49 protein-coding genes, 2 tRNA genes and 1 pseudogene (1 of these 52 running past the window's edge) are annotated in these 56,813 nt (G+C 62.6%); 24 read left to right on the top strand and 28 right to left on the bottom strand.

The genetic code is table 11. From position 1 onward, the window contains the following. The 3 genes from aspS to CAK78_RS17030 all read left to right on the top strand — a co-directional run. On the top strand, positions 1–1,561 hold the 3' portion of the coding sequence (gene aspS, locus CAK78_RS17040; RefSeq protein WP_094698058.1) for an aspartate--tRNA ligase. It extends 206 nt beyond the left edge of the window; the window shows 1,561 of its 1,767 coding nt (coding positions 207–1,767); the start codon falls outside the window, past its left edge; the stop codon is at positions 1,559–1,561. Positions 1,562–1,663: 102 nt separating this feature from the next. Further along, positions 1,664–2,404 carry a YebC/PmpR family DNA-binding transcriptional regulator gene (locus CAK78_RS17035; RefSeq protein WP_005299136.1) on the top strand — a complete coding sequence of 247 codons (741 nt, stop codon included), beginning with the start codon at positions 1,664–1,666 and terminating at the stop codon, positions 2,402–2,404. Positions 2,405–2,662: 258 nt separating this feature from the next. After that, positions 2,663–4,279 (top strand): phosphoethanolamine transferase, encoded by a 1,617-nt coding sequence (locus tag CAK78_RS17030; protein WP_094698057.1) that lies wholly within the window; start codon positions 2,663–2,665, stop codon positions 4,277–4,279. Between the two features lie 193 nt (positions 4,280–4,472). Here the strand turns inward: CAK78_RS17030 and nagC are convergent, their stop codons facing one another. The 3 genes from nagC to nagB are packed head-to-tail and all read right to left on the bottom strand — an operon-like array spanning position 4,473 to position 7,647. Beyond that, positions 4,473–5,687: a DNA-binding transcriptional regulator NagC gene (gene nagC / locus CAK78_RS17025; RefSeq protein ID WP_010634486.1), complete on the bottom strand. Its 1,215-nt coding sequence runs from the start codon at positions 5,685–5,687 to the stop codon at positions 4,473–4,475. A 4-nt stretch (positions 5,688–5,691) separates the two neighbouring features. Continuing rightward, on the bottom strand, positions 5,692–6,837 hold the full coding sequence (gene nagA / locus CAK78_RS17020; RefSeq protein ID WP_094698056.1) for an N-acetylglucosamine-6-phosphate deacetylase: 1,146 nt from the start codon (positions 6,835–6,837) through the stop codon (positions 5,692–5,694). Positions 6,838–6,846: 9 nt separating this feature from the next. Further along, on the bottom strand, positions 6,847–7,647 hold the full coding sequence (nagB, locus tag CAK78_RS17015) for a glucosamine-6-phosphate deaminase (protein WP_094698055.1): 801 nt from the start codon (positions 7,645–7,647) through the stop codon (positions 6,847–6,849). A gap of 273 nt (positions 7,648–7,920) precedes the next feature. On the opposite strand from nagB, the gene nagE reads away from it, so the two are divergent. The 3 genes from nagE (at position 7,921) to glnS (ending at position 14,170) form a co-directional block, all read left to right on the top strand. Next, positions 7,921–9,375: an N-acetylglucosamine-specific PTS transporter subunit IIBC gene (gene nagE, locus CAK78_RS17010; RefSeq protein WP_011705424.1), complete on the top strand. Its 1,455-nt coding sequence runs from the start codon at positions 7,921–7,923 to the stop codon at positions 9,373–9,375. A 122-nt stretch (positions 9,376–9,497) separates the two neighbouring features. Further along, positions 9,498–12,161 (top strand): beta-N-acetylhexosaminidase, encoded by a 2,664-nt coding sequence (locus tag CAK78_RS17005; RefSeq protein ID WP_094698054.1) that lies wholly within the window; start codon positions 9,498–9,500, stop codon positions 12,159–12,161. 347 nt (positions 12,162–12,508) lie between these two features. Continuing rightward, positions 12,509–14,170 carry a glutamine--tRNA ligase gene (gene glnS / locus CAK78_RS17000; RefSeq protein WP_094698053.1) on the top strand — a complete coding sequence of 554 codons (1,662 nt, stop codon included), beginning with the start codon at positions 12,509–12,511 and terminating at the stop codon, positions 14,168–14,170. Positions 14,171–14,271: 101 nt separating this feature from the next. Here the strand turns inward: glnS and fur are convergent, their stop codons facing one another. Further along, positions 14,272–14,700 (bottom strand): ferric iron uptake transcriptional regulator, encoded by a 429-nt coding sequence (gene fur / locus CAK78_RS16995; RefSeq protein ID WP_005299160.1) that lies wholly within the window; start codon positions 14,698–14,700, stop codon positions 14,272–14,274. Between the two features lie 241 nt (positions 14,701–14,941). Between fur and CAK78_RS16990 the strand changes: the two genes are divergently transcribed. Then, complete coding sequence (locus tag CAK78_RS16990) at positions 14,942–15,424, top strand: DUF4442 domain-containing protein (protein ID WP_176452833.1); 483 nt, start codon at positions 14,942–14,944, stop codon at positions 15,422–15,424. A 58-nt stretch (positions 15,425–15,482) separates the two neighbouring features. Here the strand turns inward: CAK78_RS16990 and fldA are convergent, their stop codons facing one another. Genes fldA through CAK78_RS16970 form a run of 4 tightly spaced genes read right to left on the bottom strand, consistent with a single transcriptional unit; the run spans position 15,483 to position 17,405 of the window. After that, positions 15,483–16,007 (bottom strand): flavodoxin FldA, encoded by a 525-nt coding sequence (gene fldA / locus CAK78_RS16985; protein WP_005299167.1) that lies wholly within the window; start codon positions 16,005–16,007, stop codon positions 15,483–15,485. A gap of 39 nt (positions 16,008–16,046) precedes the next feature. Further along, a complete protein-coding gene (gene ybfE / locus CAK78_RS16980) occupies positions 16,047–16,343 on the bottom strand; it encodes a LexA regulated protein (protein ID WP_005299169.1) in 297 nt (98 codons plus the stop codon). A 20-nt stretch (positions 16,344–16,363) separates the two neighbouring features. Then, complete coding sequence (locus CAK78_RS16975) at positions 16,364–16,585, bottom strand: DUF2788 domain-containing protein (RefSeq protein WP_005299172.1); 222 nt, start codon at positions 16,583–16,585, stop codon at positions 16,364–16,366. A 55-nt stretch (positions 16,586–16,640) separates the two neighbouring features. Beyond that, a complete protein-coding gene (locus CAK78_RS16970) occupies positions 16,641–17,405 on the bottom strand; it encodes an alpha/beta fold hydrolase (RefSeq protein WP_094698051.1) in 765 nt (254 codons plus the stop codon). Between the two features lie 292 nt (positions 17,406–17,697). Here CAK78_RS16970 and seqA point away from each other — a divergent pair, with 292 nt between their 5' ends. Further along, complete coding sequence (seqA, locus tag CAK78_RS16965) at positions 17,698–18,207, top strand: replication initiation negative regulator SeqA (RefSeq protein ID WP_005299178.1); 510 nt, start codon at positions 17,698–17,700, stop codon at positions 18,205–18,207. A 57-nt stretch (positions 18,208–18,264) separates the two neighbouring features. After that, complete coding sequence (gene pgm, locus CAK78_RS16960; protein ID WP_094698050.1) at positions 18,265–19,914, top strand: phosphoglucomutase (alpha-D-glucose-1,6-bisphosphate-dependent); 1,650 nt, start codon at positions 18,265–18,267, stop codon at positions 19,912–19,914. A gap of 88 nt (positions 19,915–20,002) precedes the next feature. Here pgm and CAK78_RS16955 read toward each other — a convergent pair whose 3' ends face one another. After that, complete coding sequence (locus tag CAK78_RS16955; RefSeq protein WP_094698049.1) at positions 20,003–20,884, bottom strand: DMT family transporter; 882 nt, start codon at positions 20,882–20,884, stop codon at positions 20,003–20,005. Between the two features lie 96 nt (positions 20,885–20,980). Here CAK78_RS16955 and CAK78_RS16950 point away from each other — a divergent pair, with 96 nt between their 5' ends. Next, positions 20,981–21,463, top strand: a complete 483-nt coding sequence (locus CAK78_RS16950) for a MarR family winged helix-turn-helix transcriptional regulator (protein ID WP_041216612.1) — start codon at positions 20,981–20,983, stop codon at positions 21,461–21,463. A gap of 24 nt (positions 21,464–21,487) precedes the next feature. Here the strand turns inward: CAK78_RS16950 and CAK78_RS16945 are convergent, their stop codons facing one another. Then, positions 21,488–22,078: a TetR/AcrR family transcriptional regulator gene (locus CAK78_RS16945; RefSeq protein WP_176452832.1), complete on the bottom strand. Its 591-nt coding sequence runs from the start codon at positions 22,076–22,078 to the stop codon at positions 21,488–21,490. A 112-nt stretch (positions 22,079–22,190) separates the two neighbouring features. Between CAK78_RS16945 and CAK78_RS16940 the strand changes: the two genes are divergently transcribed. Continuing rightward, a complete protein-coding gene (locus CAK78_RS16940) occupies positions 22,191–22,856 on the top strand; it encodes a peroxiredoxin-like family protein (RefSeq protein WP_024942837.1) in 666 nt (221 codons plus the stop codon). 77 nt (positions 22,857–22,933) lie between these two features. Here the strand turns inward: CAK78_RS16940 and mltB are convergent, their stop codons facing one another. The 8 genes from mltB to CAK78_RS16900 all read right to left on the bottom strand — a co-directional run bounded on the left by mltB (position 22,934) and on the right by CAK78_RS16900 (position 31,710). Next, positions 22,934–24,037 carry a lytic murein transglycosylase B gene (gene mltB, locus CAK78_RS16935; RefSeq protein ID WP_094698048.1) on the bottom strand — a complete coding sequence of 368 codons (1,104 nt, stop codon included), beginning with the start codon at positions 24,035–24,037 and terminating at the stop codon, positions 22,934–22,936. Between the two features lie 95 nt (positions 24,038–24,132). Next, positions 24,133–24,735, bottom strand: a complete 603-nt coding sequence (locus CAK78_RS16930; RefSeq protein ID WP_094698047.1) for a CDP-alcohol phosphatidyltransferase family protein — start codon at positions 24,733–24,735, stop codon at positions 24,133–24,135. 14 nt (positions 24,736–24,749) lie between these two features. Then, complete coding sequence (locus CAK78_RS16925; RefSeq protein WP_094698046.1) at positions 24,750–25,388, bottom strand: ATP-binding cassette domain-containing protein; 639 nt, start codon at positions 25,386–25,388, stop codon at positions 24,750–24,752. Between the two features lie 29 nt (positions 25,389–25,417). Then, positions 25,418–27,088, bottom strand: coding sequence for an ABC transporter permease (locus CAK78_RS16920; protein ID WP_094698045.1), 1,671 nt, complete (start codon positions 27,086–27,088; stop codon positions 25,418–25,420). After that, positions 27,088–28,272 (bottom strand): ABC transporter substrate-binding protein, encoded by a 1,185-nt coding sequence (locus CAK78_RS16915; RefSeq protein WP_176452831.1) that lies wholly within the window; start codon positions 28,270–28,272, stop codon positions 27,088–27,090. The genes CAK78_RS16920 and CAK78_RS16915 overlap by 1 nt, the downstream gene beginning before the upstream one ends. A 20-nt stretch (positions 28,273–28,292) precedes the next feature. Then, positions 28,293–30,443, bottom strand: coding sequence for an FAD-dependent oxidoreductase (locus CAK78_RS16910; RefSeq protein ID WP_094698043.1), 2,151 nt, complete (start codon positions 30,441–30,443; stop codon positions 28,293–28,295). Then, positions 30,443–31,024, bottom strand: a complete 582-nt coding sequence (locus tag CAK78_RS16905) for a carboxymuconolactone decarboxylase family protein (RefSeq protein WP_094698042.1) — start codon at positions 31,022–31,024, stop codon at positions 30,443–30,445. Before CAK78_RS16905 ends, CAK78_RS16910 begins: the two co-directional genes overlap by 1 nt. An 11-nt stretch (positions 31,025–31,035) precedes the next feature. Continuing rightward, entirely contained in the window at positions 31,036–31,710 is a 675-nt protein-coding gene (locus tag CAK78_RS16900; protein WP_094698041.1) for a DUF1499 domain-containing protein, read from the bottom strand. 51 nt (positions 31,711–31,761) lie between these two features. Between CAK78_RS16900 and CAK78_RS16895 the strand changes: the two genes are divergently transcribed. Further along, on the top strand, positions 31,762–32,322 hold the full coding sequence (locus tag CAK78_RS16895; protein ID WP_094698040.1) for a peptide-methionine (S)-S-oxide reductase: 561 nt from the start codon (positions 31,762–31,764) through the stop codon (positions 32,320–32,322). Between the two features lie 8 nt (positions 32,323–32,330). Here CAK78_RS16895 and CAK78_RS16890 read toward each other — a convergent pair whose 3' ends face one another. Both CAK78_RS16890 and CAK78_RS16885 read right to left on the bottom strand, forming a co-directional pair. After that, positions 32,331–32,609, bottom strand: coding sequence for a peptidylprolyl isomerase (locus CAK78_RS16890; protein WP_005299228.1), 279 nt, complete (start codon positions 32,607–32,609; stop codon positions 32,331–32,333). A gap of 81 nt (positions 32,610–32,690) precedes the next feature. Next, positions 32,691–33,065: a hypothetical protein gene (locus CAK78_RS16885; RefSeq protein WP_005299231.1), complete on the bottom strand. Its 375-nt coding sequence runs from the start codon at positions 33,063–33,065 to the stop codon at positions 32,691–32,693. A 577-nt stretch (positions 33,066–33,642) separates the two neighbouring features. On the opposite strand from CAK78_RS16885, the gene tamA reads away from it, so the two are divergent. Beyond that, on the top strand, positions 33,643–35,418 hold the full coding sequence (gene tamA, locus CAK78_RS16880) for an autotransporter assembly complex protein TamA (protein WP_094698039.1): 1,776 nt from the start codon (positions 33,643–33,645) through the stop codon (positions 35,416–35,418). Positions 35,419–35,496: 78 nt separating this feature from the next. Continuing rightward, positions 35,497–39,282 (top strand): autotransporter assembly complex protein TamB, encoded by a 3,786-nt coding sequence (gene tamB, locus CAK78_RS16875; protein WP_094698038.1) that lies wholly within the window; start codon positions 35,497–35,499, stop codon positions 39,280–39,282. A gap of 138 nt (positions 39,283–39,420) precedes the next feature. Here tamB and CAK78_RS16870 read toward each other — a convergent pair. Continuing rightward, positions 39,421–39,505: transfer RNA gene (locus CAK78_RS16870), tRNA-Tyr, on the bottom strand. A gap of 52 nt (positions 39,506–39,557) precedes the next feature. Further along, positions 39,558–39,642, bottom strand: a tRNA-Tyr gene (locus CAK78_RS16865). Positions 39,643–39,767: 125 nt separating this feature from the next. Between CAK78_RS16865 and CAK78_RS16860 the strand changes: the two genes are divergently transcribed. After that, on the top strand, positions 39,768–40,277 hold the full coding sequence (locus CAK78_RS16860; RefSeq protein WP_094698037.1) for a VC2046/SO_2500 family protein: 510 nt from the start codon (positions 39,768–39,770) through the stop codon (positions 40,275–40,277). A 76-nt stretch (positions 40,278–40,353) separates the two neighbouring features. Here the strand turns inward: CAK78_RS16860 and hpf are convergent, their stop codons facing one another. Continuing rightward, the gene (gene hpf / locus CAK78_RS16855; protein WP_010634460.1) at positions 40,354–40,692 is read right to left on the bottom strand and encodes a ribosome hibernation-promoting factor, HPF/YfiA family; all 339 of its coding nucleotides are present in this window, start codon (positions 40,690–40,692) and stop codon (positions 40,354–40,356) included. A 370-nt stretch (positions 40,693–41,062) separates the two neighbouring features. Between hpf and CAK78_RS16850 the strand changes: the two genes are divergently transcribed. The 5 genes and pseudogenes from CAK78_RS16850 (at position 41,063) to yciA (ending at position 48,375) form a co-directional block, all read left to right on the top strand. Continuing rightward, positions 41,063–43,555: a putative bifunctional diguanylate cyclase/phosphodiesterase gene (locus CAK78_RS16850; RefSeq protein ID WP_094698036.1), complete on the top strand. Its 2,493-nt coding sequence runs from the start codon at positions 41,063–41,065 to the stop codon at positions 43,553–43,555. A 109-nt stretch (positions 43,556–43,664) separates the two neighbouring features. Continuing rightward, positions 43,665–45,581 carry a transglycosylase SLT domain-containing protein gene (locus CAK78_RS16845; protein WP_094698035.1) on the top strand — a complete coding sequence of 639 codons (1,917 nt, stop codon included), beginning with the start codon at positions 43,665–43,667 and terminating at the stop codon, positions 45,579–45,581. Positions 45,582–45,760: 179 nt separating this feature from the next. Next, positions 45,761–46,759 (top strand): LacI family DNA-binding transcriptional regulator, encoded by a 999-nt coding sequence (locus CAK78_RS16840; RefSeq protein ID WP_094698034.1) that lies wholly within the window; start codon positions 45,761–45,763, stop codon positions 46,757–46,759. A gap of 258 nt (positions 46,760–47,017) precedes the next feature. Continuing rightward, positions 47,018–47,828, top strand: a pseudogene (locus CAK78_RS16835) (SDR family NAD(P)-dependent oxidoreductase). A 148-nt stretch (positions 47,829–47,976) separates the two neighbouring features. After that, positions 47,977–48,375, top strand: coding sequence for an acyl-CoA thioester hydrolase YciA (gene yciA, locus CAK78_RS16830; protein WP_024942822.1), 399 nt, complete (start codon positions 47,977–47,979; stop codon positions 48,373–48,375). Positions 48,376–48,381: 6 nt separating this feature from the next. Here the strand turns inward: yciA and CAK78_RS16825 are convergent, their stop codons facing one another. Then, positions 48,382–48,606, bottom strand: a complete 225-nt coding sequence (locus CAK78_RS16825) for a hypothetical protein (RefSeq protein WP_005299261.1) — start codon at positions 48,604–48,606, stop codon at positions 48,382–48,384. A gap of 111 nt (positions 48,607–48,717) precedes the next feature. Here CAK78_RS16825 and CAK78_RS16820 point away from each other — a divergent pair, with 111 nt between their 5' ends. Beyond that, the gene (locus CAK78_RS16820; RefSeq protein ID WP_010634455.1) at positions 48,718–49,563 is read left to right on the top strand and encodes an endonuclease/exonuclease/phosphatase family protein; all 846 of its coding nucleotides are present in this window, start codon (positions 48,718–48,720) and stop codon (positions 49,561–49,563) included. Between the two features lie 65 nt (positions 49,564–49,628). Here the strand turns inward: CAK78_RS16820 and CAK78_RS16815 are convergent, their stop codons facing one another. After that, the gene (locus CAK78_RS16815) at positions 49,629–51,176 is read right to left on the bottom strand and encodes a lytic transglycosylase (RefSeq protein ID WP_094698032.1); all 1,548 of its coding nucleotides are present in this window, start codon (positions 51,174–51,176) and stop codon (positions 49,629–49,631) included. A gap of 70 nt (positions 51,177–51,246) precedes the next feature. After that, the gene (gloB, locus tag CAK78_RS16810; protein WP_021464121.1) at positions 51,247–52,011 is read right to left on the bottom strand and encodes a hydroxyacylglutathione hydrolase; all 765 of its coding nucleotides are present in this window, start codon (positions 52,009–52,011) and stop codon (positions 51,247–51,249) included. 71 nt (positions 52,012–52,082) lie between these two features. Here gloB and CAK78_RS16805 point away from each other — a divergent pair, with 71 nt between their 5' ends. Further along, a complete protein-coding gene (locus tag CAK78_RS16805) occupies positions 52,083–52,883 on the top strand; it encodes a methyltransferase domain-containing protein (protein ID WP_254924810.1) in 801 nt (266 codons plus the stop codon). Positions 52,884–52,926: 43 nt separating this feature from the next. Here CAK78_RS16805 and rnhA read toward each other — a convergent pair whose 3' ends face one another. After that, positions 52,927–53,391, bottom strand: coding sequence for a ribonuclease HI (rnhA, locus tag CAK78_RS16800; protein WP_005299276.1), 465 nt, complete (start codon positions 53,389–53,391; stop codon positions 52,927–52,929). Positions 53,392–53,443: 52 nt separating this feature from the next. Between rnhA and dnaQ the strand changes: the two genes are divergently transcribed. Together dnaQ and CAK78_RS16790 are read left to right on the top strand one after the other, a co-directional pair. Continuing rightward, positions 53,444–54,178 carry a DNA polymerase III subunit epsilon gene (gene dnaQ / locus CAK78_RS16795; RefSeq protein WP_094698031.1) on the top strand — a complete coding sequence of 245 codons (735 nt, stop codon included), beginning with the start codon at positions 53,444–53,446 and terminating at the stop codon, positions 54,176–54,178. Next, a complete protein-coding gene (locus tag CAK78_RS16790) occupies positions 54,175–55,443 on the top strand; it encodes a TIGR03503 family protein (protein ID WP_094698030.1) in 1,269 nt (422 codons plus the stop codon). Before dnaQ ends, CAK78_RS16790 begins: the two co-directional genes overlap by 4 nt. 94 nt (positions 55,444–55,537) lie before the next feature. On the opposite strand, the gene CAK78_RS16785 is transcribed toward CAK78_RS16790, so the two are convergent. Next, positions 55,538–56,813: HD domain-containing phosphohydrolase (locus CAK78_RS16785; protein ID WP_141214199.1), on the bottom strand; the 1,276-nt coding region annotated here is incomplete at its 5' end.

The raw sequence follows: 56,813 nt of genomic DNA, 5'->3' as shown, positions 1-56,813 counted from the left end.
TCAGGTCTCCGGCGTGGTGCGCACCCGTCCCGACTCCCAGCGCAACAGCGACATGGCCACCGGCGCCATCGAGGTGTTTGCCCACGAGCTGACCATAATCAACCGTGCCGAGCCGCTGCCGCTGGACTTCAACCAGGTCAACAGCGAAGAGGTGAGCCTCAAGTATCGCTACCTGGACTTGCGTCGCCCCGAGATGGCCAAGTACCTGAAGACCCGCGCCAAGGCCAGCGCCTTCGTGCGCCGCTTCATGGACGAGCACGGCTTCCTCGACATCGAGACCCCGATGCTGACCAAGGCCACCCCGGAAGGGGCTCGTGACTACCTGGTGCCGAGCCGCGTGCACAAGGGCAAGTTCTACGCCCTGCCGCAGTCCCCGCAGCTGTTCAAACAGCTGCTGATGATGTCCGGCTTCGACCGTTACTACCAGATCGTCAAGTGCTTCCGCGACGAAGACCTGCGTGCCGACCGCCAGCCGGAATTCACCCAGATCGACGTGGAGACCTCCTTCATGACCGCGCCGCAAGTGCGTGAAATCATGGAAGAGATGATCCGCAAACTGTGGCTGCACATCCTGAACGTGGATCTGGGCGACTTCCCGATCATGACCTTCGACGAAGCCATGCGTCGCTACGGCTCCGACAAGCCGGACCTGCGTCTGCCGATGGAGCTGGTGGATGTGGCAGATCTGCTGACCGCGGTCGAATTCGCCGTGTTCGCCGGCCCCGCCAACGATCCGAAAGGCCGTGTGGCCGCCCTGAAAGTACCGGGCGGCGCGGAGCTCTCTCGCAAGCAGATCGACGAGTACACCAAGTTCGTCGGCATCTACGGTGCCAAGGGCCTGGCCTGGATGAAGGTCAACGAAGCGGCCAACGGCATCGAAGGGGTACAATCCCCGGTGGCCAAGTTCCTCTCCGACGCCATCGTGCGCGAGATCCTGGCCCGCACCGGCGCAGCTGACGGCGACATCATCTTCTTCGGCGCCGACTCCAAGAAAGTGGTGTGCGATGCCATGGGCGCCCTGCGTCTGAAAGTGGGCCGCGATCTGGGCCTGCTGGAGAACAGCTGGAAGCCGCTGTGGGTCATCGACTTCCCGATGTTCGAGGAAGATGGCGAAGGCGGTCTGGCTGCCATGCACCACCCCTTCACCGCGCCGAGCGGCCTGAGCCCGGAGCAGCTGAAAGCCAACCCGGTAGGCGCTTACGCCAACGCCTACGACATGGTGATCAACGGCTACGAAGTGGGTGGCGGTTCTGTCCGTATCCACAACAGCGAGATGCAGGCCACCGTGTTCGACATCCTGGGGATCACCCCGGCCGAGCAGCGCCTGAAGTTCGGCTTCCTGCTGGATGCCCTGAAGTACGGTACCCCGCCGCACGCCGGTCTGGCCTTCGGTCTGGACCGCCTCAGCATGCTGCTGACCGGTACCGAGAACATTCGGGACGTGATTGCCTTCCCGAAAACCACGGCGGCCGCCTGTCTGATGACCGACGCCCCCAGTTTTGCCAACCCGACCCAGCTGGGCGAGCTGGCGATTGCGACCACCGTCAAGGGTGACGAATAAGCCTTTATCGGCAACCAGGGCCGCAGCAATGCGGCCTTTCCCGTTTCCCCGGGTAGTCGCAACCTGTGTTACTGAAATTTCAAACTATAACGGAGAGTCCCTATGGCAGGTCACAGTAAATGGGCCAACATCAAACACCGCAAGGCGGCGCAAGACGCCAAGCGCGGCAAGATCTTCACCAAGCTGATCCGCGAAATCACCACCTCCGCGCGTCTCGGTGATGCGGATCCTGCCAACAACCCGCGCCTGCGTGCGGCGGTGGCGGCGGCCCTGACCAGCAACATGACCCGTGACACCATCAACCGTGCCATCGCCCGTGGGGCCGGCGGTGGTGACGGCGAGCAGCTCGAAACCATCGTCTACGAAGGTTACGGCCCGGCCGGCTCCGCCGTCATGGTGGAGTGCCTGACCGACAACCGCAACCGCACCGTGGCCGAAGTGCGTCACGCCTTCAGCAAGTGCGGCGGCAACCTGGGTACCGATGGCTCCGTGGCCTACCTGTTCACCAAGAAGGGTGTACTGACCTTCGTGGGCGCCGATGAAGATGCCCTGATGGACGCCGCCCTGGAAGCGGGTGCCGACGACGTGGTGACCGAAGAAGATGGCACCATCGAGGTGTACACCACCCCGAACGACTTCGGCACCGTGCTGGACGGTCTGGAAGCCGCCGGCTTCAAGCCCGAGAGCGCCGAAGTGACCATGATCCCCTCCACCGAAGCGGAGCTGGATGCCGAGACCGCGCCGAAACTGATGCGCCTCATCGACATGCTGGAAGATCTGGACGATGTGCAGGAGGTGTACCACAACGGTTCCATCTCCGACGAAGTTGCCGCCACCCTGTAATCAGGTCGGCAATATTCCTCGAAACGGCAGCCTTGGCTGCCGTTTTTTTTCATCCGTATAACCCGCATAGACCCGCCTTTCGGCCAGAACAGGCCCCGCCTTAATTCTCCCTTAAGTTTGGTTTTCTACCCTGCCTGCGTCCCGGGGCCCTCGCGCCCACGGCCGGTCTGCACCTCGGGAAGAGGGCGCCGGCGCGGAAGATCCAAAGAGGGGCTGTTGCCAGGCCCCCTGTCTTGTCTGGTTTGTCGGAGTATCGTTATGCGTATCACCTTGGGTGTGATGAAGGTGAATCTGTTGTTGGTGCTGCTGTTTGCACTGCTCTTCAACTGGCCCATTTTCCTCCACTTCTACACCATTCTTACCAAGCTGGAACACGTCAAGACGGGCTTCGTCGTCTCGATCCCCTTCGTGCTGCTGGCCGCGCTCAACGCGGTGTTCCTGCCCTTTACCTTTCGCTATCTGCTCAAGCCCTTCTTTGTGCTGCTGATCCTGATGGGATCCGTGGTCAGCTACGCCATGCTGAAATACGGGGTCATCTTCGACGTGAGCATGGTGCAGAACATCGTCGAGACCAACAGCGGGGAGGCAGCCTCCTACCTCAATGGTTCCGTGTTGCTCTGGTTCGCGCTGACCGGCCTGCTGCCGGCCTTGGCCCTGCTGTGGGTGAAGATTGAATATCCCCGTCCCTGGTACAAGGGGCTGGGCCTGCGGCTCGGCTCCATCGTCCTCTCCTTGTTGTTTCTGGTGGGGGTGGCCGCCCTCTATTACCAGGATTACGCCTCGGTCGGGCGCAACAACAAGTCCCTCGGCAAGGAGATAGTGCCCGCCAACTACGTGCACGGCCTCTATCGTTACGCCACCGACATCCTGTTCGCCACCCCGATCCCGTATCAGCAGCTGGGCACGGACGCCAGGGTGGTGGGGCAGGGCAGCAAGCCGACCCTGATGTTCCTGGTGGTGGGGGAGACGGCGCGCAGCCAGAACTACTCCCTCAACGGTTACGGCAAGGCCACCAACAGCTTCACCGCGAGGGAAGCGGGCATGGTCTCGTTTCGCAACGTGCGCTCCTGCGGCACCGCCACCGCGGTCTCGGTGCCCTGCATGTTCTCCAACCTGACGCGGCGCGGCTATGACGATACCCTGGCCGAGTCCCGTGACGGCATGCTGGATGTGCTGCAGCACGCCGGTGTCTCCGTGCTGTGGAAGGAGAACGACGGCGGCTGCAAGGGAGTGTGCAAGAACGTGCCCACCATCGAGATCGAGGCCAAGGATTTTCCCCAGTACTGCCAGAAGGGATCCTGCTACGACGAGGTGATGCTGGAGGGGCTGGATCGGCAGATCGCGCAGATGAAGGGCAACAAGCTGGTGGCCTTCCACCTGATGGGCAGCCACGGCCCGACCTACTATCGCCGCTATCCCGCCAGTGAACGGACCTTCGTGCCGGACTGCCCGCGCAGCGACATCGAGAACTGCACCAATGAAGAGCTGGTCAACACCTATGACAACACCATCCGTTACACAGACAAGGTGGTGGCCCGTCTCATCGACAAGCTCAAGACGCTGGAGAAGGATTACAACGTGGGGCTGGTCTATCTGTCGGATCACGGCGAATCTCTGGGCGCCATGGGGCTCTACCTGCACGGCACCCCCTACAAGTTCGCGCCGGACGATCAGACCCGGGTGCCGCTGATGACCTGGTTCTCCCCCCAGTTGCAGGCGGATCGCAAGCTAGATCTGGATTGTCTGCAGCAGGAGGCGGCCGGCAAGCGCTTCTCCCATGACAACCTGTTCCACTCCATGCTGGGGATCATGGATGTGCAGACCCAGGTCTACAACGGCGCGCTGGATCTGTTCAAGCCGTGCCGGGCGGGGTGAATGGGCCAGAAAGGTTGAGCGGCACGACAACCTGTTGCCCCGCGCCATGCTGGGGATCATGGATGTGCAGACCCAGGTCTACAACGGCGCGCTGGATCTGTTCAAGCCGTGCCGGGCGGGGTGAACCGGCGAAAGCGACCAATAAAAAAACGGCAGCCACTGGCTGCCGTTTTTTTCTCGCAAGGCCGGGGCCTTACTTCTGCTCCATGATGATCTGCAGCAGATCCCCTTCCAGCAGGGCCCGCTTCACCAGCGCGAAACCGCCGACGGTGGGCTGGTTCTGGAAGCGCGCCTTCACGATGGGCAGGCCACGATGGAAGCTTGGCAGGGACTGGTGCTCCACGCAGCGGCGGATGGCCGGGAACAGGATCTCTTCGGCGGCGGTGATTTCGCCGGCGATCAGCACCTTCTGCGGGTTGAACAGGTTGACCGTGATGGCCACCGCCCGCCCCAGATGCTCACCCACGTTCTCGATCACGCTGCGGGCCAGCTCGTCACCGGCCATGGCTGCCTTGCACACCTCCTGGATGGTGATGTGCTTCTCCTGCAGCGAGCTCAGGTGGCCGCGGCTGATGAGCTCCTTCACCTTGTCGACGATGGCCTCGTTGGAGGCGATGGTCTCCAGACAACCAAAGTTGCCGCAGTGGCAGCGCTTGCCGAGCGGCTCGACCTGGATGTGGCCGATCTCGCCGACGTTGCGGTTCTGGCCGAGGAATACCTTGCCCTTGGTGATGATACCCGAGCCCGCCCCCTGATGGACGCTCACCAGAATGGAGTCCATGCAGTCGCGGGACTCGCCGAAGAAGTGCTCGGCCAGTGCCAGCGAGCGGGTGTCGTTGCCCACGTAGCAGGGCAGGTTGAAGTGGTTTTCCAACAGCTTGGCCAGCGCCAGATTGCGGATCTGGTACTTGGGGGTGTAGATGACCATGCCCGATTCCGGATTGACCAGGCCCGGCATGGTCAGCGCGATGCTGATGAGGTTGCGGCTGCGATCCTGCTGGGAGTCGATGAAGGCACCGATCTCCCGCAGCAGCATGTCGACCACCGGCTGTTGCTCGATCTCGGTCACCTGGGTTACATGCTGGTCGAGCTCCTTGCCGTCGAGATCATAGAGACTCAGCTGCAGGTAGCCGCGACCCAGCTTGGCGGACACAAACTGGAAGCGATGCTTGATGGTGGTCAGGGAGATGGCGCGCCGTCCACCGGTGGAGGCTTGCGGCGAGGTCTCCTTGATCAGGCCATGCTCGATCAGTTGCCGGGTGATCTTGGTCACGCTGGCCGGGGCCAGCTGACTCAACTCGGCAATTTTGACCCGCGAGATGGGCCCCTGCAGGTCGATGAGCCGATACACGGCTGCACTGTTGACCTGCTTGATAAGATCTACGTTTGCTATTTGTCCGCCAGTCATAGTGTCACTGTGTTGTGTAGTGTCCGTTAACCACGGTCCCGCAGACCGTGAAGGCCTGATCAAAGACAGTCAGGTTGGCTATTTTTCCGACCTGGATACTACCGAGACGTGAGTCCCATCCAATGGCGCGTGCAGGGTACAGGGTGGCCATTCTCAGTGCTTCATCGAGCGGTAATCCGACCTGTTTGACCAGATTTTCCACCCCCTCGATCATGGTGAGGGCAGAGCCGCCGAGTGTACCATTCTCGTCGACGCACTGACCATCGCGGAAATAGACGGTTGCGCCACAAAAATCAAACTTCTCAAAGCCTTCCGGTGCCCCCGCCGGCGCGGTCGCGTCGGTGACCAGCACCAGCCGCTCCCCCAGCATCTTGTGCGCGAGACGCACGTTGGCCCAGTGCACGTGATGGCCGTCGACGATGACGCCGGCGTAGACATCCTTGCGATCATAGATGGCTCCCACCACACCCGGCTCGCGGCCGTTCAGGGTCGGGGTCATGGCGTTGTAGAGGTGGGTGGCGAAGCGAATGCCGCTGTCGAATCCAGCCATGGCCTGATCGTAATTGGCGGCGGTGTGGCCGGCTGAGACCAGAATGCCGGCCTCCACCAGCCGGCGGATGTGCTCCGGCTTGTTGCGCTCCGGTGCCAGGGTGATCTTGGCGATGGCATCCGCGTTGGCGCAGAAGAAGTCGATCATCTCGTCGGCGGGCTGGCGGATCTGCTCGGCCGGGTGGATCCCCTTGCGCTTGAGGTTGGTGTAGGGGCCTTCCAGGTGTACGCCAAGGACTTCGTTAGGGTGCGCCGCCATGTAGTCGCGGGTGACGGCGACGGCCTGCTTCATGTCCGCATCCGGACTGGTGATCAGGGTCGGCAGGAAGCTGGTGGTACCGGATTTCAGATTGGCGGCCTGCATGGTCGCCAGGGTCTGGGTGGTGATGTGGCCGTTGAACATGACGCCGCCGCAGCCGTTGAGCTGCACGTCGATGAAGCCGGGGCAGAGGTTGGCCCCCTTGAGGTCAATCTGTTCGATGCCGGCCGGCAGTTCGGCCTGGTGGGTGATGGCGACAATCTGGTCGCCCTCGATCACCACCCCGTAACCGGTCAGCACGCAGCTGCCGGTGTAGAGGGTGCAGTTGGTCAATGCGTACATGGTGACTCCTTACAGACGGCCGATGTTGGCGGCTTCGAGCTGCTGGAAGTAGCGCACAGTCTTGACCTTGAGCTCCATGGTGGAGGGCTCGTCACACACCATCATTCCCTTCGGATGCAGCTGCAGGGTGGAGATGGTCCACATATGGTTGACGCTGCCTTCCACCGCGGCCTGCAGGGCCTGCGCCTTGCCGTGACCGGTCACCAGGATCATGATCTCTTCCGCATCCATCAAGGTGCCGACACCCACGGTCAGCGCCAGCTTGGGCACCTGCTCCATGTCGCAGCCAAAGAAGCGGGAGTTGGCGATGCGGGTGTCTTCGGTCAGGGTCTTGACCCGGGTGCGGGAGGCCAGGGATGAGGCCGGCTCGTTGAATGCGATGTGGCCGTCGTTGCCGACGCCACCCATGAACAGGTGGATCTTGCCGTAGGACTTGATTTTGTCTTCGTAGCGCTTGCACTCGGCCACCAGATCCGGCGCGTTGCCGTTGAGGATGTTGATATTCTCGGGGCGAATGTCGATGTGGCTGAAGAAGTTGTTGTGCATGAAGCTGTGGTAGCTCTCGGGGTGGTCTTCCGGCAGGCCGACGTACTCGTCCATGTTGAAGGTGACCACGTTCTGGAAGCTCACCTCACCGGCTTTATGTAGTTCAATCAGGCGCTTGTAGGTGTTGAGCGGAGTGCCGCCAGTGGGCAGGCCCAGTACGAAGGGGCGATCGGCAGTGGGTTTGAACGCATTGATACGGTCAACGATGTAACGGGCGGACCACAGCCCCACTTGGCTGGCAGATTTCAACGGGATCAGGCGCATTGTAGATACCTCTGTACGGGTTGCGGCCGGGATGTCGGCGGCAAGAAGAGCGGGACGGATTTAAGTTGTTTTATAGCGTAAATAAAGATTGCGAACTAAGCCACATCTATCCGCCACCTTTATCTCGTTTGGGTGATAATGATCACGATTGCAGGTTTATTAATTTGCGCAGCGAAATAAAAGCCCTAGACTGCCAATCAAGCCTTGATGGCTTATGCGTCAAACGTGATAAGCACTTAATTTCTAGAAAAACATTAACTAAGGAGAGGAACCGTGAACATTCTCGGTTATTTGCAAAAGATCGGCCGGGCCTTGATGGTGCCGGTAGCGGTATTGCCTGCCGCCGCGATCCTGATGGGGATTGGCTACTGGATTGACCCGAATGGCTGGGGTGGTGGCAGTCCTGTCGCCGCGTTCCTGATCAAGGCCGGCGCAGCCATCATCGACAGCATGCCCGTGCTGTTCGCTGTCGGTGTTGCCTATGGTATGTCCAAAGACAAAGACGGTTCTGCCGCGCTGGCCGGTCTGGTCGGTTTCCTGGTGGTGACCACGCTGCTGAGCCCGGGCGCCGTTGCCCAGATCAAGGGTATCCCGGCCGATCAGGTTCCGGCTGCCTTTGCCAAGATCAGCAACCAGTTCGTCGGTATCCTGTGTGGTGTCATCGCCGCTGAGCTCTACAACCGCTTCAGCAGCGTGGAACTGCACAAGGCGCTGGCCTTCTTCTCCGGCCGCCGTTTGGTGCCGATCGTGACCTCAGTGGTGATGATCGTCGTCTCCTTCATCCTGATGGCCGTTTGGCCGGTCATTTACGGTGGTCTGGTGAGCTTTGGTGAATCCATCGTCAGCCTGGGCTCCACTGGCGCCGGTATCTACGCCTTCTTCAACCGCCTGTTGATCCCTGTCGGTCTGCACCACGCCCTGAACTCCGTGTTCTGGTTCGACGTGGCCGGCATCAACGACATCCCGAACTTCTTGGGCGGCCAATCCTCCATCGATGCCGGCAAGGGCATCGTGGGTGTGACTGGCATGTATCAGGCTGGCTTCTTCCCGATCATGATGTTCGGTCTGCCGGGTGCTGCGCTGGCCATCTACCACTCCGCCAAGAAAGAGAACAAAGAGAAAGTTGCGTCCATCATGATCGCAGCCGCCTTTGCCGCCTTCTTCACCGGGGTGACCGAGCCGCTCGAGTTCTCCTTCATGTTCGTGGCTCCGGTGCTGTACGTCATCCACGCCCTGTTGACCGGTCTGTCCGTGTTCATCGCTGCCTCCATGCAGTGGATTGCCGGCTTCGGCTTCAGTGCCGGTCTGGTGGATATGGTGCTCTCCAGCCGCAACCCGCTGGCGACCCACTGGTACATGCTGCTGGTACAAGGCCTGGTGTTCTTCGGTCTCTACTACGTGGTGTTCCGCGCCGTCATCGTCAAGTTCAACCTGAAAACTCCGGGTCGTGAAGATGACGAAGCGGTACCGGCACAGGCTCAGACTACCGACCGTACCGAACTGGCACGTCAGTATCTGGAAGTGCTGGGCGGTCAGGAGAACCTGGTGACCATCGATGCCTGCATCACCCGTCTGCGTCTGACCCTGAAAGACCGCAGCATCGTTGACGAGCGCAAGCTCAAAGCCCTGGGCGCGGCCGGTGTGGTCAAGCTCGGTGAGCAGAACCTGCAGGTGATTCTGGGCCCCTTGGCCGAAATCATCGCCGGTGAGATGAAGGCCCTGCGTTAATCGGGCGCCAAGCTCGCCTCAAGTCTAAGTCCATTGTTGACATAACTAAGGGCCCCGCCTCGGGGCCCAATATAAAAAAAGCCAAGAAAATCCAACCTTTACTTCAAATGAGAGCAGCAGTTATGAACTTGAAACATTCTCTGTTAGCCATTGCCATGTCTACCGTTTTTGTCAGCCAGGTACAGGCAGCCGATGCCGCCAAGCAAGCCGTGGTCGACGCCCTCGCCAGCAACCTCGTCGTCAAGTACGAAGTCGTCACCAACGACGGTGCCGGCGCCGGCCTCGACTGCCAGGCGCTGGGCTCCGAGTGGGCGAGCTGCGGCGTTGCCAAGCTGCACCTGACCAACACCGGTGCTGATGTCACCTCCAAGGATTGGAGCATCTATGTCTCCTCCATCCGTCGCATCCAGCGGGTGGACAACGACCAGTTCACCATCACCCACCTGACCGGAGACCTTTATCGTTTGACGCCGACCGAGAAGTTCCAGGGCTTTGCCAAAGATGCCACGGTCGAAGTACCGCTGGTGGTGGAGTACTGGGTATTGTTCGAATCTGACATCATGCCGAACTGGTATGTCGCCAGCGAAGGGGCCGAGCCGAAAGTGCTGGCCAGCATGAGCAACATCGACGATGCCACCACCTACGAGAAGCCGATGCCAGCCGATGGCTGGAAGCGCACCAAGGATGACAACAACATCCTGATGAACAGCGAAACCCGTTTCGCCGCCAACCAGACCAGCACCTTGCTGCCGGCTGGCAAGGTCGACAACCAGATCCTGCCGACCCCGATGAAGCAGGTAGTGAAAGCCGGCCCGCAGGTCGACTTCTCCACCATCAAGCTCAATGCCCTGGACCTGCCGAGCGATCGCGCCGAAGCTCTGAAGGCTCAACTGACCAAGCTGGGTGTTACCCTCTCCGACACCGGCTACCCAGTGACCATCAAGCTCGGCAGCAAGCTCAAGCAGGCCGAAGGCTACGACATGACCATAGGCCAGAAGGGCACTGTGGTGCAGGGTCACGACGTTGACGGCGCTTTCTGGGGTGCCCAGTCCCTGATCTCCCTGCTGGGGGTCAATGACAAGCTGGTGAGCCAGATGACCGTCGAGGATGCCCCGCGTTTTGAATACCGCGGCATGCAGACCGACGTGGCCCGTCACTTCAGAAGTCCCGAGACCCTGAAGAAGCTGGTGGATCAGATGTCTGCCATGAAGCTCAACGTGCTGCACCTTGGCCTGACCAACGATGAAGGCTGGCGTCTGGAGATCCCGGGCCTGCCGGAGCTGACCGACGTCGGCAGCCAGCGTTGCCATGACGAGTCCGAAACCAAGTGCCTGATGCCGCAGCTGGGCTCAGGCCCGACCAGCGACAACCAGGGTTCCGGTTTCTACAGCAAGGCCGACTACATCGACCTGGTACGCTATGCCAAGGCCCGCGGCGTGACCGTGATCCCCGAGATCAACATGCCGGCCCACGCCCGTGCCGCCGTGGTCTCCATGGAAGCGCGTTACAAGCGTCTGATGGCTGAAGGTAAAGAGGCCGAAGCGAACCAGTTCCGCCTGACCGACCCGAACGATACGTCCAACGTCACCTCGGTTCAGTTCTACGACAAGATGTCCTTCATCAATCCCTGCCAGCCGGGAGCCGCCACCTTCGTGGCCAAGGTGATGGATGAAGTGGCCCAGATGCACCAGGCCGCCGGCCAGCCGCTGACTGCCTGGCACTACGGTGGTGACGAGGCGAAGAACATCATGCAGGGCGGTGGTTATCAGGATCCTGCCGTCACCAAGAAAGAAGATCTGGTGGCCTGGAAGGGCAACGTCGACTCCAGCAAGCAGGACAAGCCGTTCGGCAAGTCCCCCATGTGCCAGAAGATGGTGGATGAGGGCAAGATCAAGGACGTGGCCGAGCTGCCGGTCTTCTTTGCCAAGGAAGTGAGCGAGATGGTCAAGGGCCACGGCTTCTCCACCCTGCAGGCGTGGGAAGATGGTCTGAAGTACGCCAACAGTGCCAAGGACTTCGCCACCGACAAGACCCGGGTCAACTTCTGGGAAACCCTCTACTGGGGTGGCTTCAACGAAGCGATGAAGTGGGCGCACAAAGGGTATGACGTCGTGCTCTCCAACCCGGATTACCTCTACTTCGACTTCCCGAACGAGGTACACCCGGCCGAGCGTGGTTACTACTGGGCAACCCGTTTCAACGACACCCGCAAGGTGTTCGCCTTCGCCCCGGAAAACCTGCCGCAGAACGCCGAGACTTCGGTTGACCGCGACGGCAATGCCTTCGTGGCCAAGGGTGACCAGGATCCGGTCAAGTTCAAGGGGATCTCCGGTCAGCAGTGGAGTGAAACCGTGCGTACCGACGCGCAATACGAGTACATGGTCTACCCGCGCATCTTCTCCGTGGCCGAGCGCGCCTGGCACAAGGGTGGCTTCGAGCTGGACTACGTGAAGAACCGCGAGTTCTCCGGTACCACCAAGTTCGTCAACAAAGCCACTCTGAACAAGGAGTGGAACCAGTTTGCCAACGTGCTGGGCCAGCGCGTGCTGCCGAAACTGGACCAGGCCGGGGTGGAATACCGCCTCTCCGTACCGGGCGCCAAGGTGGTGAACGGCAAGCTTGAGGCGAACGTGGATCTGCCGGGTCTGCCCATCCAGTACAGCCTGGATGGCAAGAGCTGGAGCGCCTACGACGCAGCCGCCAAGCCGACCGTGGATGGCAAGGTCTACCTGCGTACCACCAGCTTCGACGGCAAGCGCACCAGCCGCGTCACCGAGCTGAACTGATAGCCCTCAATCCATAACGCAAGGTGGGTCGCAAGACCCGCCTTTTCCAAGGACGATGGCCATCGGGCTTGGGAAAGGTTGACTGTGCGTGTGAGCCTTTGTTGTGTGTGTGTATTGTCTGTTTTTGTTTTTCATCACCTTGAACCCCGCCTCGTGCGGGGTCTTTTTTTCGCCAGTCAGTCAAACCGGCCACCAGTGCGGGGCGTTTTGCGGCGCCAGTACCCCGAAACGGGCAAATTCAGGTTGAGACAGGGCGCGTAATGAGGGATCATATCCGGCTTGACGGCGGGGGGATGAGGGTGCCAGCCGGCACAACTTCCGCCAGTGACGCATTTTTGAGGTGAGCCATGAGTCAGGCGAACAGCCCAACTAACTTTATTCGTCAGATCATTGATGAAGATCTGGCCAGCGGTAAGCACAAGAGCGTGCATACCCGTTTTCCGCCCGAGCCGAACGGTTATCTCCATATCGGTCACGCCAAGTCCATCTGCCTGAACTTCGGCATCGCCCGCGACTACCAGGGCCAGTGCAACCTGCGCTTCGACGACACCAACCCGGTGAAAGAAGATATCGAGTACGTTGAGTCCATCAAGCAGGACGTGCAGTGGCTCGGCTTCCAGTGGAATGGCGAGATCTGCTACTCCTCCGACTATTTCGACAAGCTGCACGGCTACGCCATCGAGCTCATCGAGAAGGGCCTGGCCTACGTGGACGAGCTCTCTGCCGAGCAGATGCGTGAATACCGCGGTACCCTGACCGCGCCGGGCAAGAACAGTCCGTTCCGCGATCGCAGCGTGGAAGAGAACCTGGCCCTGTTCGAGAAGATGAAGAACGGCGAGTTTGCCGAAGGCACCGCCTGCCTGCGCGCCAAGATCGACATGGCTTCCCCTTTCATGGTGATGCGCGATCCCGTCATCTATCGCATCAAGTTTGCCCACCACCACCAGACCGGTGACAAGTGGTGCATCTACCCGATGTATGACTTCACTCACTGCATCTCGGACGCCCTGGAAGGGATCACTCACTCCATCTGTACGCTGGAGTTCCAGGACAACCGTCGCCTGTACGACTGGGTGCTGGACAACATCACCATCGACTGCCACCCGCGTCAGTACGAGTTCTCTCGTCTGAACCTCGAGTACACCGTCATGTCCAAGCGCAAGCTGAACCTGCTGGTGACCGAGAAGCACGTGGACGGTTGGGACGATCCGCGCATGCTGACCGTCTCCGGTCTGCGCCGCCGCGGCTACACCCCGGCCTCCATCCGCGAGTTCTGCAAGCGCATCGGCGTCACCAAGCAGGACAACATCGTCGAGATGAGCATGCTGGAAGCCTGCATCCGCGAAGATCTCAACGAGAATGCCCCGCGCGCCATGGCCGTGCTGCACCCGGTCAAGGTGGTCATCGAAAACCTGGCCGCCGACGAAGTGCTGACAGCCCCGGCCCACCCGAGCAATCCCGAGATGGGTACCCGCACGCTTCCCTTCACCCGCGAGATCTTCATCGATGAAGCGGACTTCAAAGAAGAAGCCAACAAGCAGTTCAAGCGACTGGTGCTGGGCAAGGAAGTGCGCCTGCGCAATGCCTATGTCATCAAGGCCGAGCGGGTCGAGAAGGATGCCGATGGCAAGATCACCTGCATCTACTGCTCTTACGACCCCGAGACCCTGGGCAAGGATCCGGCCGATGGTCGCAAGGTGAAAGGGGTTATCCACTGGGTCAGCGCCACCCACTCCCTGCCGGCCGAAGTGCGCCTCTACGACCGTCTGTTCAAGGTGCCGAACCCGGGCGCCGAAGAGGACTTCGAAGCGGCCCTGAATCCGGAATCCCTGGTGATCATCGAGGGGGCCCGCGTGGAAGCTTCCCTCAAGGATGCCAAGCCGGAGCAGGCTTACCAGTTCGAGCGTGAAGGTTACTTCTGCGCCGACAACAAGCTCTCCAGCCCGGAGCACCTGGTGTTCAACCGTACCGTGGCCCTGCGCGACGTGTGGGGCAAGGCCGAGGCCTGATAACAGAAGAGGGCAGGGGAGACCCTGCCCTTTCTTGTCCGGAATATGGACACAAAAAAGCCAGCATCATGCTGGCTTTTTTATTGCGCGGGTTCTGCCAATCAATCGTCGTGCTTGCAGTCGCCGGCAGCGCAGTGGCCATAGAGATAGAGGCTGTGATTGGTCAGACGGATATTGTGCTTCTTGGCGATCTCGGTCTGGCGCTGCTCGATCACCTCGTCGGAGAACTCGATCACCTTGCCGCAGTCGAGGCAGACCAGGTGATCGTGGTGTTCCTGGGTGGCCAGCTCGAACACCGACTTGCCCCCTTCGAAGTGGTGACGGGTGACGATACCGGCATCATCAAACTGGTTGAGAACGCGGTAGACGGTAGCGAGACCAATCTCTTCACCCTGGTCGATCAGTCGTTTGTACAGATCTTCCGCACTGGTGTGCTGGCAGTCCGGCTGTTGCAGGATTTCCAGGATCTTGACACGGGGCAAGGTGATCTTGAGCCCGGCCTTTTTTAACGCTTGGTTGTTGTCTGCCATTTCTATTTATTCGCATTCTCGAAGGTGTGGTTATTCTGATTGACTGCCGCTGTAATGGCAACCACGAACTCGCTTGGCCTGTCATTATAGGTCGTAGCTCACCTAAAAATAAACCCAGTAATTCAAGGGCTTTAGCGCGATCGACCGCCTATCCACGAATTGTGCGGATTGTGACGGCGGCTTGCTCACCCGCCGAATGTTGATAAAATGTAACCTTCTTCACTCTGGTCGGATGAGATCCATGGATTGGCTTTTTGACAACGCGGCCTGGGTGCGCCGCGCCCTCAACGCCTGGCCCCCCTTCTGGGGCGCGGGCATCAAGATAGAGACATTGAGCGATGATTTTCGCTTCTGCCGGGTCACCCTCAAGTCCCGCTGGTGGAACAAGAACGCCAACCGCACCCAGTTTGGCGGCAGCATGTTTGCGATGACGGATCCCATCTATCCGCTGATGCTGATGGGCTATTTCAGGAACCGCTACTACGTCTGGGACAAGGCTGGCAGCATCAACTACATCAAGCCCGGCAAGGGCAAGCTGGTGGCGGAATTCACCCTCACCGACGGCAAGCTGGCCGCCATAGTCGCGGCGACTGAAGGGGGAGACAAGCACTTTCCCGAGTTCGAGGTGACGGTACAGGATGGGCAGGGCGAGCTGGTAGCCCAGGTCAAGCGCATCCTCTATGTGCGGGCCAAGCCCGAGCACAGGGGTGGCGAGAGCGCATGACCAAAAACAACAAGGGCCCCGCGGGGCCCTTGTTGTCAGAGGTGCTGGCAAGCGTGGATCACTCCAGTTCGGCCAGGCACATCTCTTCGTGCAGCTGTTTGCACCAGCCCTTGACGCGCTCGGCAGTCATCTCGGGTTGGCGATCTTCGTCGATGCCCAGACCCACGAAGTGTTTGTCGTCCACCAGCGCCTTGGAAGCTTCGAACTCGTAACCGGCGGTCGGCCAGTGGCCGATGACGATGGCGCCTTTGGCTTCGACGATGTCACGCAGGGTGCCCATGGCGTCGAGGAAGTACTCGGCATAATCTTCCTGGTCGCCGCATCCGAAGATGGCGACCAGCTTGTTGGTGAAGTCGATCTCTTCCAGCTCGGGGAAGAAGTCGTCCCAGTCGGCCTGGGCTTCGCCATAGTACCAAGTCGGGATACCGAACATCAGCAGATCGAAGCTGTCGATGTCGGCCTTGCTGCTCTTGGCAATGTCACGGACTTCAATCAGTTGTTTGCCCAGTTCTTTCTGGATCATCTTGGCGACAGCTTCGGTATTACCGGTATCGCTGCCGAAAAACAGACCTACACTAGCCATAGTGTTTAGTTACCCGTATCTGGTGTTAATGCTTAACGGTCAGATTGCGATGCCTGCTGCATGTGCAGACTCAATCTGTTGCTTCAGGATAGATTGGATCAGCTCGGCTCGGCTGACGTTCTGTTGCAGCGCAAGTTGGTTCAGGCGCTCCAGCAATTCGGCCTCCACCTTTAACTCTACCCGCTTCAAACCGTTCTCTCGATCGCGCTTGAGCTGGTTGCGCTTGTTGATCTTGAGCTGGGTCTCGCGGGGGAGTGGGTTGGTCTTTGGCCTGCCGGGGCGCTTCTCGTTTGCGAACAGATCCAGTGTTGTTCGATCAGTTTGCTGTTTGGCCATACATCACAGATGGAAATAAGTTAGCCGATGCCTGAGCCTTCCCAGCCCAGTTCGATCAGCCCCTTGGCGACAAAACCTGCACAACCCAGGAAGAGTACCAACCAGACGATGAATCGGCCGAAACGGGGCACATTGCCGCGTTTGAGCACGTCCTGAATGGCCAGGCCAATCAATACGAAAATGGCCACAAAGAATAACTTCAGGCCCAGACTCTCGATCAGGTCGATATGTTCACTTAGCATGGATTGCGCACACTCCTTATGACGGGCGCACTATATCACAAAGGATTTGAAACTGTTAACCGCCTGTCGACAGGAAATCCACAACCAGCTTGTTGAACAAAACCGGCTTTTCCGCGTGCAGCCAGTGACCGGTACCGGCGATGACCCGGGCCTTGGCGGCGGGGAATTGCGCCATCACCGTCTCGGTATGCGCGGACAGCATGTAGTCGGAATCGCCCCCCTTGATGAAGAGCGCAGGCCCCTCGAAACGGCTCTGTGGATCGGGCCAGCCCATGATGTTGGCGTAGTTGCGCTCAAGGGCCGGCACGTTGAAACGCCAGCCCCAACCCGACTCCACCTTGGCGAAGGACTTGAGCAGGAACTGGCGCACGCCGGCGATCTCGATGTGCTTGGCCAGGATGGCTTCCGCCTCGCTGCGGCTTTGCGGAGGGCTCGCGAGCGTGGCATTGAGGCCGGCAAACACGTTCTGGTGGCGGGCGTGAGGGTAGGCGACCGGCGCTATGTCGGCCACCACCAGCCTGGCTACGCGGGTCGGCGCCTGCTTGGCAACCTGCATGGCCACCTTGCCCCCCATGGAGTGGCCCACGATGGCCACCTGTTCAAGCCCCAGCTGATCGAGCAGGGCGAGCAGATCGGCGGCCTGGGCCGGGTAGCTCATCTCATCGGAGTGAAAGGAGGCGCCGTGGTTGCGCAGATCGACGCTGATGACCCGGTATTGTTCGCTCAGCGGGCGAGCCAGCAGGCCCAGGTTGTCCAGGCTGCCGAACAGCCCGTGGATCAGCACGACGGGTTGGCCCTGGCCCTGCTCCTTGAAGTTCAATAATGGGTTTTGTTGCAAAATGACACCTTGTCGGTCGTGAGTACGTTGCTAGCCATGATTTAACGCACTGGAAAGAAAAGGATTTCACTCATCACGGAGCAAAAAAATGTGGTTTTTTTCCTAAAAAAAGCCAGCCAGATCGGCTATCAGTGCGACGGATCACACACTTGGGCCGCTATTATGCCGTATTCTCGATGAGATTCATGCACATCTGTCCGCCCCTTGCTTGGGCTGCCGGGTTTGCCTATGTATAATCGCCGCATCCGAATTTCGACGAGTCCAGCGCATCCCTATGAAAACCATCGAGCTTGATGACGATCTCTACTTCTATATCGCCAGCCAGACCCGGCACATCGGTGAGAGTGCCTCCGATATCCTGCGCCGCCTGCTGGAACAGCCCGCCCGCCAGGCCTCGCCGGTCGCAGCAGAGGTGACGGCGGCCCCGTCGCCCACCGTGGCCGATGCCATGGGGCTGGAAACGCTGCTCGACTCCGGCGAGCTGCAAAAAGAAGAGAAGTCCATCAACCGCTTCATGCAGGTGCTCAGTACCCTCTACCGGGATGATCCGGTCGGGTTTACCCAGGCCACCGAAATCAAGGGGCGCAAGCGCGTCTATTTCTCTCGGGATCCCGATGCCCTGCGCGCCAGCGGCAGCACCACCAAGCCCAAGCAGGTGCCACAAACCCCGTTCTGGGTGATCACCAACACCAACACCAGTCGCAAACAGAACATGGTGGCCCAGCTGATGGCCAGCATGGGGTATGGCGACGAGGTGATTGCCCGGGTGTGCGGCGCAATCTAACGGTTCATCAGACTCAGGCCTTGCCGGGCAAGGCCGCCATCAAGCAAGGACAACGCCATGGCACAGCATTCCCACGCCGGTCAGCCGGCCCGTTTGAGCGACCTGACCAACATCCCCCGTCTGGTCAGCGCCTACTACCTCAACAAGCCGGACATGAGTCGTCCCGAGCAGCGGGTTGCCTTCGGTACCTCCGGCCACCGCGGCAGCGCCCTGCACAACGCCTTCACAGAATCCCACATCCTGGCGGTGACCCAGGCCCTGGTGGAGTATCGCCAGCAGGCCGGCATCACGGGCCCGCTGTTTGTCGGCATGGATACCCACGCCCTGTCTGAATCCGCCTTTGCCAGCGCAGTCGAAGTGCTGGCGGCCAACGGCGTCGAGACCCGCATTCAGGCCGGCCTCGGCTTCACGCCGACCCCGGTCATCTCTCACGCCATTCTGCGCCACAATGCCGGCAAGCCTGCCGCGCGCGCCGACGGCGTGGTGATCACCCCGTCCCACAACCCGCCGGAAGACGGTGGCTTCAAATACAACCCGCCCCACGGCGGTCCCGCCGAAGGGGAGATCACCAAGTGGGTGGAGGATCGCGCCAACGCGATTCTGGAAGCGGGTCTGGCCGGCGTGAAACGGATGCCGTTCGCCGAGGCGCTCAAGAGCCCGTTCGTGGCCCTGCACGACTATATCACTCCCTATGTGGATGACCTGAAGAACGTGCTGGACATGGAGGCCATCAAGCAGGCTGGCATCAAGATCGGTGTCGATCCGCTGGGCGGCTCCGGCGTCGCCTACTGGGACGTCATCGCCAGAACCTATGGTCTGAACATCGAGGTGGTGAACTACAAGGTCGACCCGACCTTCTCCTTCATGACCCTGGATAAAGACGGCAAGATCCGGATGGACTGCTCCAGCCCGTTTGCCATGGCCAGCCTGATCGCGCTCAAGGACAAGTTCGACATCGCCCTTGGCAACGACCCTGACTACGACCGTCACGGCATCGTCACCAAGTCCGGCCTGATGAACCCGAACCACTACTTGGCGGTGGCAATCCAGTATCTGTTTACCCACCGCACCGGCTGGTCTGCCGATGCAGCCGTCGGCAAGACGCTGGTCTCCTCCTCCATGATCGACCGGGTGGCCGGCGAGATTGGCCGCACCCTCAAAGAGGTGCCGGTCGGCTTCAAGTGGTTTGTGGATGGCCTCTACAGCGGCGAGTTCGGCTTTGGCGGCGAGGAGAGCGCGGGCGCCTCCTTCCTGCGCAAGGACGGCACCGTCTGGACCACCGACAAGGATGGCTTCATTCTGGCGCTGCTGGCAGCGGAAATTCTGGCAGTGACCGGCAAGGATCCGCAGGCCCACTACGACGCGCTGGAGGCGAAATTCGGTCGCTCCAGCTATCGTCGCATCGACGCGCCGGCCAACAGTGCGCAGAAGGCGGTACTCTCCAAGCTGGACCCGGCACTGGTGGAAGCCTCCACCCTGGCCGGTGAGCCCATCGTCGCCAAGCTGACCAAGGCGCCGGGCAACGACGCCGCCATCGGCGGTTTGAAGGTTGTAACCGAGAACGGCTGGTTCGCGGCGCGCCCCTCCGGTACCGAATCCATCTACAAGATCTACATGGAGAGCTTCAAGGGTGAGGCGCACCTGGACCTCATCCAGCAGGAAGCCCAGCAGATCGTCTCCGCCGCTCTGGCCAAGGCCGGCGTCTGAGTTCGACTCATCCCCCTGCGGAATGTGAAAGAGGAGCCTTGATGGCTCCTCTTTTTTATTGCGCTTTTTGTATTGTCCTTGAGCCGGCTTACGGTTTGCCGCACTGGCCGGTGCACGCCCGGCGGGCCTGCCAGCGCTTGAAGAAGGGGCGGGCAGGCAACTTCATCAGAAACAGTGAGACCAGGATCACCCCGATGCCGAGCCATTGGCGAGCATCCAGCGTCTCGCCCACCATCAGCACGCCGCAGGAGACCGCCACCATGGGGTTGGTGAGGGCCAGCATGCCCATCACCTCCGGGCCGTGGCGCTTGAGCCCCCACAGCCATGCCCAGTAGGCCAGCGCCGTGTTGAGCAGGATCAGCCAGAGCAGGCCGGGAGCGCTTGCCGGCTGCGGCTGCGGCATGGGACCGGCCAGCCACCAGGCGAGCGGGATCAGCATCAGGCCGCCCAGCAGCAGTTGCCAGGCGGTCAGCGCCAGCAGATCGCTGACTGGCCAGTGGCGCATCCAGCGGCTGGACTGGCCGATGAGCAGGGTGGCCAGCAGGGCGCAGGTCACGCCGACAGGATCCAGATTGGCGGAAGGGTTGAGCAGCAACAAGACCCCGCCCAGCCCCATCAGGCCCAGCAGCAGCCATTTCAGGGACGGCCTGACGCCATCCTGCAGCCAAGCCAGCAACATCAAGATCAGCGGCAGGGTGGCACCCAAGGTGCCCGCCACGGCCCCGGGCAGCCGGAAGGCGGCCACGAACAGCAGGGCGAAGAAGGCGGCGATGTTGCAAAACGCCAGCAGGCTCTGCTTGCCCCAGGACAGGGGGGGCAGGCGCGGGTGCACCAGCAACAGGAGCAGGCCGGCTGGCAACGCCCGCCATACCGCCACCCAGTAGGGGGAGTAGTCGGTCAGGTAGAGGCTGACGACGGCATAGGTGCTGCCCCAGAGCAGGGGGGCCAGCAGGGCGATCAGCATGGGCATGTACTTGCCTCTTTGTAAAGTATCTTTGAGTAAAGATAAATTAGCCTCTAATTGGTTTACCATCAAGTATCTCGATAAAAAGATAAGTGGCCGAAGATGGAATCAGATCATGTAGACCTGCTGCTGGCCCAGTGGGCCCGGCAGCGACCGGATCTCGACTGCTCTCCCATGGGCGTGCTGGGACGGGTGGCGCGAATGGCGGCGATCGCCGGACGGGAGGTGAGCGAGGAGCTCAAGGAGTGCGGCCTGCTCGGCAGCGACTTCGACATTCTGGCGACCTTGCGCCGGGCCGGCGAACCGCTCACCCCGACCGTGCTCTATCAATCCGCCATGTTGAGCTCGGGGGCCATGACCGCCCGCCTCGACAAACTGGCAGAGCGGGGCTTGGTGGAACGTCAGGCAGCCCCGAGCGATCGGCGCAGCCTGCTGGTCTGCCTGACCGACGCGGGTCGGGAGTTGGTTGACCGGGCGGTGGAGCGGCACGTGGCCAACGAGCGGCGCCTGCTGGCGCCATTGACCCAGGCCGAGCAGGAGCAGCTGGCCGCCCTGCTCAAGCGCTGGCTGCTGGAAAACGAGTGACCCCCAGAGCCTGGTGAGCGGTCGTCACGCGTCCGCAGACAAGATGGCCTGCATCTGGGCCAGCACGGCGTTCACCTTGGCGGCGGGCGGATGGGTGCGGCCCAGCACACGCAATCCCCACACCATGGTTATCAGCAAGGCGGCGGTGGCGTCGACGTCGCGCCCGGCGGCCAGCTCCCCTGCCGCCTGCGCCTGGCGCAGGGCTGCGCTGACCCGCAGCTCGACCTCGGCGAGGTGGCTGCTGGCGGTCTCCTGAATGAGCGGGTGGTGGCGGCCGATCTCCAGCAAGGTGTTGACCAGCAGGCAGCCACGGTGCGCCTCGCTGGCGATGGCATCCCGGGCCACTGCATCGAGCAGGGCCTGCACGCCCGCCAGGGGGGAGGCTGCCGAACCCAGGATCTGCTCGATCTGCGCCAGGCTCTGCGCCGAATAACGCTGCAGCACCTCCATGAACAACCCCTCCTTTGAGCTGAAGGCGCCGTACAGGCTGCTGGGTTTGAGTCCCATCCGTTCGACCAGCGCGGCAATGCCGGTGTTGCTGAAGCCGGTATCCCAGAAGGCGTTAAGGGCGATTTCCAGTACCTGTTCTCTGTCAAATGATGCGGGTCTTGCCATCTCGATTCCTGCCTTGTGAAACGTCATTTCGGAGTGATCGCTAAAAAACAACTTGACCATGGAGCTTGGTCCGCTTGATATTGTAGCGACCACTACAAAAAGGATGGTCATGATGCACACACTCGAGCAAAAAATCAAAGCGTACGATGAGCAGAAGCAGCGCCAGGTACCGGCCCCGGTACTGGCCCTGATGGAGGAGGCGACCCGCAGCCTGCAGGCAAGCGGGCTGGAGCAGGCCGCCCTGGGGCGCGGAGAGCGGATGCCCGACTTCGCCCTGCCGGATCAGCACGGGGTGGTGCGCCCGCTCTCCCACTATCTGGCGGAGGGGCCTGTGCTGCTCAACGTCTATCGCGGTGGCTGGTGTCCCTACTGCAACATGGAGATGCAGGCGCTCAACGCCGTGTTGCCGGCGCTGCGCGAGCGCGGCGTGAACCTCATCGGCATGACGCCGGAAACTCCCAGTTCGGCGCAGGATACCCTCACCGCCAACGGGCTGGCGATCACAGTGCTGAGCGATGAGGGCAACCGGGTCTCGGCAGCGCTGGGACTGGTGTTCGAGCTGCCGGAGGCGCTCAGGCCCATCTATGCCGGCTTTGGCATCGACATTCCGGCGAGCAACGGCGACGAGAGCTTCACTCTGCCGGTGCCGGCCAGCTACATCATCGGCCAGGACCGCACCGTGCTCTACCACTTCATCAACGCCGATTACACCCGTCGGGTCGAGCCGGCCGCCCTGCTTGCCGAGCTGGATCGTCTGGCGAAGGCGGGAGCGCTGTAAACGCACACTGCGCCCGAAGGCGCAGTGTGGATGATTGGCGAGGCGGCCCCGAGGGCCGCCTTTTTTATCCGGCCGGATCAGTAGCCGCCGCGGGCATCCTTGACCGCCAGCCCCAGCTGCCACACCGCCATGGCGTAGTGGGTGCTGTGGTTGTAGCGGGTGATGGTGTAGAAGTTGGGCAAGCCGTACCAGTACTGATAGCCGGTGCCCACATCCAGGCGCAGCAGGCTAGCCTCGCTGTGGTTGCCGAGGGGGCTGGCGGGAGTCAGCCCGGCGCGGCGCAGGGAGGCGACCGGGTAGCGGGTCTGGAAGCCGTGTTCGTAGCCGGGCAGCTGGCCCTGACCGCGCACCGCCACCGGTTGTCCCTTCTCCCAGCCGTGGGCCTTGAAGTAGTTGGCCACGCTGCCGATGGCATCCACCGGATCCCACAGGTTGGTGTGGCCGTTGCCGTTGAAGTCCACCGCGTAGCGCTGGAAGCTGGAGGGCATGAACTGGCCGTAGCCCATGGCGCCGGCGTAGGAGCCCTTGGGTTCGGTGGGATCCATCCCCTCGTCGCGGGTCATCACCAGGAAGGATTCCAGCTCGCTGGTGAAGAACTCGGCCCGGCGCGGGTAGTCGAACGCCAGGGTCGCCAACGCGTCCAGGATGCGGGTCTTGCCCATCACCCGGCCCCAGCGGGTCTCTACGCCTATGATGCCGACGATGATCTCCGGCGGCACCCCATAGATCTGCTGGGCGCGGTTTAGCTCGTTCTCGTACTCACGCCAGAAGCTGACGCCGTTCTGTACGTTGTCCGGGGTGATGAACTTGGCGCGGTAGCGATTCCAGGCGCCGGTCGGGCCGGTGGGCGGCGTGGTGGTGGGGGCCTGGGCATCCATCAGGCGGATGATCCAGTCATAGCGTTCGGCCTGGGCCAGCACCCGGTGCAGCTCGGCGCCGTCGAACCCGTGCTTTTGCACCATCCGCTGCACGAAGTTGTTCACATTGGCGCGATTGGCGAAGTCCCCCTTGCTGACTCCCGGCTGGCTCACCTGCCCGTAGAAGGGTTTGCTCGGCGGCGTCTGGTTGATGAAGGCGCTGTTGGGCTGGGGCTTGACCACGGGCTTGGCAGCCGGCGTGCTGCTGCAGCCATAGAGCATGGGAAACAGGGAGAGGGTGAGCACGGAGACAAGGCGACGCATAAGGTTCTCATGAGCCTGAAAAAGAGTGTCGCCATGGTAAAACATTGTCGTCCATGCGCAAGTGTTCCGTAGCGGCCTCCTCCCGCCGTCCTGCCTCAACGCAGGGTGTGGTAACCGCTCCAGAGCCGGGTCAGGGTGGTGATGGCGCAGAGCAGGGCAAAACCGTAGGCGAGCGGGGCGAAGGCGGCGGGCCACAGGCACATCAGCACGAACAGGGTTATGGTCTCGCTCCCCTCGGTGAGGCCGCCCAGATAGTAGAGGGATTTGTGGTGGTAGACCGGATTGTCGATGCCCCGCTTGCCCGCCATGATGGCAAATGCCAGAAAGCTCGAGCCGGTGCCCATGAAGGCAAACAGCAGGGTGGCGGCGGGCAGCGCATTGGCGGGGGTGGCGAGGGCAAAGCCCAGCACCACGGCGGCGTAGAAGATGAAGTCGAGCGTGATGTCGAGAAAGCCGCCGCAGTCGGTGATGCCGGTCTCCCGTGCCACTGCGCCGTCGAGCCCGTCCAGCAGCCGGTTGAGCAGGATGGCCACGAGCGCCCACTGATAGCAGCCAAAGGCTAGCAGCGGCAGCGCCAGCATGCCGATGGCAAAGCTGGTGAGGCTGACCTGGTTGGCGCTGATCCCGGCGCGGCAGAGCGGTCTGGCGAGCCGGGCGAGGGGGCTGCGGATAACGGGGATCAGGTGGCGGTCAAACAAGGTGAACTCCTCGGTCAAAAACGGGATTCGGTGAGCTGGAGTATGGTGCCCGGCGCGTCATCTTCGTCGTGGGTCACCAGAATGGCGGGGATGGCCAGTGCCTTGATCTGCGTGAACACCAGCGCGCGAAAGGCGGCCCGCAGCGGCTTGTCGAGGCGGGAGAAGGGCTCGTCCAACAGCAATGCCTCGGGCTCGGCCAAGAGCGCCCGCAGCAGGCTGACGCGAGCCTTCTGGCCGCCGGAGAGCGCCCCCGGCAGCTTGTCCGCCTGATTTGTCAGATCTACCTGCGCCAGCGCGGCCACCGCCTTTTCCCGCCGTGCCCTGTGCCCCTTCACGCTGGCCGGCATGCCGAACATCAGGTTCTCCGCCACCGTCAGGTGGTCGAACTGCAGATCATCCTGAAACAGCATGCCGATGCGCCGCGCCTGGGGCGGCAGCTGGGTGAGCCGGCGTGCGCCCAGGGTCACGTCCCCCTCCAACCGGAATGGGCCGCTGGCGGGCAATACCCCCGCCAGCCCTGCCAGCAGGGAGCTCTTGCCACAGCCACTGGCTCCCATCAGGGTCAACACCTCGCCCGGTGCCACCTGCAGGGCGGGCAGCGAGAGCAGCAGGTTCTTCTCCAGATAGAGGTGAAGAGGCGTGGTGCTCAGCATATGGCTATCTCCATCATGAGAGTTCCTCGTCAGCGGGCGCCCTTGAGCGCCGGATTGATCCGGGCCGGCAGCCAGAGCGCCAGCAGATAGATAACGAGCGGCAGCAGCAGTTGCAGCAGGCCGTAGAGGCCCGCCAGCCGCCGGTTGAGGCCGCTGCCGATGGCCACCGCCTCGGTGGTGATGGTGACCACCCGGCCTGCACCAAACAGCAGGGTCGGCAGGTATTGGGCCAGGCTTACTGCCGCTCCGACGCCGAAGGCAAACAGCAGCGGACGGGCCAGCAGCGGCCCTTTCACCTGCCACCAGGCTCGCCACGGGGTTGCCCCAAGCAGCAGGGCACTCTGGGTGATCCGTGGGTCGAACTGGCGATAGGGGCCCTGCAGGCACAAGTAAACGTAGGGAAAGACAAACAGCAGCTGGCTCCAGAGCACCCAGCCCCAGCCGATGCCATCGCCCCCCCACCCGAGGCTGAACCAGTCCACCCCGAGCCGAATGCCGAACAGCAGGCTGGCCTGCGGCAGCAGCAGCGGCAGACAGATGAGCCAGAGTGGCCAGGGGCGGCGGCCGGCCTGCGCCTCCAGGCTCAGCACCGCCATCACCAGCGCTATCGCCCCGCTCGCCAGCGCCAGCAGCATGCTGGTGGTCAGCAGCGGCGACAGGGTCGGCAGCAGTTCAAGCCAATGGCGGCCGCTCCACTGACTCGGCCAGAGGGCGGGAAAGGGCCAGCGCCGGGTCAGCGACCAGAGCAGCAGCGCCCCCAGCACCGTCAGATTGATGGCGATCAGGGCCGCCACGCTCCCTGTGGCAAGGGCGCGGCCAAGGGCGCTTGGGTTTGAGCGTCTGCCATCGAGCCAGCCGGGGTTGCCAAGGGTTCGATGGGCCAGCTCCAGCAACCGCAGCAAGGCCAGCAGCAGCGCCGTAATGGCGAGCAGCAGCAGGGCGCCGCTGGCGGTGGCACCGCGCCAGACCAGATCCGGGTCCTGATACCAGAGCCACAGGCGAACGGCCAATGGGGCAGGGAGATCGGGCCCGAGCAGCTGGGCCAGATCCACTACGGCTACCCCGTAGGCTGCCACCGCGTAGAGGGGCAGACGCAAGGCGGGCCAGAGCGCCGGCAGCAGCAGGCGCCACCAGATCTGGGGGGCGCTGAAGCCAAGGCTCGCCCCCAGCCACTGCTGGCGCGCCACCCTGGCGGGGTCTTGCGCACCGAGCGCCATCAGCAGCAGGAAGGGGGTCTCCTTGAGGGTCAAGGCGAGGATGAGCCCGAGTCCGGCGGGATCGCGCAGGGTCTGCCAGTCGGGGGGCAGTTCAAATCCGGTGAGGGTCGGCGAGAGCAGGCGCAGCAACCAGCCGGAGGGGGCGAGCAGAAAGGCAAAGCCGATGGCAAAGGCGACGTGGGGCAGTGCCAGCAAGGGCGAGAGCAGCCGACGCAGCCAGCCGACGGCCCGGCTGTCGCTGTAGGCCAACAGCATTGCGGTCAGCAGCAGGCTGGCCAGGGTCGAGGTGGCGCCAATCCACAGGCTCAGCAGCGCAGAATGCCAGAGGCCCGGCTGGGCCAGCAGCCGCTGCAGGTGGGCCAGACTGAGCCCCTCGGCCAGCAGTTGCCAGCCCCCCGCCAGCAGCGGGAGACCAAAAACCAGGGCGCACCCCGCCGCAAACAGGGGGCGCCAAGCGGATGCAGCGCTGCCAAAGCGGCTCATCAGTGGCCGTAGCGCTCGGCCCAGGCCGCTTCGAGCCTGAGCTGCCAGCTGGGATGGGGCTCTGCCACCGATTTGAAGCGCAGTGCCGGCGCCTGCTGCTGGGTGGCGGGCAGAGCATCGGCGCGCAGCACGCTGGGATCGCCCCAGAAGGCGGGCTCGGCCTTGCGCTCCTGGGCGGCGGGGCTCAGCAGGAAGTTGGCCACCACCTTGGCACCGGCACGGGCGTTGGCGTTGAAGGGGATGGCGAGGAAGTGGCTGTTGGTCAGCGCCCCTTTCGCCATGGCCACCGCCACCACATTGGGGGGCAGGGTGCCATTTTGCACCGCGCTCTGCGCCTCCTGCGGGTTGAAGCTGATGGCCATGGCGAGCTCGCCGTCATCGAGCAGCTGGCGGGTTTCGGCGGCGCTGGTGGGGAACAGCTTGCCCTTGCGCCAGAGCGTCGGGTGCAGCTCGTCCAGCCAGGCCCAGAGTGGAGCGGTAACTTTGGCAAAATCGTTCTCGGTCGCCTCCCGATAGAGAGGGGCGGGATCCGGGGTCAGCTCCAGCAAGATCTGCTTGAGGAAGCTGGAGCCGTGAAACTGGGGCGGTTTGGGATAGGTGAAGCGGCCGGGGTGGGCCTTGCTCCAGGTGAGCAGGGCCGCCGCCGAGGTGGGCAGCGGGCTGACCTCTTCGCCGTTGACCATCAGGTTGAGCTGGCCTATGCCCCAGGGGGCTTCCAGCCCCTCCACCGGCACTGTGAAGTCCTCGCTCACCGGCAGGGTGCCATCGACCAGCGCCATGTTGGGCAGCTCACGGGTAAAGGGGGCGCCAAGCAGCCCCTGCTCCTTGAGCGCCTTGAAGTTCTCGCCGTTGACCCAGAGCAGGTCGATGGGGCCGCCACCGCGCTTGCCCGCCTGCTTGTTGGCCAGCAGCTGGCTCACGCTCTGGGCGATGTCATCCACCTTCACCTGTACCAGCTTGACCTGGTATTCGCGCGCCAGCTCCTGGCCGGCCCACACCAGATAGGCGTTGATCTCCGGGCTGCCGCCCCAGGCGTTGAAGTAGACGGTCTGCCCTTTGGCCTCGTCGAGGGTCTTCTGCCACTGCGGGTTGTCACCAGCGTTGGCCTGGGTGAAGAGGAGGCTGCCAGCCAGCAGGGGCAGGGCACGCAGTAGCTGTTTGAATGAGGGCAATGAGTGTCGCATCTGGGTTACCTGGAGTTGGGTCAGGCGCCGCGGCGCCAGCGGTGATAACGGGTCAGCAGCGCCAGCAGGGTGGCGGGCTGACGGGCCCGTCGCCACTCGCCCGCCAGGTACTTGTTCCCCTCCATCAGGGTGGGGTAGGCGTGGATGGTGGCGAGGATCTTGCCAAGGCCGAGGCGGTGGCGCATGGCGAGCACGAACTCGGCGATCCGCTCGCCGGCGTGAGTGCCCACTATGCTGGCACCCAAGATCTGATCCTTGCCGGGCACGGTGAGCACCTCGATAAAGCCCTGACGCTCGCCGTCGGCGATGGCCCTGTCCAGCTCGGCCAGCTCGAAGCGGGTCAGCTCGAAGGGAATGCCCTGCGCCCTGGCCTCTTTCTGGTTGAGGCCGACCCGGGCTATTTCTGGGGTGGTGTAGATGGCGGCCGGCATGACCCGATAGTCGGCCCGAAAGCGCTTGAACGGGCTGAACAGGGCATTGACGGCGGCATACCAGCCCTGATGGGCGGCGGCATGGGTGAGCTGGTAAGGGCCCGCTACGTCCCCCACCGCCAGAATGCTGGGGTAGTTGGTGGCAAGGAAGCCATCGACCGCCACAGTGCCGCGCGGCGCCAGCTCCACCCCCAGTGCTTCGAGCCCGAAGCCGCTGACGTTGGCCACCCGGCCCAGCGCCAGCAGCAGCTGATCCCCTTCAATTATTTGCGTCTCGTCGCCCCGCCGCAGTTGCAGCCGGATGGGGAGATCCGCGGCTGCTGGCAGATAGTCGGCTCGCTCGGCGCGCCAGCCGGTGAGCACCCGCACGCCATCGCGGGCCAGCTGATCCGCCAGCAGCTCGGCCACCTCCCGCTCTTCGCGGGGCAGCAGCTGAGCCGAGAGCTCTACCAGGGTAACGGGCACCCCAAGCAGGGCAAAACTCTGGGCCAGCTCGCAGCCGATGGGGCCGCCGCCCAGCACCAGCAGCTGGCGCGGTGCGCTGCGCAGTTGCCAGAGGCTGTCGGAGGTGAGCCAGGGCACCTGATCCAGCCCCGGCAGCTCGGGCACCAGCGGCCGGGCGCCGGTGGCGAGCACGATATGACGGCTGGCAAGGCGCTGGCCGTTCACCTCCACCTCCCAGGGAGAGACCAGCCTTGCCTCCCCTTCGATGCACTCCACTCCCAGCCCCTGATAGCGCTCGATGGAGTCGTGGGGTTCGACCTCTTTGATGACGCGGGCGACTCGCTCCATCACGGCGGCGAAATCGGCGCTGGTCTGGCTTGGGCCAAAGCCCAGCTCACCGGCCCGGCGCTGCTCGGCGGCAAAGCGGGCGCTTCGGATCAGCGCCTTGGAGGGGACGCAGCCGCTGTTGAGGCAATCGCCCCCCATCTTGTGCTTCTCGATGAGGGCCACCCTGGCCTTCACCGCCGCGGCGATATAGCTGGTCACGAGGCCGCCGGCCCCGGCGCCAATCACCAGCAGGTTGTAGTCATAGTGTGTCGGCTTGCGGTAGGGGGCGTGCAGCTGATGCAGGGCGAGGCGCCGCTGCAGCCCCTTGAGCAGCATCGGCATCAGCCCGAGCAGGGTCAACGCCACCATCAGGCCAGGGGAGAGGATATTGCCGGTGCTGGTGAGGTTGGCAAGCTCGCTGCCCGCCAGCACGTAGACGAAGGTGCCGGGCAGCATGCCGAGCTGGCTCACCCAGTAGTAGGTGCTGACTCTGATGGGGGTGAGCCCCATCAGCAGGTTGACCAGAAAGAAGGGGAAGATGGGGATGAGGCGCAGGCTCAGCAGATAAAGCGCTCCCTCTTTTTTCATGCCGGCCTGCAAGCTGACCAGCTTGTCGCCAAAGCGCCGCTCGACCCAGTCGCGCAGCAGAAAGCGGGCGCTGAGAAAGGCCAGGGTCGCGCCAATGCTGCTGGCAAAGGAGACCAGCAAGAGCCCCCAGGCAACGCCGAACACGGCGCTGCCTGCCAGGGTGAGCAGGCTGGCACCGGGCAGGGAGAGAGCGGTGCTCACCACATAGACGGCGACGAACAGCAGGGCGGCGGCGCCAAAATGGCGCTCGACCAGGGCGGCCAGCTCGGCCTGACGGGTCTGCAGCTGGGGCAGGCTCAGGTAGTGGCCAAGGTCGAAGGCGAAGAAGGCGCCGATGAGGCAGCCCATCACCAGCACCAGCAGCAGGCGGGAGCCTCTCATCAGGCGTCCTTGCTGTTCGGCTGGGCCGGGCGCTCGGGTTGCACCGGCAGCTGGCAGAAGCCCTGCGGGGCGATATCGAGGGCGGCGTTGAACTTGGCCGACATGTTCTGGAAGGCGATGAGGCCGGTGAGCTCCACCATGGCGTCGTCGTCGAACCAGGGCTTGAGACGGGCGGCCTGCTCGTCGCTGACCCCATCGAGGCCTGTCATCGCTTCTGTGTAGTCGAGCACCGCTTTCTCCCGCTCATCGAACAGCGGGCTTTCGCGCCAGTTGGCGAGCGCCTCCACCTTCTCGCTGGAGCCGGCTCTCTTTATCAGGGTCATGGCGTTGATGTCGACGCAAAAGCGGCACCAGTTGAGCTGGGATACCCGCACCGTCACCAGGGAGCGTAGCACGGGGTCGATGGGGGAGCGCTTGCGGTTGATGACGCCATAGAGGGTGGCGACGGCGGCAAACAGGCGCGGCGAGCGGCCCCAGCACTTGCCCGGAATGAGCACCTGGCCGTAGTTGCGTTTTTGCAACCAGAAAAAGGGGCGGATGAACCAGGGATATTCCCGATCGGGCTTCACCTCGACGCGCATGGATGACCTTCTTATTGCTTCAAATTGGGTTTGTAGGCCTGACCCAGCCGCTCGTTGAGGCGGATCAGAAACTCCTCTATGCGGGCCCGGTTGGTGCCCAAGTCGCTGCGTCCCTGGCGGGAGGCGGAGCGCATGTCGATGCGGGTTTCGCTGGGCCCGGCAAAGACCCGCAGCGCCACGTCATCCTGAAAACCGAACCAGCCGGTGGTGACCACCGCCTCGAGCCCTTGTGGGCTTGGTCGCACCTGCCAGCCGAGCTGCTCCATCAGGGCGTGGGCCTCGGTGATCACCTCGGCCGGGGGGGCGCTGGTAAAGAGAGGACCGGGTTTCCCCTCAAATGCTTTCAAGGGGGCCGGATTAATGGGCAGATCCTGCGCCGTTCTGAGCTCGCTGGCCCAGTGCAGCCGGGGCGGGTTGTTGGGATCCGTGCTCACATCGTTGACCAGCGGCGTGCGCAGCGCCTGCACCACGAAGGCCAGGGGCAACAGCAGGGGGACGGCGCCCCAGCCATTGGCGCAACGGTTGCGGCACCAGGGCAGGCGAGCCAGCAAGACGAGGGAGACGAGGGCCCCGAGCAGGCAGATGGCAAACCCCAGCCACCAGGGCCAGAGGTGAACACGGCTGCCGAGGGCGCCGGCGAGCGGCAGCAACCAAGCCAGCAGTGGCCACCACAAATAACTGGGCATAACGGGGATCCCCTGGTTATGATGAACAAGTGCCCAGAAGGATAAACTTAATTGACTGATAACGTTAGTAAATTTATCTCAATCCTGCTGCTTTTCCCAAGCGTTCCGCTGTGGGCGGACAGCGCCGTGCTGGCGGCGGGGGACATGTGGCGCGCCGAGGCCGTCTACGAGACCCTGCCCGGGGTCAGCCGGGTGGAGCCGGGCTATGTGAGTCAGCGGGTGGCGACGGGGTCGAACTGGCGGGAAGTGCCACCGCAGCGCCAGGCGGTGCGCATCGATTATGACCCGGTCAAGGTGGGGTATGGGGATCTGCTCAACGTCTTCTGGCAGCTGGTGGATGGGGGTGATGGCGACGGCCAGTATTGCAACCGGGGCCTGGCCTTTGCGCCGGCCCTGCTGCCGAAGGATGACTATCAGTGGCGCTTGGCCAGGGTGAGCCTGACACGCTGGCAGGCCCTGCACGGGCGGCCGAGCCCGGTTGCGCTCTGGCCGCAGAGCCGGTTCACGCCAGCGCCGGAGATGGAGGACTGGGCGGCGCGCCACCCCTGGCGTTTCGGCTTCTATGCCCGCCGCTGCGGTGGCTGGCCGGTGGAGCTGAACCCAGAACCCTGAGCCTGAACTCAGCTGCGGTAGAGCACCTTGATAAGGTGGAAACCGAACTTGGTGCGCACCGGGCCGAGCACGGTCAGCAGCTCGCCCTTGAACACGGCATCGTCAAACGACTTGACCATGTCCCCTTTCGAAAACTCCCCCAGATCGCCGAAGCGCTTGCCGGATGGGCAGGTAGAGAAGCGCTTGGCCATCTGGCCGAAGTCGGCTCCCTTGGCAATCTTCTCCTTGATCTCCAGACACTCTTTCTCGGTCTTGACCAGGATGTGCTGGGCACAGGCTTTTTTCATCGGGGTGCTCCTCGGTTGCGGGCAAATCGGGGGCGCAAAGAGTACTCCAATTCCTGCCGCGCGTCAGCCGTCATCGGCATATCAGCCGCGGGCACGGGCTCCTAGCCGGGTTCTGGGGCGCGCCTGCCAGAGGATCTCCAGCCCAAGCAGGGCATGCAGGCTCCAGATGGCCAGCGGATTGAGCCAGTTGCCCCCCAGTTGCAGGGTCGCCAGGGCGCTGCCTGCCAGCAACAGGGTGATGCCCGGCAGGCGCCAGTGGGTCGGCAGCGGTGCCAGCATGGCCATACCCAGCAGGATGGCGAGCCCGAACGGCAGGTTCAGCGCGGTGAAGGCCAGCGCCTGCTGGCCGTTCATGCCGGTCAGCAGGGCCAGCAGGGCGCTGCAACAGGCGAGAAAGGTGATGAATTCGAGTCTATCGGCGATGTAGTCCGCCATCTGTTCGCTGCGTGCGTGCATACGGTGTCTCCTCTGGTGGGGCAGGGGTCTGATCCAATGGCTCCAGTGTGGGCGAGAAGTGAGCAGGGGGGCAGCGGGATAAATCGATTGGGTTGAACGAGGCTTTGATTGCGTGACGGCAACTGTTTGATCCGGCAAGATAAAATCCGCAGTCCCGCGGAGGGGGAGTGAGATGGCCGAGTACCGGCCCAGTGCCTGCCAGGATCCGGTCTGGCCGCTTGGGGAGAGGGCGTCGCTGCTATCTTGACCCGTTGCCGACAGTTGGTGTCGCGCCCATCGGGAAACCGGGGAGATTGCGCCGTCGGGCCGGAGTGGCCGGCAGGGGCCATATGGCATGGTCCTGAGGGTCATGGATTGCCCTTTTGGGCCCATAGTGGCATAAGTCTGCGGGGGAATGCCTGAAAAATGGGCGGCTCGCGCGAGCAAAGGCTTCAATAATATGGCGAAATTCGCGGTCAACCCGCTCTGATGTCGAGCCGGGGATATGCTAGGATGAGGCGCGCTTGCGATCGAGTGAGCCTCATATTCGTTCTGAATATCGCATTATTTTAATCATGTTCTTCGGGGAAATTGACGTTTGACAGGATGCAATCCGCCCCTGCCTGCAGGGATCTCACCGCCCGCACGGACTTTTCGTCGTGGGCTTCGCGCGCTGGGACTGAGCCTCTGTCTGCTGCTGTTCGTCACGCCCGCCATGGCGGCCAAACTCACCTATCAAATCAAGGGGTTGAAAGGGGAGAACAAGGACAACGTCGAAGCCTACCTCAATGCCCTGCCGGTCTATCAGGAGCGTCAGTACCGCCCGGCCCGCCCCAAGATCACCGAGAGCGTGCAAAAGGCGCTGCAGGTCTATGGCTACTACCAGCCCAAGATCACCCTGAGCCGGGACAAGAAAACCCCCTCTAAAGTGATCATCGAGGTGGATCCCGGCAAGCCGGTCATCATCTCCCGACTCGACATCCTGCTGGAAGGGGATGCCGGCAGCGACGAGCTCTACAGCGAACTGTTGGACAAGCTGCCCCTGAAAGAGGGGGATCCCCTCAACCACGGCAAATACGAATCCATCAAGGCGGATCTGGGCAGCCTGGGGCTGGCCCGCGGCTACTTCGACGCCAAGATCAGCAAGAGCCAGGTCAAGGTGTTCCCGGATCAGGGCACCGCCGAGATCTACATCCTGTTTCGCTCCGGCCCGCGCTACCACTTCGGCGAGATCCGCTACGACGCCACGCCGGAGGCGCTGCGTCTCATCCGCCCCCTCATCAACATCAAGAGCGGCGACCCCTATCTGGCGATCCGGCTGGCAGAGATGTCGCAGGATGTCTCCTCCACCAAGCTGTTCAAGCAGGTGGACATCAAGCCCCTCATCAGCCAGGCCGAGCATAACCGGGTGCCGGTGCAGGTGACCCTCTCCAACCGGGTCGATCACGAGATTGAAACGGGTATCGGCTATGCCACCGACGTGGGGCCGCGCATGAGTGCCACCTGGGAGAAGCCCTGGGTCAACCGCTACGGCCACCGGCTCAACGCCACCGCCAAGGTCTCCCAGCCCGAGGCGGAGCTCAGCTTCGACTATCAGATCCCGGTGGGTAACCCGCTGCGGGACTACTACTCGTTGCAGGCCGGCTATCAGTACAAGGACAACAACGATACCCGCTCCGACCTGACCACCTTCAGCGTGCACCGCTGGAAGCGGCGGCCGGAGAGCTGGGACCGGGACGTGTTCATCCGCCTGGAAAACGAGGTCTATACCCAGGGCGCTGACGAGGGCAACAGCTTGCTGTTGATCCCCGGCGTCTCCTGGTCGCGGCTGCGGGTGCGCGGCGGTCTGGTGCCCGACTGGGGCGATCGCCAGCAGCTCACCCTGGAGTTCTCCGACCCCTACTGGGGCTCCGACATCAGCTTCGTGCGGGTGTGGGGGCGCAGCAAGTGGCTGCGCACCCTGGGGGAGGATCACCGCTTCCTGCTGCGGGCCGAACAGGGGGCCATCATAGGGGACAGCTTCTCGCTGGTGCCTCCTTCACTGCGCTTCTTTACCGGCGGTGACCAGACGGTGCGCGGCTACGGCTACGAGACCATCTCGCCGCGCGGCAACGATGGCAAGCTGCTGGGGGGCCGCTACGTGAGCGTCGCCAGCGCCGAGTACAACTACCGTTTCAGCGACAAGTGGCTGGGGGCCCTGTTTGTCGACAGCGGTACCGCCACGGTCGACTACAGCGAGCCCTGGAAGATAGGCACCGGGGTCGGCGTGCGCTGGGTGACCCCCATCGGCCAGGTCAGGCTCGATCTGGCGGTGGGCATTTCCGAAGATGAGAAGCCGCTGCGGCTCCACTTCGCGCTGGGGCCTGAACTATGATCCGGCCGCGCTCCACATCTCTTCTCTTCTGTTCTTCTGACCGGCCGCTGCGGCTGCATCTTTCGCGGGGTCTGCGCTGTGATCTGGGTAAAACGTATTTTTCTCTGGCTGATGGGGCTCATCTTCCTGCTGCTCATCGGGGTCAGCCTGCTGGGGTTCACCCATCAGGGCAACAAGTGGCTGTGGCAGCAGGCCAGGGCCGCCCTGCCTTCCCTCAAGGGGGAGCTGGTGGCGGGCCAGCTCGGCTATGGCTGGACCCTGGAAGGGGTCGGCTGGCAGGACGAGCTGGTGGACGTCACGGTAGATCGCGCCGTGCTGGACTGGGATCTGGGCAAGCTGCTGCAGGGCAAGCTCTGGATCAAATCCCTTAACGTCACCCACCCGGTGGTCAAGGTGGCCGACTCGGAGCCTGCCCCGGAAGAGCCGTCAGAACCCTTTGTCTGGCACCCGCTGCCGCTGAAAATTCAGGTCGACAGCCTGAAGGTAGCGGATCTCGATGTGACGGTGCCAGGGGTGGGGGTGAGCCTCAAGTCCCTCGACATCGGCGCCACCCTCAGCCGCAAGGGGCTGATCGTGCAGGGGCCCGTGCTGGACGGCCTCAAGGTGACCCTGGCCGAGACGCAGGCCACCGAGGCTGCCAAACCGGCTGCCACCAAGGCAACCTCCCAAGACAAGGCTGCGGCCAAGTCGCCTGTCACCGCCAAGGCGAAGCCGGCGGATGAGAGCAAGGCGCAGAAGGCAACCAAGGCGGCCCCCATCGCGCTGCCCGCCATCCGGCTGCCTTTCCCCATCCAGCTGGAAGGTTTGCAGGTCACGGCGTTTCGCTATCAGCAAGGTGAGTTGATCGAAGGGCTCGACAAGTTGCTGCTGTCGGCCAGTGCCGAGGGGAGCGACATCGTGCTGCGCGAGCTCTCCCTGCGCCACGCCATGGCGGATCTGGCGCTCAAGGGCAAGATCCAGCTCAAAGAGGATTACCCGCTCGCCCTGACCCTGGATGCCAAGGCCCGCAAGGGGCTGCTGGATGGCGAGCTGCAGGGGCAGGAGGTCAGCCTGACCCTGGGTGGCTCGGTGGGCAAGCTGGCGTTGGCGCTGCAGGCCAAGGGGCCGGTGGCTGCCAGCCTCAAGGGCTCTCTGGCTGCCCTCGACCCCGCCTTGCCCTTTGATGCTGGGCTGGAGTGGAAGAGCCTGGGTTGGCCGCTGCACAAGCCGGCCAAAGATGAGCCCAGCTACCGGCTGGAGAAGGGCACGCTGAGCGCCAAAGGCAAGCTCTCCGGCTACCAGTTTGCCTTGAATACCGCCGGCAAGGGCACGGACGTGCCCCCCTTCAAGCTGGCGCTGACCGGCAAGGGGGATCTGACGCAGCTAAACCAGATCAACCTGCTGCTCAACGCCCTCAAGGGGGAGCTCAAGCTGGACGGCAAGCTCGCCTGGGACAAGGGGGTTCGCTGGCAGGGCACCACGGAATTCAAGGGGATCAACCCGGCCGAGCTGGTGCCCGAGCTCAAGGGGGCGCTGGCGGGCAAGATTGCCAGCCGTTTCGAGCTCGATGAGGCGGGCCACTGGCAGCTGCAACTGCCCGAGCTGAAGGTGGACGGCAAGCTCAACCAGTATCCGCTGGCCATCAAGGGCAGCGCGAGCGGCAACGACAAGATGGAGTGGACCATCCCGGCGCTGGCGCTGCAAAGCGGCCCCAACCAGCTGCAGGCCAAGGGCAGCCTGAGCCAGCAGGCGTGGAAGCTGGATGCGGATCTCGATGCCCCCAACTTGGCCGGGCTCTACCCCGGGCTCAAGGGGGACATCAAGGGGCAGGTGCGGCTGACCGGCAATCAGCAGGCGCCGCGGGTTACCACAGAGCTGGCTGCCAGCCGCCTCTATTATGCCGGCACCGACCTGAAGGGGATCGCCATCAAGGGCAATGCCCTGGTCGGTGACAAGCCGGCAGGGGAGGTGGCCCTGACGGTGGCCAGCCTGGTACAGGGGGCGACCAGCCTCAGCCAGCTGGCGCTCAACCTGAACGGCGATCTCAACCAGCACGCTCTGTCGCTCACCATGAAGGGTGACCCGGTGGCGGCCAACCTCAAGCTGAGCGGCGGCCTGCGCGGGGATCGCTGGCGCGGCGCCCTCGGCGAGCTCAAGTTGAAGACACCGCTGCGGCGCTGGGAGCTGAGTGCACCCTGGGAGCTGGATGTGGATCTGCCGCGGCAGCGGCTGACCATGGGGGATCTCTGCCTCGGCTCCCAGGGGGCCAGCCTCTGCGTCAAGGGCAGTCAGGTATCGGCCCAGCAGGGCAGCCTGGAGTTTGCCCTCAACCAGTTCGACCTCAAGCGCCTGCGGCCCTGGCTGCCGGACAACTTCCGCTGGCAGGCGGTGCTCTCCGCCGACGGACGGGCCAGCTGGCGCGGCAATCAGCCGACCCTGCACGCCACCGTGCGCACCACGCCGGGCACCTTCGTGGCCGACGAGCTCAAGACCGACTATCAGCGCCTCGAGCTCGGGGTGGACTTCGAGCGTCAGCAGGCGGCCATCCGGCTCGACTTTGCCTCCGGGCAGATCGGCAACATCGACACCAAGCTCTATATCCGGGATCCGTCCGGTCGCGGCAATCTCTCCGGCCAGCTCAAGTTTGACGACCTCAAGCTGACCACCTTCGCCCCGCTCATTCCCGAGGTGCGCTCACTGCAGGGGGTCATCTCGGCCGATGCCCGCTTCGACGGCACCCTGGCCTCGCCGCTGCTGTTTGGCCAGCTCAACCTGCTGGATGGGGAAGTGCAGACCCACTCCGACATGGTGACCCTCTCCAAGCTGGTGACCCGCCTCAAGATTGAAGGCAACCGGGCCGAGCTGGACGGCACCATGCTGGTGGGCAAGGGGCCGCTGGCGCTGGGGGGCTGGCTGAGCTGGGCACAGTTGCCGGTCACCGGCAGCCTCACCATCGAGGGCAAGGAGCTGGAGGCCCAGTATCCTGGCATGGGCCGGGTGCGGGTTTCCCCGGACATCGCCATCTCGCTGGGAGAGGAGACCCGGATCACCGGCCAGGTGGATATCCCCTGGGCGCGGATCCTGGTCAAGAGCCTGCCCGAGAGCGCGGTGGCGGTGTCGGATGACGTGACCGTGGTCTACGACGATCTGCCACCGGTGCCCAAGGCCGCGCCGCTGCCGATGGAGATCAAACTGGCCATCCGGCTGGGTGACGACGTGCGGCTGGAGGCGATGGGACTCAAGACCAAGGTGGGGGGCAGCATCAACATTCGCCAGGATCCCTCGCGGCCGCTGGCGGGCAATGGTCAGCTGGTGCTCAACGACGGGCGCTTCAAGGCCTATGGCCAGAACCTCATCATCAAGGATGGCCGCATCCTCTTCTCCGGCCCCCTCGATCAGCCCTACCTCAACATAGAGGCGTATCGGGATCCCGATACCATAGAGGACAAGGTGACGGTGGGGGTGCGGGTGACCGGGCCGGCCAGCAAGCCCAAGATCACTGTCTACTCTGAGCCGCAGATGGCCCAGTCCGAGCAGCTCTCCTACTTGCTGCGCGGCAAGGGGCTGCAGACCAGCGGCGAGGATGGCGGTTTCAACGGCCTGCTGGTAGCGGGCGCGGTCAGCCAGGCCAACGGCGTGGTCTCCAGTCTGGGGGAATCCCTCGGCATGAGTGACGTGGCCCTCGACACCGCCGGCAGTGGTGAGAACACCCAGGTGACCCTGTCGGCCTACCTGCTGCCGGGACTGCAGTTCCAGTACGGGGTGGGGGTGTTCAGCCCCATCGCCGAGTTCAAGCTGCGCTACGAGCTGATGCCAAGGCTCTATCTGCAGGCCATGAGCGGGGTGGCCCAGGCGGTGGATATCTTCTATCGCTTCACCCTGTAACGGCGGCAAGAGACAAAAACGGGAGGCGATTGCCTCCCGTTTTTATTGGAGGCATAGATGTGGCTGACGCTGATGACGAACAGAGAGGGGACGCTGAAAAGCGAAAACCCGGCGCGAGGCCGGGTTTTCTTGAATAGATGGTGGAGGGAGAAGGATTCGAACCTTCGAAGGCAGAGCCGTCAGATTTACAGTCTGATCCCTTTGGCCGCTCGGGAACCCCTCCACGGGGCATTGCTGATTTTGCATCACAATCTGGGTCGTGACGGCACTTGAAATGGTGGAGGGAGAAGGATTCGAACCTTCGAAGGCAGAGCCGTCAGATTTACAGTCTGATCCCTTTGGCCACTCGGGAACCCCTCCACAAGTGCGAGGCGCATACTAACAGATCTTCTGCGGTTGTGAACCCCTCGGCGGGATTTTTCCTGCTCAAAGGATCGGATTTGCGGCCGATAAAGGATGAAACCACCGTTTCCAAGAGTTATCCCATGCTACCCAGCGCCGTTCGTGAGCAATGGCTGGTGGACGAAGCCCAGCTCGGGCAACGTCTCAACCAAGATCTCCAGCACGGAGACAGGGCGGACTTTCGTCTGCATCTGGCCCTGCTGACCGATGCGGTGGAAGAGCAGTCCTGGTTTGATCCCAGGCAGCCAGCAAAGGCAGAGAGTCGGGTCTGGCGCAGCCGCTTTGAGCTGCCGCCGGCCACCCCCTTGCAGGGGAGCGAGGATGATGCGGAGGCGATCGGGCTCAACGACCGGCTGCAGCAGGGGGGCTCCATGGTGGATGTGCGGCTCTGGCTGGCGCTGCGCTCGCCGCCGCTGCTCGGCACCCTGCCTGCGCTGGAGCCGGCCGTCTATGACAACCTCTCGCCGCTTGGGCGCGAACGCTGGCGAGGCAAGCTGGCGGATCAGCCCAGACGCGAGGATCCGCTGCTGATGCTGCCCGTGCTCGATGCGCTCAAGGAGGGGGTGGATGCCGGCCTGCACTGGCTCAGCTGAGGGTGTGCCCCAGGCGTCAGGCAGCAAAAAGGCGGGAGACCCCGCCTTTTGTGTGATGGATATGTCGTGCCCTGGATCAGGCGTCGGCTTCGTCCGGCAGCGGGACTTCCTTGCCGGCCGCGGCGGCGCGACGGGCGATGGGTTTCTCGGTGTGACGGTTGATCTGACGCTCCAGTTTTTGCCCCAGTTCGGTGATGGCGGCGTACAAGTCCTCATGTTCTGCCTGGGCAAACAGTTTGCCGTTGGGGATGCCAGCAGTGGCTTCAACGATAAACATCAGACGCTCTTTGGAGACAATCACATGGGGTGTGATAAGAGGCACCTGAAGACGTTCGAGCTTGTCAAAGCGGGATTCAATGCGCTCGCGGATAGCCGGGGTGATCTCGATGATTTTGCTGGTAATTTCGATTTTCATATTGGCCCCCTTCGGGTCGTATTGCTTGTGTCTTCACCTTCAGATTACTCATGGCTGAACATTAAAATGTGATCTGTGTCACTAAATGGTGCCTTGCTGCGAAGGGGAGGGGGAAATTGTGATCTTTTCCCGTTCTGCACCAAAAAGCACTTGAGCTCGACGAAACAGGCAGGCAGTATGGGGAAACTTGGATCGTTTCTGTCCCTTCGTGGCAGCGCCGCATGTCGACCTCATGTCCGGTTTTCACCGCTTAGTCTCGCATCTTTCGCACTTCCCCCCGCACCGCCCTTGCCGACGTGCGTGCTGAGAATGTGGGCGCTATCGAGTCGTCAGGGACTTGAACGTGGTTGTTGTGGTGTTGGAGTAGTACATGAAACAGCAAGCCACTCAGATGATGTGGTTTTATGATCGGCAACATGCCCAGTGGAGCCTGTCCGATCATGCCTCCTACCAGCTCTGGCAAGGGGAGGGGCCTCACCCCTGGTTCGGGCAACTGGCGGCAGATGACGAGGCCGGCTTTGCCGACTTTCTCGCCAGACTCTACCACTCCCAGCAACCGGCCCAGTTCATCGGCCACCTCGGCGACGAGAACGGCGAGGTGCGTCACGTGCTCTGGAGCGGCCAGTACGTACCGGCCCAGCAGATGTGCTGTGGCTGGATTGCGCCGCTCGACACCACCCGCAGCACCCAGCTGCCTGCGGATCTCTCCCAGCAACTGCCACTGCTGCAAGACCCTCTGCTGACCCAGCTGGCCCAGGCGCTCTCCGCCCGGACCGGGCTCGATTTCTTCAATACCCTGGTCAACCAGCTCGCCCACATTCTGGTGGCAGATGCGGTCTGGCTGGCGGAGCGCACCGGCAGCGAGCGGCTCAAGGTGCTGGCCTGTCACGGCATCGACCTCAAGGAGTACGAGCTGGCGGGCATGCCGTGTCAGCAGGTCTACCAGCGCGGCGAGACCTGCATCCTGCCGCTCACAGCCGAGCATCTGCATTGCGCCGTCTTCAAGGCAGGACAGGGCTACTACGGCCTGCCCCTGTGCGATCGCAACGGCCAGCTGCTGGGGCACCTGGCGCTGCTCTTCTCCGATCAGAGCGCGATCCCCAATCTGGGCTCGGTGCTGACTACCTTCTCCATGCGCATGGTGGCGGAGCTGGAGCGGCTGCAGAGCGACGCCCAGCTGCGCCTCTCGGCGGTGGCCTTCGAAACCCACGAAGGGATCATCATCACCGACCCCGACTTCAAGATCCTGCGGGTCAACCACGCCTTCAGCCAGATCACCGGCTTTGACAGCCAGCGAGTGATCGGCCTGCATCTGGGCAACGATCTCTGGTGCGGGCTGGGGGGGCTTGGCTACGAGCTCGGCAGCCTGAGCCGCTGGCAGGGGGAGACCCAGCGCCTGCACGCGGATGGCTATCCCTATCCGCAGTGGGAAATCGTCACCCCGGTGCAGGATGACAGGGGGGCGATCAGCCACTTCGTCATCTGCTTCGAGGATATCTCCGAGCGCAAGGAGGCGGAGCGCCGCATCCAGGATCTCGCCTACTACGACGAACTGACCGGCCTGCCCAATCGCCGCCAGCTGCACGAGACTCTGGCCCACGCCTTTGGCGAGGCGAGCCGCGACTATCTGATCGGCGCCCTGCTGTTCATCGATCTCGACCACTTCAAGACCATCAACGACTCCCTCGGCCACGCCACCGGCGACTGGCTGCTCAAGGAGGTGGCCAGCCGGCTCAAGCGACTGGTACGCCAGGGGGATTGTCTGGCGCGCCTTGGCGGCGACGAGTTCGTGCTGTTGCTGCCCTCGCTCTCGGCCAGTCCCCCCCAGGCGGAGATGCAGGCCGATCTCATCGCCGAGCGGCTTATCAGCGAGATTGCGGCCCCCTACAACCACGCCGGTCAGGTGCTGCACATCGGCGCCAGCGTGGGCATCACCCTCTTCCCCGGTCGGGAGCAGGGGGTGGACGATCTGCTCAAGCAGGCGGACACCGCCATGTATCAGGCCAAGTCGGCCGGTCGCAAGACCCGGCGCTTCTTCGACGCTTCCATGCAGTTGCAGGCGGATCGCCGGCTGCTCATTCACAACGAGCTGCGCAGCGCCCTCAACCAGCAGGAGCTGACCCTCTACTACCAGCCCCAGCACATGGTGGAGGGTGGCGACATCATCGGCGTGGAAGCGCTGATCCGCTGGCAGCCGCCCGGTCGGGCGCTGGTCTCCCCCGCCGAGTTCATCCCCATCGCCGAGGAGACGGACCTTATCGTCGACATCGGCAACTGGGTACTGTACGAGGCCTGCGCCCAGTACGTGCGCTGGGAGGAGAACGGCATCCACATCCCGCAGCTGTCGGTCAACGTCAGTGCCAAGCAGTTTCACGCCGCCGATTTTGTCGACCGGATCCACGACGTGCTGGCCTCCACCGGTATGGATCCCGCCAGCCTGAATCTGGAGATCACCGAATCCGTGGTGCTGGGTCACGCGGAAGACACCATCAGCAAGATGAGCGAGCTCAAGGCGCTCGGCATCAGCTTTGCCATCGACGATTTTGGCGCCGGTTACTCCTCCCTGAGCTACCTCAAGCGGCTGCCGGCGGACGAGCTCAAGATCGACCGCTCCTTCATCCAGGACATACCGCGCGATGGCGACAACATGGCCATCGTCGAGGCGGTGATCGCCATGGCGCGTCACATGGGGTTCAACGTGACGGCAGAGGGGGTGGAGTCGCGCCAGCAGCTGGAGTTTCTGCAGGCCCAGGGCTGCCACTTCTACCAGGGCTACCTGGCCTCCAAGCCACTGCCGGTGCCCTACCTGGAGCGCTACGTGCGGCGCCTTGCCCGCAGTGAGAGCCTCGCCAGCGGCGAGTAAAAATAGTCTCGCCGGCGAGCTGTAGCCCCCGGGGTTAACGGGTAGAATGAGGAAATATGACACCACCGCCAACGGGCGGTGGCATTGCCTCTCAATGGAGATGTCTCTCGTGAAAGCCGTGCAGGGAATCATTTTATCGGCGCTGTGCGTGCCGGGGCTGCTGACGCAGGTGGCGGCGCAGACCCTGGAACAATCCCTCTATCGCCAGGCTTATGACGCGGTGCGGGCCGATGATCAGGCTCGTTTTCAGCAAATTCGTGCCCGTTTGACCCATTATCCGCTGCTGCCCTATCTCGACTACTACCAGCTGGCCTTCCGGCCCGGGGCCGCGGAGTATGACGACGTGACCCGCTTTATCCGCGAGCACGGCGACACCCCCCAATCCAACCGGCTGGAGCGCAGCTATCTCACCTATCTGGCCCAAAGCCAGCAGTGGTCCCAGTTCCTGCGCTTCTACCCGGCCAAGCCGAACTCCACCGATCTGCTCTGCATGCACTATCAGGCGCGCTACTACACCGGTCAGCAGAGCCAGGCGCTGCAGGAGGCGGGCAAGCTCTGGCTGAGCGGCCAGTCCCGTCCCGATGCCTGTGATCCCCTGTTCCAGCTCTGGCAGCAGGCGGGTTTGCGCACCCAGGAGAAGATCTGGACCCGCATGACCTTGGCCTTTGAGGCGGAGAACCCGAACCTCATCCGCCACCTCGGCGCCCAGCTTGGCAGCGGCATGAAGGCCTATGGGGATCAGATGATCACCCTGTTCGAGCAGCCGGCCAAGGCGATGAACACGGCCTATTTCACTAACGCAGCCCCTTCCCGGAAGTTGCTGCTGCTGGGACTGGCCCGCTATGCGAACCAGCAGCCGGAGGCGGTGCTGGGGCAGCTCGGCTATCTGCGCTCGCGTTTTGCGCTGAGCGCGGCCGAACTCAAACCGGTAGAGCGGGCGGTGGCCAGACGGCTGCTGCTGGATCGCTCAACCGCCCAGCGCAGCTGGCTGGATGCCACCGTAGTGCGCCAGGCCGACCCGGATCTGCTGGAGCTGCGGGCTAGGCTCGCCATCTGGGAGCAGGACTGGAAAGGGCTCTCCGGCTGGGTCAAGCGCATGCCCATGGGTCTGCAGAAGGAGGATCGCTGGCGCTACTGGCTGGCGCGCTCGCTGGAGGTACAGGGCCAGCAGAAACCGGCGCGGGATCTCTATCTGGAGACCGCCAATCTGCGCGGCTTCTACGGCTTCATGGCGGCGCAGCGCACCGGCGCGCCCTATCGAATGAAAAACCAGAGCGTGGCGCACAAGGTGCCGGACTGGCGCACCGCCAGCCGCCGCTGGCCCTTCCTGCTGCGGGTGCGCGAGTTGCTCGACATGAACGAGATCACGGCGGCGCGGGCGGAGTGGATCCACAACATGGATCGCAACCCGGTGGCCCAGCGCCTCGAGTTTGGCCACATCGCCCTCAATCAGGGCTGGCACGAGCTGGCCATTCTGGCCAGCATCCGGGCCGAGGCCTGGGATGCGCTCGATTTGCGCTTCCCGCTGCCGCTCAAGCACACCTTCTCCCAGATGGCGCAGGAGCGAACCATGAACACCAGCCTGCTCTACGCCATCGCCCGCCAGGAGAGCGCCCTCTACCCGCTGGCGCAGTCGCCGGTGGGGGCGAGGGGACTGATGCAGCTGATGCCGACCACCGCCAAGGAGACGGCCAGCAAGCTGGGGGTGCCCTATCGCAACGAGCAGCAGCTGTTTGATCCCGCCATGAACATCCGCCTTGGCAGCGCCTATCTCAAGCGGCTGCTGGATGTGTATGACGGCAACCGGATCCTGGCGGCGGCGGCCTACAACGCCGGCCCCGGCCGGGTCAAACGCTGGCGCGATCAGAGTGCGGATAAGCCGATGGATGTCTGGGTCGAGAGCATTCCCTACAAGGAGACGCGCAACTATGTGCAGAACGTGCTGTCGTTCGATCTCATCTATCAGCACAAGCTGCAGCAGCCGCTGCGCTTCATGTCCGAGCGCGAGCTGAGTCACGCTTATTGAGGGGGCTGCCGCCTGGGCGGCAGCCGGATTCCCTTTCCTTCCCCAAAATGGTTATTATCCCATAAGGTTTTGTTACAAAAGGAAACCTGCCAGGTGATCGGGCGCCCTCTCTTGGTCTGGCAGGTTCGTTATAATCGCCCGTTCAACACAGACAGGCTCCCCCAACAAAGGAATTGATAGTGGCAACGATTAAAGACGTTTCCCGGTTGGCTAATGTGTCCATTTCAACTGTGTCGCGAGTCATCAACAACACGGCGCAGGTGGCACCAGAAAAGCGTGAGGCCGTATTGGCGGCCATGAAGGAACTGAATTTTCGTCCCAACAGTTTTGCCCAGGCGCTGGTCAGCAAGCGCTCCAACTGCATCGGTGTGCTGGTGGGGGATCTGTGTGGTGGCCCCTTCTTCGCCCAGATGATGTGCGGCATCGAGAGCGTGGTGGACAAGGCGGACAAGTTCACCATCGTCATGTCCGGCAATCACGACGAGGTGCGCGAGCGCCACGCCATCCAGGCGCTGCTGCAGCGCCAGTGCGATGCGCTGATCCTGCACAGCAAGGCGCTGCCCGACCAGGAGCTGAGCGAGCTGGTGGCGGGCAGCACCCCGGTGGTCTTCATCAACCGCCAGGTGCCGGGCGCCGAAGATCGCTGCGTCTGGCTGGACAACCAGGCCGGCATCACCACCGCCTGTCAGCACCTGCTGGATGCAGGCCATCGCAAGATTGCCTTCGTCACCTCGGACGATGAAGAGTTCGTCGATGGCCAGCAGCGGATGGCCGGGTATCACCACGCCCTGCAGCGGGCCGGCATCGCGATCGATCCTGCTCTTATCGGCCGCGCCTTTGCCGACGAGAACGGTGGCTACGTGGCCATGGGCGAGCTGCTGGATCGGGGTGTCGAGTTTACTGCCGTGCTCGGCTTCAACGACGCCATGGTGGCAGGGGCCATCTCCTGCTTGCTGGAGCGCGGATACAAGATCCCGCAGCAGATTTCGGTGGTGGGTTTTGATGATATTCCCTATGCCCGCTACATCTATCCCAAGCTCACCACGGTGCGCTACCCCATCGAGGAGATGGGCTGCCGGGCCGCGGAACTGGCGCTGAGCCTGCTGGATCACAAGCCGGCCGAGGGGCTGGAGCTCAAGTTCGAGGCCGAGTTGGTGAGACGGGAATCCGTCGCCTGAGTGGCCGACATTGGCCCTGAACGGGCCAATGTCGCTCTCGAATTTTGCCGAAAAATTGAAAGCGTTTTCAGAAATCCTTTTCAACCGTGATCCGCTTCAAAGCTTTTTGGACTGCCTGCCACTAGCATAGGCCCCACGAATTAGGAGCCTGCGCTCCCGATTTTCCCGCTGTGGGAGGTAACTGGTTAATCCAGCTATTTCCTTCGTTACTTTCGACGGTCATCATGGATGGCCGTTTTTTTTTGCCAGGATTTTGTCATGACAACAGAGCGTGAATACCAGACCGGGATCGTGGGGGCAGGCTGGCTGGGACTGCCGCTGGCCCGGGCGCTGCAGGCCGAGGGCCGCCAGGTGGCGGTGACGGTCAGTTCGGCCGAAAAAGCCGCGCAGCTGACAGCAGAGGGGGTGAAGGCCTGGCCGCTGCAACTGGGCACCGGGCTGGCGGCCCTGCCGTTTCGCTGCCGAGAGCTGGTGATCTGCGTGCCACCGAGCAAGGTCGAGGATTATCCGGCCGCCATCGCGCGGGTAGCCGAGTTGGCTAAGGGGGCCGGCGTGCAGTGCTTGCTGTTCGTGAGCGCCACCTCGGTCTGGGCGCCGGGGCAGGGGGAGGATGAACACCCCATGCCTGCCCACGAGCGCGGGAGGCGGATGCTGGCCGCCGAGCAGGCGGCGATGGGGGCCGGCATTGCATGCTCCATGGTGCTGCGCCCGGCCGGGCTCTACGGGCCAGAGCGCCATCCCGGCCGTTTCCTGGCGGGCAAGACCCTGGAGGGGGGCGGCCAGGCGGTGAATCTGGTGCATCTGGATGATGTGGTGGCCGCCTGCCAGCTGCTGCTGGAATGGGGCAAGGATGGATGCCTACAACCTGAGTGCACCTGTGCACCCGCGCCGGGAGCAGTTCTATCCCTTTGCCGCGCGCCAGCTGGGCCTGCCGGCCCCGGTCTTCATCGAGCCGGCCGGCCGGTTTGCCCCCGTCGAGGGGCAGCGCATCTGTGAGCAGCGCGGCTTTGTCTACCGCTGGCCTGATCCGGCGCACTGGTTTGCCGAGCTGGCAGCCCGGAGGCACTGAGCATACTGCCCGGTGCTATGTGTGGGTATGGCAGTGAGGCACAGGCGGATCCGCTCCTTGGTCTGGCCTGCCGTTTGACGGGCAATTGAGGTTTGCCAAGGGGGAGCTCGCCCCCTATCATTCCGCCATCCATATAGAGAGAGCGGTAATGATGGTAGATACAAGACGTCACCCCGATGGGGAACTGTTGCTGAGAACCCTGGCAATGCCAGCCGATACCAACCCCAATGGCGATATCTTCGGGGGCTGGATCATGTCCCAGATGGATATAGGTGGGGGCATCATGGCCAAGGAGCTGGCAAAAGGACGTATTTGTACCGTATCCGTCGAGGGCATGACCTTTCACAGCCCGGTCAAGGTGGGCGACGTGGTGTGCTGCTACGGGCGCTGTCTGAAGATTGGTCGCAGTTCCATGCGGCTGAAGCTGGAGGTGTGGGTCAAGCCGGTGCTGCGTGAAAACGAAGCCCAGCGCTACTGCGTCACCGAGGGGATCTTCACCTATGTCGCCATCGACGAACAGGGAAAATCCCGCCCGGTACCGGTCTGATCCGGGTCAGATCAGCCGGGCGTTGATGATGGATATTTCCTGCTCAAACCCGGTTTTTTGCCGTATCATGCGTTCCAGCATCTCTTCCGAGCCGACGCACTGCTGGGTATCGAACAGGCAGAGATCGCACTGGGGATCCCGTCTGATCTGATAGACGGTGGAAAGCTCCACTTGATGACAATTTCCTTGTTGATCATAAAACGTCACGCGGTACTGGTGCTGTCTCGCCATCGTTGAATTCCTTCTGGATGAGCCGGGCCGGACACGAGTTATGAGCCTAGTCGGCAGCGATGACGTTTGGGATGGTCATGACACAATGCAGAGGCAGGTGGTTGTTAGCCAATGAAAAATAGTTATCGCATTCTGGGTACGTCGCTGCTGACGTTGGGACTGGTCGGCTGTTTCGAGGTGCCGGATCAGGATCATCTGGTCACGGCGCAGGGCATCATTCCCGGCGCCAGCTGCCAGAAGCCGCCGCTGGTGGCGCTGGCCTCCACCGCCTTGCCCCGCGAGTTTGGCATTACCGTCTGGAATCTCTACAAGGGTCAGCGCAAAAATTGGCGCGAGGGACTGGACGAGTATGCCAAGGCCCAGGATCTGGTGCTGTTGCAGGAGTCGGCGACCCGCCCCGAGATGCTGGCATGGCTCAAGGCCGGTGATTTCCAGTGGCAGCAGCTGCAGGCCTTTACTCAGGGCGGTGTCTCCTTCGGCGTGATGACGGTGGCCAAGACGCCGCAGGCGTTCGTGTGCGGCGTGCGCTCCCCCGAGCCGCTGCTGCGCATCCCCAAATCCGGTCTGGTCAGCCTCTATCCCCTGCAGGGGGATCCTGACGGCGTGCTGGTGGTCAACCTGCATGCGGTCAACTTCGAGCTGGGGATGGCGACCTTTCGCGAGCAGATCAACGATCTGACCGCCCTCATTCATCGTCACCAGGGGCCCGTCATTCTGGCCGGGGATTTCAATACCTGGAGCGACAAGCGTGAGTTCTGGCTGAAGCGGCTGGTAAGCGATCTGGGGCTGCAGGAGGCGATCCCGATGCCGGATCTGCGCCGGACCGCGTTTGGCCGGCCGCTGGATCATCTTTACTACCGCAATCTGGATCTGGTGGAAGTGAGCAGCCCGGCGACCGATGCCTCGGATCACAATCCCATCGTGGCCCGTTTCGCGGCCCAGGCCATCACCCCCTGAGCCCTGCTCCAGATAAAAAAATACCCCGCATCAGGCGGGGTATTTTTTTATGAAGTGATGAACGATCAGCTGTTGTTCTTCACGAACAGGGTCAGCTCCTGACCCGGCTTGAGGTAATCGCTCTTGCCCAGCTGATTCCAGCGCATCACGTCCATCACGGCGACCTGAAAGCGGGCCGCGATGGAGGAGAGGGAATCACCGCGGCGCACTTGATAGACCATGGACTTGTTGCCACCCTTGCCCTGCTTGGGCCAGACCACCAGCTTCATGCCCGGTTTCAGGGCCGATTTGGCGTTGAGACCGTTCCACTTGGCCAGCTCCTCATGGGTCACCCCGTGTGCCTGGCTGATACTCCACAGATTGTCACCGGCCCGAACCTTGTACTGGATCTTGCCGCTGCCACGGCTGGCGAGCTGCTGCGGCTTGCTCTGGACGCTCTGGCTGACCACCGGCTTGCTGCCGCTGGTCGGGATCATCAGGGTCTGACCACGGCGCAGGTTGTTGCTGCGCAGGTTGTTGGCCAGCTTGATCTGCTGCACGCTCACCCCGTGATTCTGGGCGATGCGGGAGAGGGTGTCGCCACTGGTAACCTGATAGGAGCGGGTGCGGATGCGCTCGCTCTGCGGCAGGTCAGCCAGGGCCAGCTCCAGGGTATCGGCATATTCAACCGGTACCAGCAGGCGATAGGGCCCCTTGGGCGAGGTTGACCAGCGGGTCAGCGCCGGATTGACCTCTTTCAGCTGGGCCGGGCGCAGGCCCGCCAGCTGGGCAGCCACGTTCAGGTCGATCTGACCCCCCGTGTTGACCACCCGCAGTTGCGGTTTGTTGGCCAGCACCGGCAGGGTGACATTGTACTTGTCCGCATTGCGGATCATGTCAGCCATGGCTAGGATCTTGGGCACGTACATCCGGGTCTCGCGAGGCAGATCGAGCGACCAGTAGTCGGTCGGCCGGCCAGCCTTCTGATTGCGGATGATGGCGTTGCGCACCCGTCCTTCACCGGCATTGTAGGCGGCCAGCGTCTGCAGCCAGTCGCCGTCGAAGAAACGGTTCAGGTACTCCAGATAATCCAGCGCGGCATTGGTGGAGGCCAGTACATCGCGACGGCCGTCGTACCAGTTGTCGTGGCGCAGGCCGAAGTTCTTGCCGGTCGCAGGAACGAACTGCCACAGACCCACCGCATTGCTGCGGGAACGGGCGTGGGGATCGAACATGCTCTCGATCATGGGAATGGTAATAAGCTCCATTGGCAGCTCACGCCGTTCGATTTCCTCTACCATCAGATACAGGTAGGGCTCAGCCCGGCTGGCAATGGTCGCCAGATGCTTATCATTGCGCAACAACCAATCACGCTGCTGGCGGACACGGTCGTTATCCTGCGGATCAAACTGCATATCATCGCTGATACGCACCCACAGGTTATCGGTGTCATCCAGTTCGTCGATCTGTTCGTCACCGAACAGGAAGCGCGCAGAATGTTTTTTATACGCTTTTTTATTGACTTGGGGGGACTTGATCGGCTCGATTGCCGTTAGCGCCCGGTCATCCTGATGGCTCAGGTTTTGGCAGCCGCTGAGAAACAGCGCCGCCAATAAGGCCGTTCGTACCTTCATCTCGCTCAGGTCATCTTTGGGAAAAACAGCTCGCATCATAAGGGGCAATGGCCCCCTGATCAAGGTTTGTTCAAAAAACATCCTTCCATTGGCGCAGGATCGTGAAGGTATCTACCGGATTTTCCACGCATTTCAGAGCGTGTTTCTCAGCAGAAAATTTCACGGAATCCAGTTCGCAACGCAGAAAAACATTGAAGCGCTTCTCATCCCCCAGCCGTGAGGGGAGACTCGGCAGGCCCTGCTGGCGCAGCTTGCTGATCAGCCCGATCTGATGCTGGATCGCCTGGTTGTCGGGCTCGACAGCGTGGGCGAAGCGCAGGTTTGAGAGGGTGTACTCGTGGGCACAATAAATGAGGGTGTCATCGGGCAGGGCGGCGAGGCGCTGCAACGATCCGAACATCTGGGCCGGGGTCCCTTCGAACAGGCGGCCGCAGCCGGCACTGAAGAGGGTGTCGCCACAAAACAGCATGCCGTGACCGTGGTAGGCGATGTGGCCGTGGGTGTGACCGGGCACGTGGATCACCTCGAGGCTCAGGCCATGCCAGTTGATCTGGTCCCCGTCATCGAGCCACTGGCCGTGGTGCGCCGGCATGGGGTCAAGCTTAGGGCCATAGAGGCGGGCATGGGGAAAATGTTCCAGCAACTCGCCCACGCCGCCCACATGGTCGTGATGGTGGTGGGTGAGCAGGATGGCATCCAGTTGCAGCTCCAGCACGGCCAGCCGTTCCAGCACGGGAGCGGCCTCGCCCGGATCGACGACCAGGCAGTGATTTTCGTGTCGGATCAACCAGATGTAGTTGTCGTTAAAGGCTGGAACTGTGATCACTGGATACATGAGTCTGCTTCTCTTTATGGAGGGTATCTTATATAACTGGATGGCGTTCGAACCCCAAGTTGAGCCCTATTATGCAGGTGGCACGTACCGAACAACAAATCGAGATCCCGACCAGCTGGTCGGCACTGCCCATGGGGGACTGGGTAGCGGCCGAGATCCAGGAGCGACTCGACAGCTGGTGCCCGCATCTGTTTGGTTATCATCTGCTGAAGGTCGGCGCGCTGAGCGCCGAGCTCTCCTGCGGTTGCTCCTCCATTCGCCACCAGATAGGGGTCGCCCCTGGCGGCCGCCTGCTGGATCTCAAGGGGGATCCGCTGGCCCTGCCGGTACGCACCGGCAGCGTGGATGCCTGCCTGCTGGCCCACTGTCTCGATTTTTCACCCGACCCGCACCAGGTGCTGCGGGAGGCTGAGCGGGTACTGACCGACGATGGCTGGCTCATCGTCAGTGGCTACAATCCGCTCAGTCTGGTCGGCATCGGCCACTGCCTGCCTTTCCTGCGTCAACATCTGCCCTGGTCTGCCCGCATGTTCACCCCGGCTCGGGTCACCGACTGGTTGCAGCTGCTCGGCTGCGAGGTAATGTTTGACGAGCGCTTCGGCTATTCGTTCATGGGCAGGCAGAGCCGGATTGGCTGGTGGCGGGAGAGCGTGGGGCGGGATTACTGTCGGCCGTTTGCGTCCGTCTACGTGATAGCGGCGCGCAAACGGCGCTTCCCCCTGACACCGGTGCGCCATCGTTGGCGTCTTCCGGGTCCCATCGCCACGCCGGGGATGGCGCGCAAACGGCGCTTCCCCCTGACACCGGTGCGCCATCGTTGGCGTCTTCCGGGTCCCATCGCCACGCCGGGGATGGCGCGCCAGGGCGGCTAGTCAGCAGCTGCCGGGCAGGCTCATGCATCAGAGGGGAAAGCGGTCAGGGTTGATAGCCGGTATCTTCGGCCAGCTGTTTGCCGCTGGCGGCCTCGCGGGCCAGCTCATCGCAGCGTTCGTTCTCAGGGTGTCCGGAGTGCCCCTTGACCCAGAGCCACTCGATCTGGTGGCGACTGACTTCCGCATCCAGCGCTTTCCAGAGATCGACGTTCTTGACCGGTTGACGGTTGGCGGTCATCCATCCCTTCTTCTTCCAGCCGATGATCCACTGGGTGATCCCCTGGCGCACATACTGGCTGTCGGTGGTGAGGCGTACCTGGCAGGGCTCGTTCAGGGTGCGCAGCCCCATGATGGCGGCCATCAGCTCCATCCGGTTGTTGGTGGTGAGGCGAAAGCCGGCGGCGATCTCCTTGCGATGCTTGCCGTAGACCATGACGGCACCATAACCACCCGGGCCCGGGTTGCCGAGGCAGGAACCATCCGTATACAAATCAATCTGTTTTAACATGAGGCTTGGGGTAAACTAGCGGGTAAAGCCGAAGTTTGACATAGATTGGATCATGAGCACACCCCAACTAAATCGCCAGATCATTCTGGATACTGAAACCACTGGTATGAACACGGCCGGTGGCCCTGTCTATCTGGGACACCGGATCATCGAGATTGGCTGTGTGGAGGTGATCAACTGCAAGCTGACCGGGAACCACTTTCATGTCTACATCAAGCCGGACCGGCTGGTGGACCCGGAAGCCATCCAGGTGCACGGCATCACCGACGAGTTTTTGCGTGACAAGCCGTCGTTCAGCCAGATTGCCGACGAGTTCATCGAGTTTATCCGCGGTGCCGAGCTGATTGCCCACAACGCGCCGTTTGACGTGAGCTTCATGGACTATGAGTTCAGCAAGCTCGGTCTCAACTTCAAGACCGCCGACATCTGCGGTATCACGGATACCCTGGCGATGGCGCGGGACCTGTTCCCGGGCAAGCGCAACAACCTGGACGTGCTGTGCGATCGCTACGGTATCGACAACTCGCACCGTACCCTGCACGGGGCCTTGCTCGATGCGGAGATCCTGGCAGACGTCTACCTGTTGATGACAGGTGGCCAGACCAAACTGAACCTGGCCACCGAGAGCAACGAGAATGAAAGCAACCAGGACACCAGTATCCGGCGACTGGAGAGCAATCGCCCACCGCTCAAGGTGATCCGGGCCAGCGCCGAGGTTGAGGCGGTGCACGAGGCGCGGCTGGATCTGGTGCAGAAAAAAGGAGGAGCCTGCCTGTGGCGGCAATGAGCAAGCTATGGGGCGGCCTGCTGCTGCTGGCCTCGCTGACGGCCGGGGCCAACGAGGTATTTGCCCCCTCCGACATCCCCCTGCTCGACAATCGCTTTCGCATCGATTATGGGGTGAAGGAGATCACCTTCATCGTGACGCGCAAGCCCGGCACCCCGTCGGTGATCCTGGTGCGGCCCGATGGCAGCAAGCTCTATGTGAGCAAGGTGACGCCGCCCGACGTGGGCTGGCTGGCGCTCAAGGATCAGGATCTCATCACCATTCGCAACCCCATGCCGGGCCCTTGGCAGGCCATTGGCGAGGTGGACCCCGACAACCGGGTGCGCCTGCTGTCGAACATCAAGCTGGAGACCGATCTGTTGCCGACCCAGCTTTATCAGGGGGAGAAGGTCAAGCTCAAATCCTGGCTGCTGATCGACGACGCGCCGCCCAAGGATGGTTACTACCTGTCCGATCTCGGCATGACGGTGCGGCTGCAACGTTTCAACGACGCCAAGCCGGAGGGGGAGCCGGTCGTCGATGAGGTGCTCGGTCACTATCGTGACGATGGCAAGGGGCTCGACGAGGTGCCAGGCGACGGCATCATGACCGCCGAGGCGGTGCTGGATGTGCCTGCCGGGAAATACCGGGCCATGTACAGCACGGGCAATCAGGTCTTCTCCCGTGCCCGCTATCAGGATGTGCTGATCTATCCGCTACCTGTCAGTTACTCCCTGGCGCCTCCCTCCCAGGAGTTCGGGGCCAAGCTCTCCTTCCTGATCGACGTGGATGAACTGGATCCCGCTTCCGTTGTGATCCAGGGAAAGGTGACTAGCACGGTCGGGACCAGCATGCCGTTCAATGCGGTGGCCACCGAACCCAAGGTGGAGGTGGATCTCTCCGCCATCAAGGAGGTCGGCCAATATGAGGTGACGGCCACCCTGTTTGGCACAACCCGGCTGGGCCGCGAAATTCAGGTGAGCCTGCCGGTCAAATCCTTCAATATCTTCCCGGTGCTGGCAACGCCCCCATCGGCCGCCGCTGCCGCGTCAGAAGCCTCGGCGGCAATTCCGAGCCAGGTCAAGTTCGAGGAAAAGGAGAGCGGCGGCTGGCTGGTCTGGCTGCTGGGGGGCGCAGGCATATTGTTGCTGCTTCTGCTCGGCGGCGTGGGCTTCATCGTGCTGCAAAAGCGACGGGCGCTGAAAAAAGCCATGGCTTCGCACAAAGCCGAGAGCGAGAGTGCCAAGCCGGAGGCCAAGCTGGATCTTAACCTGCCCGAACAGTAGGTGAGGGGAATGCAGCAAGCAGCACAAAGCCGCCTGTCAGGGCGGCTTTTTCTATATGTGCAGATTATTGGGGTGGTTGAACAACCCATCCAGCTCAATGTTCCCCGACGTAGATATCCTTGTGCTGTTCGCGGATCTCGAGGAATTTGTCGAGGTTGGCCAGCATCAGCTCCACCAGCTGGGGGTCGAAGTGCTGGCCTTTCTCCTCCTGGATCAGCGCCAGAACCTTGTCCAGCGGCCAGGCCTTCTTGTAGCAGCGATCCGAGCCGAGTGCATCGAACACGTCGGCCAGCGCCACTACCCGCCCTTCCAGCGGAATGGCATCGCCCTTGAGGCCACGGGGATAGCCGCTGCCGTTCCACTTTTCGTGGTGGTTGCCGGCGATGGTGGCACCAATCTGGAACAGCGCCAGATCGCTGCCGGAGAGCATGTCTTGCCCCAGCTGGGCGTGGGTCTTCATGATCTCCCACTCCTCCGGAGTCAGCTTGCCCGGTTTGTGCAGGATGGCATCCGGAATGCCCACCTTGCCGATGTCGTGCAGCGGAGAGGCGCGCTTGATGAGCTCGCTCTGCTCCTCGCTCATGCCAAGCAGTTGGCAGAACAGTTCGGTATAGAGGGCTACCCGCTTGACGTGCAGGCCGGATTCCTTGGAGCGGGTTTCCACCAGTTCGCCGATGCGGTAGATGATCTCGCGCTGGTTGTCGGCGATGACCTCGTTGAGCCGGATGTTCTCCAGCGCCACTATGATGTTTTCGGTGAACAGGCTGAGCAGGCCCGTGTCCATCTGGCTGAGCTGACGGGTGGTCTCGATGTGAAACAGCAGATGATGGCGAGGATTCTGGCAGTAGAGCACCATCTGGTTGCCGTCATAGATGTTGGCACGATTGTTCATGGCCTGACGCAGGATGACGGGAGCATCGGCAAGGCGCAGCGAAGGATGGCCCGGCAGCAGGGGTTCCAGGATCTGATCCCGCACCTCGTAGGCATACTGCTTCACATCATAGATATGTGAATCTTCCAGATTGAGCAGGGCGCTGAGCTGCTCCTGGGCCCCTTCGACAAACTGCCGCAGTGCCCGCTTCTCGAAGATCCCCTTGGAGGCCTCGATGACCTTCTCCAGCCCCTGGCGGTTGCTCTCGAGGGTACGGATGTCGCGATAGGAACGCAGGCTGGCTCGCAGCAGGGTGCGCAGCTTCTGGGAGGTGAGTTCGGTCTTGTCCTTGTAGTCGTTGATGTCGTAGTTGCTGACCACGTCATCTTCCGGGGCCTGGCCCGGCTGACCGGTACGCAGCACGATGCGCACCATCTTGTTTTGCAGATCCTCGCGCACGAATTTGACCACATCGAGACCGGCGTGATCGACCTCCATG

This window comes from Aeromonas sp. A35_P (assembly GCF_002259925.1).
GTDB lineage: Bacteria > Pseudomonadota > Gammaproteobacteria > Enterobacterales > Aeromonadaceae > Aeromonas > Aeromonas dhakensis.
Note: the sequence above shows the minus strand (reverse complement) of the source record. Positions and strands in the feature narration are given on the sequence as shown.

Bases quoted from the DNA above. Each gene is read 5' to 3' on its own strand.
- CAK78_RS17035 (WP_005299136.1), top strand. From the start codon at position 1,664: ATGGCAGGTCACAGTAAATGGGCCAACATCAAACACCGCAAGGCGGCG.
- CAK78_RS17030 (WP_094698057.1), top strand. From the start codon at position 2,663: ATGCGTATCACCTTGGGTGTGATGAAGGTGAATCTGTTGTTGGTGCTG.
- nagC (WP_010634486.1), bottom strand. From the start codon at position 5,687: ATGACTGGCGGACAAATAGCAAACGTAGATCTTATCAAGCAGGTCAAC.
- nagA (WP_094698056.1), bottom strand. From the start codon at position 6,837: ATGTACGCATTGACCAACTGCACCCTCTACACCGGCAGCTGCGTGCTG.
- nagB (WP_094698055.1), bottom strand. From the start codon at position 7,647: ATGCGCCTGATCCCGTTGAAATCTGCCAGCCAAGTGGGGCTGTGGTCC.
- CAK78_RS17005 (WP_094698054.1), top strand. From the start codon at position 9,498: ATGAACTTGAAACATTCTCTGTTAGCCATTGCCATGTCTACCGTTTTT.
- glnS (WP_094698053.1), top strand. From the start codon at position 12,509: ATGAGTCAGGCGAACAGCCCAACTAACTTTATTCGTCAGATCATTGAT.
- fur (WP_005299160.1), bottom strand. From the start codon at position 14,700: ATGGCAGACAACAACCAAGCGTTAAAAAAGGCCGGGCTCAAGATCACC.
- CAK78_RS16990 (WP_176452833.1), top strand. From the start codon at position 14,942: ATGGATTGGCTTTTTGACAACGCGGCCTGGGTGCGCCGCGCCCTCAAC.
- fldA (WP_005299167.1), bottom strand. From the start codon at position 16,007: ATGGCTAGTGTAGGTCTGTTTTTCGGCAGCGATACCGGTAATACCGAA.
- ybfE (WP_005299169.1), bottom strand. From the start codon at position 16,343: ATGGCCAAACAGCAAACTGATCGAACAACACTGGATCTGTTCGCAAAC.
- CAK78_RS16975 (WP_005299172.1), bottom strand. From the start codon at position 16,585: ATGCTAAGTGAACATATCGACCTGATCGAGAGTCTGGGCCTGAAGTTA.
- seqA (WP_005299178.1), top strand. From the start codon at position 17,698: ATGAAAACCATCGAGCTTGATGACGATCTCTACTTCTATATCGCCAGC.
- pgm (WP_094698050.1), top strand. From the start codon at position 18,265: ATGGCACAGCATTCCCACGCCGGTCAGCCGGCCCGTTTGAGCGACCTG.
- CAK78_RS16955 (WP_094698049.1), bottom strand. From the start codon at position 20,884: ATGCCCATGCTGATCGCCCTGCTGGCCCCCCTGCTCTGGGGCAGCACC.
- CAK78_RS16950 (WP_041216612.1), top strand. From the start codon at position 20,981: ATGGAATCAGATCATGTAGACCTGCTGCTGGCCCAGTGGGCCCGGCAG.
- CAK78_RS16945 (WP_176452832.1), bottom strand. From the start codon at position 22,078: ATGGCAAGACCCGCATCATTTGACAGAGAACAGGTACTGGAAATCGCC.
- CAK78_RS16940 (WP_024942837.1), top strand. From the start codon at position 22,191: ATGCACACACTCGAGCAAAAAATCAAAGCGTACGATGAGCAGAAGCAG.
- mltB (WP_094698048.1), bottom strand. From the start codon at position 24,037: ATGCGTCGCCTTGTCTCCGTGCTCACCCTCTCCCTGTTTCCCATGCTC.
- CAK78_RS16925 (WP_094698046.1), bottom strand. From the start codon at position 25,388: ATGCTGAGCACCACGCCTCTTCACCTCTATCTGGAGAAGAACCTGCTG.
- CAK78_RS16920 (WP_094698045.1), bottom strand. From the start codon at position 27,088: ATGAGCCGCTTTGGCAGCGCTGCATCCGCTTGGCGCCCCCTGTTTGCG.
- CAK78_RS16915 (WP_176452831.1), bottom strand. From the start codon at position 28,272: ATGCGACACTCATTGCCCTCATTCAAACAGCTACTGCGTGCCCTGCCC.
- CAK78_RS16910 (WP_094698043.1), bottom strand. From the start codon at position 30,443: ATGAGAGGCTCCCGCCTGCTGCTGGTGCTGGTGATGGGCTGCCTCATC.
- CAK78_RS16905 (WP_094698042.1), bottom strand. From the start codon at position 31,024: ATGCGCGTCGAGGTGAAGCCCGATCGGGAATATCCCTGGTTCATCCGC.
- CAK78_RS16900 (WP_094698041.1), bottom strand. From the start codon at position 31,710: ATGCCCAGTTATTTGTGGTGGCCACTGCTGGCTTGGTTGCTGCCGCTC.
- CAK78_RS16890 (WP_005299228.1), bottom strand. From the start codon at position 32,609: ATGAAAAAAGCCTGTGCCCAGCACATCCTGGTCAAGACCGAGAAAGAG.
- CAK78_RS16885 (WP_005299231.1), bottom strand. From the start codon at position 33,065: ATGCACGCACGCAGCGAACAGATGGCGGACTACATCGCCGATAGACTC.
- CAK78_RS16860 (WP_094698037.1), top strand. From the start codon at position 39,768: ATGCTACCCAGCGCCGTTCGTGAGCAATGGCTGGTGGACGAAGCCCAG.
- hpf (WP_010634460.1), bottom strand. From the start codon at position 40,692: ATGAAAATCGAAATTACCAGCAAAATCATCGAGATCACCCCGGCTATC.
- CAK78_RS16850 (WP_094698036.1), top strand. From the start codon at position 41,063: ATGAAACAGCAAGCCACTCAGATGATGTGGTTTTATGATCGGCAACAT.
- yciA (WP_024942822.1), top strand. From the start codon at position 47,977: ATGATGGTAGATACAAGACGTCACCCCGATGGGGAACTGTTGCTGAGA.
- CAK78_RS16825 (WP_005299261.1), bottom strand. From the start codon at position 48,606: ATGGCGAGACAGCACCAGTACCGCGTGACGTTTTATGATCAACAAGGA.
- CAK78_RS16820 (WP_010634455.1), top strand. From the start codon at position 48,718: ATGAAAAATAGTTATCGCATTCTGGGTACGTCGCTGCTGACGTTGGGA.
- CAK78_RS16815 (WP_094698032.1), bottom strand. From the start codon at position 51,176: ATGAAGGTACGAACGGCCTTATTGGCGGCGCTGTTTCTCAGCGGCTGC.
- gloB (WP_021464121.1), bottom strand. From the start codon at position 52,011: ATGTATCCAGTGATCACAGTTCCAGCCTTTAACGACAACTACATCTGG.
- CAK78_RS16805 (WP_254924810.1), top strand. From the start codon at position 52,083: ATGCAGGTGGCACGTACCGAACAACAAATCGAGATCCCGACCAGCTGG.
- rnhA (WP_005299276.1), bottom strand. From the start codon at position 53,391: ATGTTAAAACAGATTGATTTGTATACGGATGGTTCCTGCCTCGGCAAC.
- dnaQ (WP_094698031.1), top strand. From the start codon at position 53,444: ATGAGCACACCCCAACTAAATCGCCAGATCATTCTGGATACTGAAACC.
- CAK78_RS16790 (WP_094698030.1), top strand. From the start codon at position 54,175: ATGAGCAAGCTATGGGGCGGCCTGCTGCTGCTGGCCTCGCTGACGGCC.